Here is a 57671-nt window from a genome sequence, read left to right on the forward strand (position 1 = left end):
TTGCTTTTTCTCATTATTGTGTTAAATCACTCTATATCTTTTACATATCTCCAACAAAAGAATCACGTACTCTTTTCCAAAATGGAAAAGGCTTAAAGCGAGCAAAGCGAACATTTTCATTCGCGACACGACATTGAATGGATTTTACATCTTTATGCAAAAGAGTTAAATGGTCGATCGTTATTTGAAAATCCACATCATTCACTGGCTTCAGCATACATGTGTGATGCTCTGGCAAAATAAGTGGTGATCCTATTGTACGAAAAACTCGATTATTAATCGATGCCATTTCCGCCAGCTGAACGGCACGTAAAGAAGGATGTAATATCGCTCCACCTAATGCTTTGTTATATGCAGTACTTCCAGATGGGGTTGAAATACATAAGCCATCTCCACGAAATGTTTCAAATGCCTGTCCTTTAATTTCAACATCCATCACAAGAGTACCTTCAATACTTTTTACCGTACATTCATTTAGTGCTAAATATCTTGCTTCTCTTCCGCCATCATTATGGCGAATAATCACTTCTAATATTGGGTATTCAACAACTTGATAAGGTGTTTTTGCAATGGCAATAACAAGCTTCTCAATTTCATCAGGAACCCAATCCGCATAAAAACCCAGATGCCCAGTATGAACACCTATAAAAGCAGTTTTATCTAACCTGCTTCTATATCGATGAAAAGCATATAAAAGGGTACCATCACCTCCAACAGAAATGACAATATCTGGACAATCCTCATCATAATCTAGTTGAAAATCCAACAAGTAGGTTTTCATTTTTTGCATTATAGAATTTGAAACTGGATCACCCTTTGATGAAATTGCGAATTTCATACAATATTACCCCTTTATAAAAGATTTCGTTCTTGATTAATATGGATAATTACATTATATACGAAATTAAGGACGATTTTTATCTGTTTTTCTTGAAAAAATCACATGTGCTTCTTGAATCTCACCACGAATTTGAGACATTTCCTCATCCAAAGAATATGCTGCCTCTGCTGCACGTTTCAAACGGACTTTAATATTATCTGGTATTTTTCCGCTATATTTGTAATTTAATGAATGTTCAATAGTTGCCCAGAAATTCATTGATAATGTTCTAATTTGTATCTCCACTAAAAGCTTTTGTTCACCTTTAATTGTTTGAACAGGATATTTTACCACAAGATGATATGACCGATAGCCACTATCTTTTTTGCTTGTGATATAATCACGTTCTTCAATTATTTCTAAGTCATTTCTGCTTCTCAGCATGTCTACAACGACCTTTATATCATCAACAAATTGACACATCATTCTAATTCCAGCAATATCCTGCATTTCTTCATCGATGGAATTCATGTTGATACTTTTTCTTTTAGCTTTATCTAAAATACTTGCTATGGGCTTAACACGACCTGTCACAAACTCAATTGGTGAGTGTGAGTGCTCTAATTCATACTGTGATCGTATTCCTCTTAATTTTACTTTTAATTCCTCTACAGCTTGATTATATGGAGCTAAAAATGATTTCCATTGTTCGCTTTGCATTTACATCCCCCTTAAAAACCGTTAAGTAGGTATATTGACCAAAAAATGGAGGCAGGTAAAAACATTTCGAAAATCTCTTTTGGAAATAAAGGATATCTCTCTGTTTTCAGAAGGCTTGCTTTTATTATAGGTCCAGTTTGAACCATAATTAACTCGCTGCATCCTAGTAAATTCACCTACGATTTACTTATGCTAGAAACTTTCTAAGATCCTCTTCCAGCGGTAAAAGAGTTATTTCCCCGAAAAAATTATGTTAATAGAAATGCCTCAACAACCTTATTTTCCATTTCTTCACCATAGTTTGCATTATCTTTTATATTGCCTAAAAGGTATGTTAACTCATCAGATAATTCAACTAGCTCTAATTCTTGATCACCAATTTTTGCTATAACAGGAAGGTTGTCTTCCTTAGCTGTTCTTAATTCTGACCATATCGAATGTGGTAAGCTTGCATAAACAAATGCATCACTCGAGTCGAGTATATAAATGAATGCTAAATGATCAGAATCAACAAGCATTTGACCTTTAGCTTTTAATTCACCAAATTCACTATGAGTACTTTCAGGTTCTAATACTAATGTTTTGTTGTTAATGTTTGCTTTTGTAAGTTCAATTCTTTTATTCATAGTAATCTCCTTCCATTACAGTCCATGATTATTTTACCATATTAAAAAGTTACTTGATAACATTGCGAGATATTAAAATAAAAGAGATAATAGAAAGAACTATTATACTAACTATGTGAGGTCTTAGCTATGTCACAAGAAATTGAAATAGAGTTTAAAAATTTACTAACTCAAGAAGAATTTATAAAAATAAGAGACTTCTTTAATATAAAAGAACATGAGTTTTTCTTTCAAGAAAATCATTATTTTGATACACCACAATTTTCTTTAAAAGAATTGGGTGCTGCTCTCCGGATAAGAAAAAAGCAAGATAAGTATTGTTTAACATTGAAAGAGCCTGCTGAGATAGGCTTATTAGAAACACATCAATTCATTACAGAAGAAGTTGCTAATGAGATGATTCATTCAGGCCATATAATAGAAGGTCAAATTGCAGAACGATTAAACGGACATAACATTGATTATAAAACAATTACGTATTTCGGGACACTGTCTACTACAAGAGCTGAAAAAGAATATAAAAATGGCCTTATCGTACTAGATCACAGTCAATATTTATCAGTTGAAGATTACGAACTAGAATATGAAGTCCCAGATGAAGACGAAGGAAAAGTATTTTTTACTGATTTATTAGATGAACTGGATATACCCATTCGTCATACTAAAAATAAAATTCGTCGTTTTTATGAGCAAAAATATAAAGAGATGGGGTAATACCTTGGATATAAAAATGAAATACTATAAAACATTGATGGAACTCCAAGCATTACAGAATTTTAACAACACCTCGAACAGCATGACCAATCCTGAGTTTGACACAAACTTTCAGGAATTACTAAAGTCATTCATTGGTCAATCTGGTGTTACATCTGTTCCTGAAAAAACGCCGGTTTCTTTAGCATCTTTACCAAGCATGATGCTAAAAACTTCGTCTCAACTACCTATAAATATTAGTCATACATCACCAATTAGTTCAGGATCAGGTACAATCGATGATATCATTACGAAAGCATCAGCTAAATATGGAGTAGATGAAAAATTAATCCGAGCTGTTATCCAACAAGAATCAGGTTTCAAGACAAATGCAAAAAGCCACGCTGGTGCAATGGGCCTTATGCAATTAATGCCTGCTACAGCCCGTTCTCTTGGTGTAGATAACCCATTTGATGCATCTCAAAACGTAGAAGGCGGAACAAAATATTTAAAGCAAATGCTTTCTAAATACAATGGAGATGTATCATTAGCTCTAGCTGCTTATAATGCAGGACCAGGAAACGTAGACAAATACGGTGGCATTCCCCCATTTAAAGAAACGCAAAACTATGTTCGCAAAATCACGTCTACCTATCAAGTATAATATGTTTAGTCACACACCTACTATTTTAGTAGGTGTTCTATTTTTATCATTGATTTTAATTAAAAATGGCAACATGCTAGAAATAAAAAGACCTTTTACAATCATCTTCGAGCGATTTGTTTGAGATATATAAACTCACTTGATAAAATATAAATACGTCATAAAGACGTTGAATTATTTTATTAATAAAAAAACGTATTTTTTTAATATGTAAAAGCTTACTTTGTTAAAGCTCAAGTTGAGTTTTAACACATTGTTGATTAAATTTTCCCATAATATCTGATCCTAAAAAATATGGAAATCGACAACCAAAATAGGCAGAGTCCAAAGTTAAATAAATAGCAAACGTTAAAGGAGCTATCAACATGACAGATCAACAATTAACACCATATGAGGCGATTGGAGAGCAAACACTTTCGCAGCTTGTTGATTCCTTTTATGGAAATGTCCAAAATCACCCACTGCTAGCACCAATTTTCCCAGATGATTTAACTGAAACAGCTCGGAAACAAAAACAATTCCTTACACAATATTTAGGTGGTCCACAAATTTATACAGAAGAACATGGTCACCCTATGCTAAGAGCTAGACATCTTCCTTTTGAAATCACTCCATCTCGTGCAAATGCATGGATCTCATGTATGGAAAAGGCAATGAATGAGATTGAATTAGAAGAAAATGTGAAGGAATTTTTATTGCATCGTCTCACCCTTACTGCACATCATATGGTAAATAGTGCAGATAATGAAGATGACAATGTTCAGAAAGAGGTTAATAAAAATGAAGGACAATCATGAGAAAAAAGATGTCTCCCTCTTTTTCTCTCAGTGTAGTGGGCATCCTGATAAACCTTTAGAAATTTATATGTTTGTTGATCCTCTATGTCCAGAATGCTGGGCTCTAGAACCAATTATAAAAAAGCTACAGATTGAGTACGGACGTCTGTTCACTTTAAAATATATAATAAGTGGACGACTGGCTACTATGAATGTTTCAAAGAGAATGAGACCTGAAAAATTAGCTGAAGCATGGGAGAAAACTGCAAGTCGAACCGGTATGTCATGCGACGGAAATGTATGGCTTGATAACCCACTTTCAAGTCCGTATATTGCATCACTGGCAATTAAATCTGCCGAGCTTCAAGGGAAAAAAGCTGGACTTCGTTTTTTACGAAAGTTACGAGAACAATTATTCATTCAAAGTAAAAATGTTTCTGATGAGAGCCTTTTAGTCGAAATTGCTGATTATGTTGGTTTAGATGTTGATGAATTTCAAAAAGATTTACATTCTCAAAGCACCGCAAAAGCTTTACAATGTGATTTGAAAATCACATCAGAAATGGATGTCCAAGAAATACCTACACTTGCTTTTTTCAGTGAAGATGTTGATGAAGAAGGATTAAAAATAACAGGCATTTATTCATACGATATGTATGTGCAAGTTCTTAAAGAAATGATAGGTGATGTAATCAAACCTTCACATACACCACCATTAGAAGTTTTTTTACAGTACTATCAATTTGTGGCATCAGCAGAAATTGCTACCGTATACGATATGACATTAGCAGAAGTAGAAAAGGAATTAAAAAAACTTGTACTTTCTCAAAAAGTTGAAAAAGTTCAAGCTAAATACGGAACATTTTGGAAATACAATGATATTAATTAAAAATAATAATTGAGATGACTCCAATAAATCAGCACTCTCTTCTTTCTAGCGAGATCTGATCCAATGGGGTCATTTTTTTATGCCTTATCTAATAAAAGCTTTTTGTTCTGAAGACAGCGCATCCTCCAGCCACATTGGATGCATTGTTATAAGGCCTTTGGGTAATTTAGTAACTGGAAAGAATTCTACATCCAGTGATTCCACAGGATCTACACTAAGATGACCACCAGTGATCTTAGCAAGAAAATAAGTTGTAATAAAATGAACAACTTTTCCATTTGGATAATGAAATATCTGTGAAGTAGGATCAGAATAAACTCCAATTAATCTTTCAATGCTAATATCATAGCCTGTTTCTTCAAACACTTCTCGTTTGGCCGCCTGTTCAACTGTCTCCCCTGGCTCAACATGTCCTGAAGGAATTCCCCATAACCCAACATCAGTTCTTTTTTGCAATAAAACTCTTCCATGTTCATCAAATATAATAACAGCTACACCTGGGTGTATTATTTTACATTCCACTGCACTTCCCCACCTTTTTCTTGAACAAAATGACGTGAACTAGTGATCTATTATTTATAGCATAGCAAATAAGGGATAATATATGGGAGTTTTCATTCTCTGATTGAGGTTTTAGGATAATGAATGACTTTTCATTCTCTTATTCTAGGTAAAAAGAGGATAAATAAAAAACCCTATACAAGTATAGGGTCTTTTTTTATGTCTTAACGACAACAAAGGGGATGGGAGAAATTTTCACGGTCAAACAAAGGGGTAAATGTTTGTTTGTGATTAATTTCACATCTATAATATATCAAAAATTGTCGACAAATGACAAGTGTCGAGTTATCATTTCACAAAAATGTCACATAACAGTAAAAAGTTGAAGTAATTGATTTACTTTAAAACGAGTTGTTGAAGGGATTTTCTTTTGATCACTTAGTCTTGTTTTCCCCTGGCTAGAGGGTCTTTATGACCTTTTGCTTCTGCTATTGAAGGACCTCATCCACCTTATGACGACCTTTTGCTTCCTCTTTTTTCCTGCTAATGTCCGTCATCCACTCTATGACGACCTTTTGCTTCCTCTTTTTTCCTGATAATGTCTTTCATCCACTCTAGACGACCTTTAGCTGTGTGTCTTTCCAAGGCTAGAGGAGATCTTATCCACTACATGAACAACCTTTAACTTTTTCTTTTCCACACTAAACACATAAAAGTCCTTGCTTGTCTAAAAAATTACCTCAAACAAGGATAATGATATCACTTGCTTCATATAAAATATAAATAAGCACTGTTATAAGGAGGACTATTATGAAGGTGATCGGAATAATTTTAGGGGCAATTATATTTTTTGGATTGTTATTTTTAAACGTATTAGGTCTTATGAATCTTGTGCCTATGTATATTACGTCGCCTTTATTGTTTATTGCGATATTCATTATCCTTTATATAGTAAACCATCGAAAAACATTTAAAGGCTTTTAGCACACATCACATCTAGAAGATACATAAAAGGGAATGCGATGGTAACTCCGCATTCCCTTTTACATTATGCATTTATTTTAGATAGTAATTGTTCCATTTCATTTAACTTTTCTTCAAATACTTTACAAGCTTCTTCGATTGGTGTTGAAGATGTCATATCAACTCCAGCCTTTTTTAACACTTCAATTGGGTAGTCAGAGCTACCTGCTTTTAAGAATTCAAGATAACGATCAACAGCCGGTTGACCTTCTTCTAATATCTGATTACTTAGTGCTGTTGCTGCACTATAGCCTGTTGCATATTGATATACATAATAGTTGTAATAGAAATGAGGTATTCTTGCCCATTCTAGACCGATTTCTTCGTCTACAACAATATCTTCACCAAAATACTTCTTGTTTAAGTCATAATAAGTTTTCGTTAATAATTCAGGTGTCAGAGGTTCACCGTCTTGTGCTTTTTGATGAATAATGTGCTCAAATTCAGCAAACATTGTTTGACGGAAAACTGTTCCTCTGAAGCCTTCAAGGAAATGATTTAGAAGATATAAACGTTTTTTCTCATCTTCTATTGTGTTCAATAAATAATGGTTCAATAGAGCTTCATTACATGTTGAAGCTACTTCAGCCACAAATATTGAATAATTGCCATAAGGATATGGTTGTTCTTTACGCGTATAGTAGCTATGAACGGAATGACCGAATTCATGTGCTAATGTAAATAAGTTATTCACATTATCCTGCCAGTTCATAAGGATATATGGATTTGTACCATAAGTTCCTGATGAGTATGCTCCGCTTCTTTTTCCTTTATTCTCATGAACATCTACCCAACGGTTTTCAAAGCCTTCTTTTAAAATAGAAATATAGTCATCACCTAAAGGTTCGAGACCTTTTAAGATATAGTCTTTAGCTTCATCATAAGATACTTCCATTTTCACATCTTTAATTAGTGGAGTGTACAGATCATACATATGAACGTCATCAAGCTTTAAAACTTCTTTACGCAGCTTTACATAACGTTGTAATAAATCAAGATTATCATGAACTGTGCTGATTAGATTATCATAAACAGCTTCAGGGATATTATCACTACTTAGTGCTGCCTGTCTTGCAGAGTCATAATTACGTACCTTTGCACTGAAATTGTCTTTTTTTACTGTTCCACTTAACGTGCTTGCAAATGTGTTTTTAAAGCTACCATATTTGTCGTATACAGCTTTAAATGCTTCTTCACGTACTCTGCGGTCTTCACTTTCTAAAAAGCGAACATAACGGCCATGTGTGATTTCTACTTCTTCCCCATTTTCGTCTTTTATCGTCGGGAATGTTAAGTCTGCATTATTTAACATACCAAATGTATTACTAGATGAACCTAGTACTTCTGAAGCTTCAGCTAAAAGCTCTTCTTTTTCAGCAGATAATACATGTGGTCTTTGACGGTTGATTTCATCAATTGCATGTTCATAGAGCTTTAATCCCTTGTTTTCTTCTACGAAATTTTTAATCTTTGTTTCATCAATCGCTAAGATTTCTGGAACAATATATGAACTTAAGCTCGCAGCTTGTGTATATAAGTTTCTTGCACGATCATTTAATGCCTGATATGTAGAGTTTGTTGTGTCTTGATCATATCTCATATGTGCGTAAGTATATAATTTGCCTAAACGCTCCATCACTTCATCCTGATAAGTAAGCGCGTCTAACAATGTGTTCGCACTTTCATCAAGCTTTCCTTTGTATTCAGCTAATTTAGGTAAAGAAGCTTTCACTTCTTCATATTCTTTCTCCCATGCTTCATCAGATGAAAAAATATCTTCTAATCTCCAAGTATCCTCGGTTTTAATTTCATTTCTAGAAGGTAATTTTTTCACAGCAGTTTGTTCTGACATTTCTCTTCCCCCTTTTGAAATATTTGCAAATGCGGAGCTCGAATTCATTGAATGAATAATGGTAAATACTGTGATGAGTAATAAAATTTTATTGTGCTTCATATCCTTCCTCCTTGATTTCTTTCTCCGCATGAATTTTAAAAATCTTGCTCGGTAAAATCAAATGGATTGATTGAAGGATATGAACTTTCATCACTACCTCTATCTTCACCCTGCACAGCTTCTTTTGTCAAATAGTAAGCCGTAGCACCTACTCCTAACATGGATGCAGTCAAAAGAAGAGTATTACGTTTACGTTTCTTATTAAACATATGATCACCTCTTGTTGTTAATATCTCCCTATTAATTTGTTCAAAAAAATATTTGTTATTCATTTGTCTATAACAACTTGAATTTAGACAATAATTCCTGATCACTTTTTAAAAGATCTTCGGTTTTACTTTTCCACACCATGTGTTTTTCCTTAATAAATGTATTTGTATCGCTTCTTTTGATGATAGACATTTGACATAGCTTCAGTAAATAGCTTTTGATCACATAGGAGTAATGAAGATTTTTATGCAGCAAACGTCTAATCGTTATTAGCCCCGCTTGTATTTTAGTATCGATAAAAAAATACACATCACGAAAGCTAAAATGAGCTCCTAACCTAAGTTGATCAATAAAAATCAATATCCAGCTCTGCCAGATAAAAACGGGTGACTCTATCAAGTAGTTTGTAGCTAGTGGAAGAAATGCCAGCGTTGGTAAAGAGGAAAGCGGCAGCTGCTTTGTTTTATACAAAAAGATATTTAATGCATGTGTTTGCTTTGTTTTAAGTTGTGAGGAGTGAAGACGGAAGCTCTTTATTTTATTAACCCATGCTTGGATAAGCTGTTCAGTAGGATACATGTCACGAAATAGCTGGGGTAAAGAAACTCTATGCAGTGGAGTGTGTGTTGCTTGTGCAATGATTGATCTTTGGGAGAAAGGCATAATATTATGTAGCATAATAAGCATTTTCTGTTCAGAACAATATGCAATAATAGTAGGCGGTTTGTTTTGCTTATGAATATGTACAAATAGCCATTGAAAGCCTGTTAATTGAAATGAGAGAGAGCCTGTTCTTTTAATAGAATTGGCTCCTAGTATCCATAAATCATCAATCCCTGCTTTTTGAAATTCTCTTGATCTTTTCGTAATCAGCTGATGATCTATTTTGGCGCATTGAAATTCTATAGCTATTTGCTTTTGTTGATGTATGATCAAAAGATCTGGTCTTTGTTTTATGCTCTCTAAAAAGTATTCAAGCTTAACTGAAGAAATAGAGTCTTGTTTATCTAACCAATGAAACAAATCATACTTACCTTTACGGTGGTACTCACTTTCAGCACTACTTTCTAATAATGAACAACCAGTTAATTTCTTATGAGCAAAATGTGATGTGATCACCGTACCAATTTTCAAATCTAATTCACTAGAACATACAGGGCAAATAAACCGAGATCTTCCCCTCAGTTGTTTTAATTTAGCGTGTGACCATTTTTTCTCAGCAAGATTCACTTTGTTACCATCTTGATCGAGTGCAATAAACACTTAATCTCCTCCCTTCATTTCTTTTATTATCTTGATTTCTTTCAATTAATCAAAACATTAAAAATGAAAGTTGAGGTGACTAAATTAAATTTTGGTAAAAAAAGCGTTTCCTTTTTGAAAATCAATAAAGGCAAATGAGGCTGGGATATAAGTATTTAAGTTAATGAAAAACATGAATTATTAGGTGATATATCAATTAATCATTCGCCTAATAGTCCGGGTTTTTATTTGCTGTCATCAATAGATTTTTTGTTTTTGCATACTAATTCTAAGAACTAGTGGAATGGAGCGGAAGACACTCGGGCACCTACTTAGAATTGAGGAAAGGCTGAGACCCCGCAGGCATGCCGAGGAGGCTCAGCTTCCTCCCCGGCGAATGGAGTGTCTGCAGCGCAATGGAACGAACTTGTTTCTTTCAGCTTAATGAATTTAGATTTATTCGTCTTTCTGTATAAGTTCTTCACTGATGTCCTAACCTCTACCACTCTCTTCTAAAGCATTGGTGACATTAACCGGGCAGTTGATTCAAATAGCTTCTTCATGATTGACCTTTTGGAAAACTCATCCATAATAATTTCCCTAGATTCATCAATGTCCTTTATATACTCATTAACCAATGTTTGTGTACTTCCTGTTCGATACAGAAAAGCATTCACCTCGAAATTCAAATGAAAGCTTCTCATATCCATATTAGCGGTACCGATTGAAGCCAGCTCATAATCCACAATCACAATTTTACTATGCATAAATCCTTTTTCGTATTCATAAACCTTTGCACCAGCATCAAGGAGCTCTGGAAAATATGACCTTGAAGCATAGTATACAATCTTCTTATCAGGTCTTTTGGGCACCATTAATCGAACATCAATTCCACTAAGTGCCGCAACCTTTAGTGCACTTAAGATATCTTCATCAGGAACAAAATAGGGAGATGCAATCCAGACTGATTCTTTAGCGGAAACAATCATTGAGAAGAATAAATTCTTAATCACATCCCACTTATTATCTGGACCTCCAGCTATTAGCTGAACACCTCCAGTTTCCTCTATTTCTGCAGCTGGTGAAGATAAATATGTATCAGATAAAAGCTTCTTATCTGTCATATAGTACCAATCTTGTAAAAAAATCATTTGAAGAGTTCTTACAGCCTCACCTTTAACTAGTAAGTGGGTATCACGCCAATAACCAAAATAACTGTCTTTACCAAGATACTCATCACCAACATTTAAGCCACCTACAAAACCAACTGACCCATCAATAACAATGATCTTCCGATGATTACGAAAGTTAATTTTGTTATTTAAAAACGGAATTTTCACAGGTAAAAAAGATACTGTTTCAATTCCAGCCTTTTTCATATCTTTTATAAAATCTTTAGAAAGCTTCCAACATCCAACAGCATCATATAAAAATCTAACCTCAACACCAGCTTTTGCTTTTTCAATTAAAAGATTTTTCAGCTGTTGTCCAACTTCATCATTTCTAACAATATAATATTCAAGATGAATATGATGCTTCGCTCTCTTTAACTCCTGAAAAATATGTTCAAAAGTCTCATTTCCATCAGTGAGTGCTTTTGTTTTTGTAGCAAATGATATTGGACTATGCCCTAACCGATGTGCTAGCTTAAATAATAATTGCTGGTGATTGCCCATATGATTTATTTTATCTTGATATGAGCTTTGATTACCTTCAATTTCTAAAAAAGCCTTTTCATCCGTTAATGCTTTCTTTTCAAATAATCTTCTCTTCTTAATGTTTCTCCCAAAAAATAAATAAAAGAAAAAACCTACCAGTGGAAATCCACCAAGTACAACCAACCATGTGATTGTATGTGAGGGATGACGATTTTCAAGAAAGATAACAATACAGATAAAGATAATAGACAGCGTAAAAAGTACACTGAATGTACCAACAATCCAATCTCCCCATAGGTTTTTTGTTATTAAAATAATGGAAGCAATTACTGTAATAAATAATAGTAAACGGAATGTATACCTCATACTTTTTCACCTTACTTTATTTTTAGTCTTACTTCCCTTTTTATCTCTTGCTTAAACTTTGCTGCATTTAACACATCAAAGTAGACAGCACAGTATAAAGCATGGTGATATTCTTTTTTCACATTCTAGAACCTCTTATCTAAAATTACTATTTCCATCACATTAGGTTTATTAAATAGACCTTATTTATGGAATTTTGTCCTCGGATTGTAAATAACAATAATATTTCCCATGTTCAAAAAAAAATACCGATTCATTTAGAAATCGGCTATAGTATAAAGTATATTTATTTTATTGAAAACTTTTTTTCGTTTTTGATTACTCTGCAAAAGTCTCACAAATATATTACGAAAAATGTTTCTTAATTATAGTTAGTGCATGGTCTTTTGCAATTAAATTACCATACTCCTCAAGACGATGAATCGTTACTCTTGATTCCTGTCCGTATTCAAGGATAATACTTAATGTATTTTCAATTTCCTCATCACTAACTTCATCTTCAAACTCTACATAAACATAGTAGTTTTTATCTAGAGAATATAAATGATTCGTCATACCACCTAACAACGAATATTTAGATAGAGAAATAACATTTTCAAAATCATTAAATTTAATAACAAATTGAAGCTGTTGCTCTAACTCTTCTATTTGTTCATCCTTCGAATCACTGGATTTATTAAAATGGTGATCTAACAAGGATTCAATATTTTCATCAACCGGAAGCTCTTTCAACTTTTCATCTGAAATTGGAAGCTCGAGCTTTTGGCCATCCTTTGAAACCTGTGCCTTTGTTACAATAACCTCAAGACCTTTATCTAGTGCTTGAACTTGAATCCAGAGTGGACCTTCAACCATGAACTCTTCCTCTTCATGTACTTCATCCATCATTTCCCAGAAAAGTTCTTCACTTCGATCTCGATTGTACCAAATTTCCTCACGATCAAATCCACGCTCTTCTATATCCATATACGAAATATAAAACTTTACAGTATTATCGTTAATACGTTCGATTTCCATTTCTCAACCTTCCCTTCTGTATAAGATGTTGAAGGGACAACCCCCTCTAAAAGGTAGTTGTACTTTACTACACTTTACCCAAACATGTAAAGATTTAATCAATGGTAAAGTGAGTTTCAGCATCCCTAAATAGTAGATCATCTGCTGAGCTATTAAAAAACCTTCAAGTATGAAGCAATCTTGTACTCCTATTTTATGATAAAAAGGTCGTAAATGAAATAAAAAAACTCTGAATTTATAAAAACAGTTGTTTTACCTATATGAATTCTCCATCATAATTTATGATTACTCTCATATAATTGTACGAGCAGTGAAAAAGCTGAAAGAGGGTATAACTTTATGGAACAAGATTTCTTACTATCACTATTAGTCATTATAGGAATTGATCTCGTGCTTGGCGCAGATAATGCAGTTGTAATCGCAATGGCATGTCGAAATTTACCTGTTATTCAGCGGAACAAAGCAATTATTTTTGGTACTGTACTCGCAATTATTATAAGAATCCTCATTACTTTAATTGCTGTGTATTTATTAAATGTCCCATTTTTACAGCTAATCGGAGGGATTTTCCTTCTATATATTGCTTTCCATCTCATTGTAGGAAAAGACGATGATTCTAATAAAATAAAAAGTCACTCTTCTTTATGGAAAGCTGTACAAACCATTGTTGTAGCAGATTTATTAATGGGCTTTGATAACGTAGTTGCCGTAGCTGGAGCCGCACAGGGGCACATGTTACTTGTTGCTATAGGTTTATTCATCTCAATTCCAATTATTATTTGGGGAAGTAAATTGATCCTTGTATTATTAACAAAATATCCTATTCTGATATATGTTGGAGGAGGCTTATTATCATTTACTGCAGGGAAGATGATGGTAGGTGAGAATAAACTACAGTCATTATTTATGACACATCAATACTTAGCATATAGTTTACCATTTTTAACAACAGCATTTGTGCTTTTGGCAGGTATTCTATATCACCAACTAATAAATCTACAAACAAATAAATAAACACATAATACTTAATGACTTCAGCCCTTTTCCAAATAAGAAACTATATAAAATATGAAAAAGGCAGACTCTTTTATAAGAATTTGCCTTTTCTACTAGTTAATTCACTAAACGTTGAGCTTCTCTTAATTGATAAGTACGAACACGACGTGGTAGGAAACGACGAATCTCATCTTCATTATATCCTACTTGTAGTCTTTTCTCGTCGATAATAATAGGGCGACGAAGAAGACCAGGATTTTCTTGAATTAAGTTATATAAATCTTGTAAAGGTAATGTTTCTAAGTTTATATTTAACTTTTGGAAAATTTTTGAACGAGTCGAGATAATTTCATCTGTTCCATCTTCAGTCATTCTCAAAATTTCTTTTATTTCTTGAATTGTTAAAGGTTCAGAGAAGATATTTCGCTCAATATATGGAATGTCGTGTTCTTCTAACCAAGCTTTAGCTTTTCTACATGAAGTACAACTTGGTGACGTATATAGTGTAACCATTATCCTTCACTCCTCTAATTATAGAATGAGTTTTCATAAAGAAAAGTATATAAAATTGAAATTACTTTAAATAAGAAATCTCTAAATTGATTATACTATAAAAAAGTAAGTATGCATATAGATTTTATGTTAAAAGTATGACAAATCGATTACATTACTAATTCACTTAAGTAAATCACTATTTGACTATACAGTCATTTTTTTGTCTTTTTAGTCAAAATTAAGGAAAATAGATCAAATTTTGTCTTATCATTGTCAATTACCATCTCATTTTCTCAATTAACTTAAATCTTTAAATAGGTCATTATTATCATTCTTAGAGTCATTATTAATTGTTAATACATCATCAACTGGCTGATACGAATCACCGTAAAGCTCTTTATCCTTAAAGGTATGAATGAGTTTATATGTTTGTTTCATCGCATCATAAACCTGTTCTTCTGATTCATTATTTGGGGCCCAATAAAGAATCTCCATTTTATTTACTTCATTTGTTGCAAGAGATCGACGTTCATAGCCTATAGAAGTAGCATGCTTAAATCCTTCTCTTTGATAAAATTTCAATCGTTTTTCTGAGTCAGTATCTTCGTAATTAACTGGTTCTACTTCTAAAATGATTGGTTTCCTCTTTTTCTTGAGCTTCTCAATTAATTTGTTTCCTAGCCCTTCACCACGTGCGTCTTTTGAGACAAAAATATAATCAATAAACACAAAATCATCAAGTTCTACATACATCATTACATGATGCTTACCTTCATCTTTATGATATATATCTCCTTTTTCCTTAAGTAAAATCTCTAAGTGTTCTTTAGATTTCATTTCTTCTATGGGAAAATACTGATTGAGTTTTTCATACCAATTCATTGATCTACTCCCTTGTTCGAATTTACACTACTAAGTTCTCCCACAATTATGTATACCCTGCTTTTTTTAGTATTAAACTTGGTAAATTTTTTATTTTGGCTTTGTTTTATTCTTTTGTTGATTTTCTTTACTGGTATTTGCATCCTAGGAATAAAATGAATCCCTATTTCCAAAACCAATTTCCCTAAGTACGAGCACCTGTAGGACCCTTTGACACGCTTCTCTAAACAGTTTCTCATGCCTTTATTACTAAAATAAACAAAGTGTTAAGAGCAAGCCAATATTAAGCTTTAACATCATTTAAATGGAGGTCGAACTACATATATGGTTCCCTTCATCATTGGTAAAATTATCTGTTGTTTTTTTAATGTAGATACTAAATGAACACCAAGAAATGAAGATAATAAAAAAACGCTTGGGCTATGACTGACCCAAACGCTTCTATACATATTCTTACTATTACTTTTATTTTTAATTAACGGGTGTGTAATCAACTCCAGTTGAATAGGTATTTCCTGCATTCCATAGTAAAAATTCTTTAATACCATGTTCATTCAAAGCCCTAATTTGATCTTGTACCTCTTCCTTGCCATAAGATTGATAATTACCACTTCCTAAATATGATGCAGTAAAGTCTTGCAACCATGGTCTTGAGGTTGGTTTGTTTGTGAGTTCATTTAGCTTTTGAATTTCTAATTTTGCGTATTCGCTAACAAGTTTATATGGCTCTAGATCAGGTTTTGCAATACCAAAATATGAAGTCCAATGACTTGGATAAATCATTGATGAAATAACATCAACATGCTCTGATATTTTTGAGAAATTTTGTCCAATGCCTGGTGCCTCCTTTAAAGTTGCTGTATATCCAAATATATCTACAGAAACTTCTACTCCGTAAGGCTCTAATTTTTTCTTAGCATATGAAACAAAATCAGTCACAGCAGTTACACGTTTTTGTACATTATCTTGCTTATCATCACCATATTTCCCTTTACTATAAACTAGCTTATCATCACGTCGTTCAAATCCCTCTGGAAACCGTACATAATCAAATTGAATTTCTTCAAATCCAAGCTTGGCTGCCTCTATTGCCATATTGACGTTATACTCCCATACTTCCTCTACAAAAGGGTTAACGAACGATTCTCCCCTACCGTTTTTCCATACCTCTGTACCTTCCTTAAATGACCATTCTGGCTTTTGATTAGCTAATTCAGTATCTTTAAACACAACAATCCTAGCAATCGGATAGATTTGCTCTTTTTCCATTTCCTTTAATAGTTTTTTTGGATCTTTTATGTAGTTTTTTCCAATATTAAAATAAGGTGAAGCTTTATCAGGTATATAAGTAAGATGTCCATGATCATCTTTTACATCAATAACCATTGCATTAAGCTCTGTGCTTTTTATAAGATTTTTAAGTTTTTGAAATTTCTCTCCACCTGCAGAGTGCCCTGTAACATAAATCCCTCTAACAGCATCTGGATAAGTAAATGTATAACCGGAATCATACACAAATCTAGGCATTGACTCAGGAATGCTTTTTATTTGTAGTCCTACTTTATTTTCCACATGATTTTTACTATTAATTTCTTCTTTCGTATTTGCTTCAACATCAGTAGAAATAAATAGTATAGTCGTTAGAAAAATAATGCATAAAACAAAATGTCGACTATGAAACCCCTGCATCTAATCTCCCCCAGTTTAATATTGATATCTTAAGTATAAAGAAAGAACACGTGTTAAAACTACAAATTTCGAGGTTATCCCCTACAGCTAACTATTTTATATAGTATATGCAACATTCCCTTCGGAGATTAGGACAAAACATTATATATATTTGGTATATGGTATAATGCACGAAAAATTGTTAAATTTTAATGAGTTCATAAAAAAAAAATGACCAATTCAAAGTTGATTTGGTCATTTTAAGCAATTAATTAGAGTATTGTTTTTTATATTGTTCAAACTCAGATAATGAGCACATAACAAAATGCCCTGGTTTTACTTCTCTAAAGTCAACATCTTCATTTGGTTGGTAATTATGTTGACTAGGATCATATGTTTTTCTTACACGAGTACGTTCGTAATCAGGATCTGGAAGTGGAATTGCTGATAATAATGACTGAGTATAAGGGTGAATAGGGTTATTATACAGTTCATTAGCATCTGCTAACTCAACTAACCTTCCAAAATACATAACACCAATACGATCACTGATATATTTAACCATCGAAAGGTCATGGGCAATAAATAAATATGTTAACCCTTTTTCCTTTTGAAGTTTTTTCATTAAGTTTACAACTTGTGCTTGAATCGATACGTCAAGTGCTGAAATTGGTTCATCAGCAATGATGAATTCAGGTTCTACCGCAAGTGCTCGTGCAATACCAATACGTTGACGCTGTCCACCACTAAATTCATGTGGATAACGGTTAGCATGCTCACGGTTAAGACCTACTGTTTCTAATAATTCATATACTTTTTCTAAGCGCTCTTTTTTCGTTTTTGCCAATCCATGTATATCAATTCCTTCTGCTATAACATCAGAAATTTTCATACGAGGATTTAAAGAAGCATAAGGATCTTGGAAGATCATTTGCATTTTACGGTTAAATGCTTTTAAATCAGACTTGGATTTTTTTCCATGTACATTGACGCCATCATAAATGACATCACCACCTGTAGCATCATATAACCTAATGATTGTACGTCCAGTTGTCGACTTCCCACAACCTGACTCACCTACAAGTCCAAGTGTTTCACCTTTATAAATGTCAAATGAAATGTTGTCAACAGCCTTCACTTCATTAGGTTTTCCAATATTAAAATGCTGCTTTAAGTTCTTTATTTCTAGTAATTTCTCTTTTGCCATAATTATTTCCCCTCCTTATTTTCAGGGAATTTACGTCTACGACGCTTTACAGCTTCAGGTGGCTCTACCTTTGGCGCATCAGGGTGTAATAACCAAGTAGCAGCATAATGTGTATCAGAAACTTTATACATAGGCGGTTGCTTTTCATGATCTATTTTCATAGCAAATTCATTACGAGCAGCAAATGCATCACCAGCTGGTGGATTCAATAAATCTGGTGGTGTACCTGGTATTGCATATAACTCAATATCATCTGATTCTAAATTAGGCATCGAACTAATTAAACCCCATGTATAAGGATGTTGCGGATTGTAGAATACTTCATCAACAGTTCCGATTTCAACAATTTTACCACCATACATAACCGCAACACGATCAGCTACGTTTGCCACAACTCCAAGGTCATGAGTGATGAAAATAATTGATGTATCGATTTTCTTTTGTAAATCTTTCATTAATTCAAGAATTTGTGCTTGAATCGTAACATCTAATGCCGTTGTTGGTTCATCTGCAATTAAAACCTTTGGATTACATGCAAGTGCAATCGCAATAACAACCCTTTGTCTCATACCACCAGAAAACTGGTGAGGGTACTGATTGAAACGTGCTTCAGGTTGCGGTATACCAACTAAACGTAATAAATCAATAGCACGATCTTTTGCAGCTGATTTACTTAAGTTTTGATGTTTAACAATTGGTTCCATAATTTGCTTACCAATTTTCATCGTTGGGTTTAAAGATGTCATTGGATCCTGAAAGATCATTGAAATATCTTTCCCGCGAATTTTCTGCATAGCCTTATTATTAAGCTGTGCAAGATTTTTATCATCAAATAAGATTTCTCCTGCCTTAATTTCTGAATTAGATTCAGGTAAAAGGCGCATAATTGATTTAGTTGTTACAGATTTACCAGATCCTGACTCACCAACAATAGCAAGTGTTTCTCCTTTGTATAAGTCAAAGTTTACGCCACGGATAGCCTGTACTTCTCCTCCAAAAGTATGAAACGAAATGTGTAAATCCTTCACCTCTAATATTTTTTCCATGATCTATTCACCTACCTTTTTAGTCGCGCATTTTCGGATCTAGTGCATCACGAAGTCCATCAGCTATCATATTAAAACAAATCATAATTGTACTGATTATAATTGCTGGGAAAATCATTTGATAAGGATATAATCTCAATGTTTTAAAACCATCATCAATTAATGTACCTAAAGATGCTAATGGATCTTGTAGACCTAAACCAATAAAGCTTAAAAACGCTTCGAAGAAGATAGCACTAGGTATTGTAAACATTGTATTGATTATGATTACACCTACTAAGTTAGGTAATAAATGTTTTATAATTATTTTTCGATCATTTGCACCAAGTGTTCTTGATGCTAATACGAATTCTTGGTTTTTATATTTAAGAACCTGACCACGCACAACCCTTGCCATACCAACCCATCCGGTAATTGTTAAGGCTATCGTAATGGATATAATACCAGGCTTCAATATGATGATCATTAATATAACAACAACCAAGTTTGGTATACCAACTAATATCTCAATGATACGTTGCATGATTGTATCCACACGACCTCCGTAATAACCGGAAATTGCACCATATGCTACACCGATAATCATATCAATAAAAGCTGCTAGTAGAGCAATATATAATGATACTTGTGTACCTTTCCAAACACGTGTAAAGATATCACGTCCTAAACTATCTGTTCCAAACCAATAGTAAGCATCAGATGCACCTTTTAGTTCATACGCATCATATACTTCTCCATTTTTCTTTGTTAAAGTTCCGTCAAATGGAAGCCATGAAATATTTTCTAGAGCTTCAACCCTTGGTGGAAGATTTGAATGCTTTGCATTTTGCTCTTTATAATCATAATCGTTTAGAAAAGGTCCAGCTATCGCAAGAATTGCTAAAAGAAATAAAACAACAATACTTACAATTGCCGCTTTGTTTTTCTTCACACGCAACCATGCATCTTGCCAGTAATTTAAGCTTGGCTTAGAAATTTTCTCACTTACTGATGAATCTAAATCAGCGGGTTGAAACAAGTCTTTTGAGATTTTCTCATCTTGCTTTGACATTATTTTTTACCTCCCGCTAAACGAATTCTTGGATCTATTATTCCATATAACAAGTCAACAACTAAAACAACAAAGATAAATAATGCTGCAAATAAAATAGTTGTTCCCATAATTACTGGATAATCATTAACATTTATTGACTTTACGAACTGTTCACCAAGTCCAGGGATACCAAAGATTTTTTCAATAACTAGTGAACCAGTCATTAAACTAACTGTTAGAGGTCCTAATACAGTGATAACTGGAATTAATGCATTACGTAGAGCATGTTTAAATGCAACTTCAAATGAGCTAGCACCTTTTGCTCTTGCTAATGTAATGTAATCTGAGCCCAATACTTCAATCATTTCTGTTCTCATAAAACGAGCTGCAATAGAGATTGGGAACATCGCTAGTGCAATAGTAGGCAGGATTGTATACTCTGGTCCTCTCCAGAAGGCAACTGGTAACCAACCTAATTTTACTCCAACATAATATTGAAGAAGTCCAGCAAATACGAAAGAAGGAATTGATTTACCGATAACGGCTATAAAGGTTGTCGAATAATCTACCCATGTATTTTGCCTCAGTGCACCAATTACGCCTAGTATAATTCCAAGAATTGTTCCAAAGAACATTGCTTGGAAGCCAAGTACTGCCGAAGGACCGATACGATCCATAAGGATATCTGTTACACTTGCGTTATTAAACTGAAAGGATACCCCTAAATCTCCTTTAGCTAGGTTAACCATATAAGTTAAATATTGAATCGGAACTGGCTCATCCAATCCATATTTGTCTTTCATAATGGTTACCTGTTCTGGTGACAGCTTACTTATGTTAGTGAAAGGAGTACCAGGGATTAATTTCATGAGGAAAAAAGTAAATGTGGCTATTAATATTAAGGTAAGTAGCATATAAACGATACGTTGTGATATATACTTAACCATATGAAACGCACCTCCTAAAAAACTAAATTTTCTCCATTGTTCGACAATTCTGTTACAAGGGAAAAAGAGAGTATATCTCCTATACTCTCTTCAACCGGTTCAATTATACCGACTTTTGGTCAATCCGTAAACTATAAAGACAATCTATCATCATTGGTAAAAGAAACCAAGATGATAGATAATCTACATAACTAGACAATACAAATTGTCAGGTAATGATGGATTAATTATTTAATTGTAACCCATTTATAGCTGTACTCAGGACCAATGAAGTGATATGTGAATCCTTCTACTTTATCAGCAACCAATACGTTAGATGAACGTTGGTATACTGGTGCTAAAGCAGCATCTTCTTCAAGTAGAATTTTTTCTGCTTGTTGTAATGCTTCAAAACGCTTAGCATTATCATCAGCATAAGTGTACTGAGCATCTTCTAACAATTTGTCATATTGCTCGTTAGAATATGCCATTTTGTTGTTTCCACCATCTGTGATCCAAAGATCAGAGAAAGAGATTGGATCTTGGTAATCAGGACCCCAACCAGCGAATTGTAAATCATAGTCCATTTTAACGTCACGATCTAAACGAACGCTGAATGGTACAGATTGTACATCAATCGTTAATCCTTCAAGATTTGTTTCTAATTGGTTTTTAATGTAAGAATCAGTTTTCTTAGAAGTTTCAGTGTCTCCACCAAGATATACTAATTTAACAGAATCTGTACCTAATTCTTTAAGTCCAGCTTCCCAGAACTTTTTAGCTTCTTCTACGTTATACTCTAACATATCTCCGTTAGCTTCACGGAAATCTTTACCGCTTGGATCAGTTACGAAGTTTTTCGGTACTGAATAGTTAGCAGGAACAGATCCGTTATTTAAGATACTGTCTGTTAAATCTTGTTTATTAAATGCAGTTGCAAGTGCACGACGAATGTTTTCGTTAGCTAATGCTTCATTTTGTTGATTCATTTTAATCCAGAAAATTGTAGGCTCTAACCATTTAATTAAGTTAGGGTCACCTTCATATTGTGGAACGATATCAGATGCAAGTTTACCAGTGATATCAGCTTCACCAGTTTCATATGCATTTGCTGATGCTTGTGGATCTTTAAGTACGTTAAACTGGATGTTTTCTAAAGCTACAGCTTCAGCATCCCAATACTCAGTGTTTTTCTCCATAGTCCATTCAGTTGCAGTGTTGCCATCCCAAGCTGAAAGAACAAATGGTCCGTTAAATACTAAGTTTTCAGCAGATGATGCATATTGATCACCTTTTTCCTCAACAAACTTTTTGTTTTGAGGGTAGAAAGTTCCAAATGCCATTAATGATTCAAAATATGGAATTGGTTTTTCTAATGTAATTTCTAAAGTCTTTTCATCTTTAGCAACAACGCCTAAAGTGTTAAGATCATATTCTTTCTTTTCTGAAGCTAATTTAGTGATTTCTTTTGCTCCTTTGATTTTACCTTCCATCATGTAAGGACCATAAGGAGAAGCAGTTGCTGGGTCAATCGCACGTTGCCATGCAAATACGAAGTCTTCTGCTGTTACAGTGTCTCCGTTAGACCATTTAGCATCTTTCAATTTCACAGTATATACTAAACCATCTTCGCTCACTTCAGGTTCTCCATCAGCCATACCAGGAATTGCTTCTTGGTTTTGGTCTAAACGGTATAAACCTTCCATTACGTTAGCTAATGCTGTAAAACTTGCTGAATCTTGCGCCATAACGCTATCCATAGATGGAATTTCAGATGTTTCTAATACTTTTAATTCTTGTGGTACTGATTCTGCAGCAGTATCGCCACCTTCATCAGTTTTAGATTCATCACCACCGCCATTACATGCTGCTAAGAACATGCTAAGCACTAATGATAAAGCTAAAAGAAGAAATAATTTCGACTTTTTCACAAGTAGACCTCCCTTTTTTTTATATGCTGTTTTTCTTACAAGGATTATTATACAAGTATTCAAACAATTGTGCATTTATTTTTTTAATAAAGTTTACACAAATGCAATAATATTAAAGAAATCCTCACAAAAAATAGTTCTAAAGACCCATATGTTTCGTTTGAATTTTCTTATAATTTTTGCCATTTTTTTAGACATATGCTTTAACGCGTTGACTTGTAAAGGGTTACATAATCTAACAAACTTTTTTTCTCATTAAAGAAATTCCAACTATTTTTTTCAAAAAAAACAACCCATAATATTGTTAAAATAATATTTCCAGAATAACTTTATACCTATTTTTAGCTCCTCCTTTCTTCTGATATAATAAAGTTTATGAACTTTTAGAAAAGAGTGATGAAACTTTTGCGTAATAAAAAGTCGTTTACGTTGTTTATTGTGTCTCTATTTGCTGTAATCTTACTCTCTTTTTTCATTTACCAAAAATTAACTTTGTTATCTTTTATTAATATTTCGTTTTACTTTGGAATCTCCTTATTATTTATTGCCGCTTTTACTATGACGATAAAAGGTGGATTTTTTGACGGAATTACATACGGATTTAGAAGACTGTTTGAATCCAAAGGAAAAGAACTTTCAAAGAAAGAAGTAGATGAAATGATACCTGTTTCAGAATTATTGGATTTCGATCATACTCCATTTTTACTTTCTGGTCTAATGGTGACAGGTGTCATGTTAATAGCACTTTTCATTTACTACCTATAAACAGTTTGCAAATCAACTCCATCTTTTCTATAATAAGAAAAAAATAGTCGGCTATGAAAAAGAGTAGTACATGTTAGTAGCATTTAAAGAGAGCCTGTGTTTGCTGTGAACAGGTAATGTCTAATATGGAATGGACTTTTGAGCTTCTGTGCAGAAACTAGTATGTGCAGACGTGTTCTTGCGTTAAAGAATAAAGTTGATTTCTACTATTAGAAATAAGTAGGGTGGTACCGCGGTCCATCGTCCCTATATTTTGGGGCGAGTGGGCTATTTTTTATGGATTTTTAGATGATATGATCAATTTATACTATTAATGGAGGAATTATGATGAAAACAATTTTTTCAGGCATACAGCCAAGTGGGTCAGTAACGTTAGGAAATTATATAGGAGCGCTAAAACAGTTTGTTGATTTACAGGATGAATACAATTGCTACTTTTGCATTGTAGATCAGCACGCTATAACGGTTTCTCAAGATCGTCTTGCTCTTCGTCAGAATATAAGAAGTCTTGCAGCCATGTATCTAGCAGTTGGAATTGATCCTGAGAAGGTAACACTTTTCATACAATCTGAAGTACCAGCACACGCTCAAGCTGGATGGATGTTACAATGTGTAGCTTATATCGGTGAGCTAGAGAGAATGACACAGTTTAAAGATAAATCACATGGTAAAGAAGCAGTATCAGCTGGGCTACTTACTTACCCTCCTTTAATGGCTGCAGACATTCTTCTTTACAGTACTGATCTTGTTCCTGTTGGTGAAGACCAAAAGCAGCATTTGGAATTAACAAGAGATTTAGCTGAACGTTTTAATAAAAAATACAATGACATCTTTACCATTCCAGAAGTACGAATCCCTAAAGTCGGTGCAAGAATTATGTCGCTTGCAGAGCCTACAAAGAAAATGAGTAAATCTGATGCAAACCAAAAAGCATTTATTACTCTCTTAGATGACCCTAAACAAATCGAGAAAAAAATTAAAAGTGCGGTTACCGACTCAGAAGGTATTGTGAAATACGATAAAGAAAATAAACCTGGTATTTCTAATCTATTATCCATTTATTCAATTCTTACTGGTGAAGCTATTGAGCAAATTGAAGCTAGGTATGAAGGAAAAGGCTATGGTGATTTCAAACAAGATGTCGCCGACGTTTTGATAGAAACCCTTTCACCTATACAAGAAAAATATCATCATCTTATGGCTTCAGATGAATTAGATAAGATTTTAGATCACGGAGCTGAAAAAGCAAATGCTGTAGCCCAAAAAATGCTTAAAAAAATGGAAAATGCGATGGGACTTGGTCGTAAGAGAAAATGATAAGTAAAAAAGTCAGACCCCTCTCAAAATTGAGTGGGGTCTGACCCTTTCCTTTAATTCACTTTTGATTCATGCTCCATATCCCATAGCTTTTCAAAAAAGGGTTGTCCCTTTATAAGTCGTTCACATAATTGAATATGCTTTGGAGACCATCCGTATAAGGTTTCTTCATATAATTGATTCCAAACCTCGTTAAATTCTCTTTGCTGGATATCCTCATATTTCGTTGGATTCCACTCAGTGTACCAATATTTAACTTCGGCTGCATTTTTAGTAGCTTGTAATTGATCAAGAGCCATAAATAATAGCTGTTTTAATTGTCTTTCTTTTCTTGTTAAACCCCTCATATGCTCTGGGGACAAAGACAAGATATGATATTCCTTTGCCGCTGATTCATCTTTCATGATTTCAGTAGAATATTCTTCAGCCTCAATATCCTTTACCATTTCGAACACTAATTGCTCTTGTCTGGGAATAATTCTACTTTTACGTATTGGAATTGTATAGCCAATTGTATCTACGGCAATTATTCCAGTTCCATCAGTCACAACAAAACAATAGTCTAATTGAATTCTTTCATGGTTTTTTCTAATATAAGATTTTTGAAAAATATCCTTCATTAGACCAGGTGGTAACTCAGCTAAGTTATTTTCTATGTAGTCAAAAAGCAATGAATTAACCTTTAATAGTGGAACCTGATCAAGGAGCTCAACGCTGTCATCTTTTCTCCATTCATGGAAATGACATACATTGTACCCATTCTCTTCACCTTCAAACCAATTTACCCAAACATCATGAAGAAATAACATTTTTTTATCCCTCACTTCAGTACCATTTGTCAAACAGTATAGGCAAAAAATAGAAAGTCTATTCGCTTAAAAATATATAATCTAGTATTTTTTTATCATTGAATACTTGTCCATATTTCATTTTATGTGGAATAAGAGAGAAATATTCAATGTATTAGTTGTACTCTGTTTAACATAATTGAATACCCCTGACTCTTTATTCCATAAAAAAGCTATTACAAAAATTCATCAGCATCAATTGCTAGTAGCTGTTTAGTATTCTTGTTTGTATCATCCATGTATTTTTTCACTAAATAATAGCCCACAGAATAACCCAACATAGAAGGATAAAGTCCTGTACCAAACATTAGCTGCGAAAATTTTGGGTTATCTCGAGTGATTTCTTTATTAGGTAGTATAATTCTATCTAAGAACCTTTCGCATTGTTGATCTGTGTATCGTTTTGTCCAAGACGCTAAAGCTTCCTCATCACCAAGTTTCTCTCTTACAGCATTTTCTGCTAACCCCTCCATAATCATCGTATCAATTATTGTAAAGCTATTTTCCTTTTTCGAAACAGCTGCTAAACGACTAACATGATGATACTCATGAATCAGAAGAGATTTTATATGAGTCTTTTTTACGCCCGTTGATAAAAACAGAAATAATTTATTATGAAATGCTAAACCGGTTCTACCATAATATTCGAATTCAATTTTACGATTAGTTTGCTCACAAGGAAAAATAAAAATAGGCACATCAGGCCCTCCCCATTCTTCTTTCAATGTTACTTCCAACTGTTTAACATATCTTAAAATGTGATCCTTCTCAACTCGTTCAATCCATTTATCAATATTGGTGGAATGATTATACATACCGAAAGTTTGTAAGTATTTAGCGATTTCACCATCTGTCATGTTTGTGAAATATCGAGCTAATTTTTTATAAATATCTTGATGAGACGATGCTTTTTTCAACCACTCTACTGTATCAACTACACTCATTATCAGCGCCCCTTCCACAGATATTGTATGAACTGGTTAATGTAGTTGTGTGGCTTAATTTTTATTGTGGAATTGAGATGAGCTTTTTGATGAGTGTTGATTGTTTTCTTTAGCTCTTCATTCACTTGATGAGGGACTTTGGTGATCGAGTTTCGGCTACTAATGGGTTTCACTTGTGTAAATGGCAAGCTAACGATGTACAATTTTGATCGTTTATTAATGTACTAAAATTTATTAACATCTTCTTTTTCTAAGTGATCTGTAATTTTGAAAGAAGGCCCAACAATATTCACGACTGTTGCGTTGTGTAGAACACAATCTAATATTGCATTTCCTAATTTAATTTCCAGGAACATCGTATCTCTTTACTTATGTCCTTCATTAGCTCTATGACGGGCTTCAGTGTTACAGGATCTCCTACTTATGGGCTTCACTACCACAATGACGTGCTTTACTGATCGAGTTTCCGCTGATTATGTGCTTCTTCACTCGCTCAATGACGTCCTTTTGTAATCAACTTACAGCTGCTAAAGGACGTAATTCCTTAAAGTACGTCCTTTAGCACCCACTTTTCATCGGACAAAAAAAAGCATGAATTCACTAATTGAATTCACGCTTTTTTGAAATCTTTAAGCTTTAAACTTTTTAAATATAATCGTAGCGTTATGTCCACCAAATCCTAATGAATTACTTAACGCAGATTTAATTTCCCTTTTCCTAGCTTCATTTGGTACATAATCTAAATCACAATCTGGATCAGGTGTTTCTAAATTAATAGTTGGTGGAATGATTCCTTCTTTTATAGCTAATATGCTTAGAATGGCCTCAACACCACCTGCTGCACCTAATAGATGACCAGTCATCGATTTTGTAGAACTGATCGCAAGGTTTTGTGCATGCTCGCCAAACACTTCTTTTATAGCAAGTGTTTCGAATTTATCATTATAAGGAGTACTTGTTCCATGAGCATTAATATAATCAATGTCAGCCACATTTAGTCCACTGCCATCAATTGCCTGTTTCATGGCTCTTGCTCCACCTTCACCGTTTGGTGCTGGTGCTGTAATGTGGTGGGCGTCACCTGTAGCTCCGTATCCAACAATTTCAGCATAAATTTTCGCACCACGAGCTAATGCATGTTCAAGCTCCTCTAAAACGATAATTCCCGCTCCTTCTCCCATAACAAATCCATCACGATTTTGATCAAATGGGCGGCTAGCTGTTTTCGGATCAGGATTTGTTGATAATGCTTTATTAGCTGAAAACCCAGCAAAAGACATTTCTGTTAAAGGTGCCTCTGCACCACCTGTTACCATCACATCTGCTTCACCGCGTTCAATAACTCGATATGCATCACCAATTGAATTTGTTCCTGTTGCACATGCTGTAACAGTACAAGAGTTAAACCCTTTTGCTCCTAAAGCAATTGATACTTGTCCTGTTGCCATGTCTGGAATTAGCATAGGAACAAAGAATGGACTAACACGTCTTGGACCTTTTTCAAGTAATAATTTATATTGTTGTTCAAAGGTCTCCATTCCACCTATACCTGATCCAATCCATACTCCAACACGTGGAGCGTTTTCTTCTGTAATTTCTAAATTTGCGTCCTTTGCAGCCATTAAAGCAGCTACAACAGCATATTGTGTAAAGCGATCCATTTTTCTCGCATCTTTTTTATCCATGTATTGCTCAATATTAAAATCTTTAAGCTCCGCTGCTACCTTTGCTGGATATTGCTCAGCATCAACTCTAGTTAATGGACCAACACCTGATATACCTTTTATAGCATTTTCCCAAGTAGTTTGTACATCATTACCAATGGGAGTTAATGCACCTAATCCTGTAACGACAACTCGTTTTTTTTCCATGGATGACACCTCACCTTAAAGTTAATTTCTCCTGCTTTTATAGCAACAGGGTTTCTACTCATTAGAATATACATGAAACAATTTTACAAAAACATTTTATATCAGCGTCCCCAGCGTAACGCAATAGCTCCCCAAGTTAAGCCTCCACCAAAACCAACCATTACAATGAGGTCGTCATCTTTAATCTTTCCTGCCTCTACCTCTTCTACTAAAGAAATAGGTATAGATGCGGCAGATGTATTTCCATATTTATGAACTGTTTTAGACATTTTTTCTACCGGTAAATCCAACCGTTCTCTAGAAGCTTCCATAATACGAATATTTGCTTGATGAGGTATTAAAAAGTCAACATCCTCTTTACTTAAGCCCGCTTTTTCAAGAACATTAAGGCTCGATTCTCCCATTTGTCTTACCGCAAACTTAAACACTTCTCGACCATTCATGATAATGTACTCATCTTGATATAGATGTTTCCCACCTGTTCCATCAGCACCTAGCTCAAATGAAAGAATTCCTCTTCCCTCACTAACTGGTCCAATTACAGCTGCGCCAGCTCCATCACCAAATAATACAGCTGTATTACGATCATTCCAATCTGTGACTTTCGACAATTTCTCAACGCCAATAACTAACACATTTTTGTAGGCACCTGTTTCAATGAATTGTTTTGCTGTTACAACTCCATACATAAACCCTGCACACGCTGCACTGATATCCATAGCTGCAGCCTTTGTAGCGCCTAATTTCTCCTGAAGCATACAAGCAATCGATGGAAACGGTTGATCAGGTGTAACAGTTGCAACTAAAATCATATCTAATTCGTCAGCTGAAATCCCTGAATCGATAAGTGCTTTTTCTGCAGCAAAAAATGCCATATCTGAAGTATTGATTGATTCATCTGCAATTCGTCTTTCTTCAATACCTGTTCTTGTTCTAATCCATTCATCTGATGTGTCCATTACTTTTTCTAAATCTGCATTTGTTACAATTTTTTCAGGTGTGTATCGTCCAATACCAATAAATCCCGCATTCATATGTGCAACCCCTTTATTTTAATTCTCTATTTTAAATAAAATATCTATAACTACATATAAGGCTATTTAATATCAATTATTATGACTTGGTACTAATATTATCTTATTCAAATATATTTTTCAATATTAATGTTTTAGTACTATCGACTAGAACTAGTATTTATATAAAACATAAGCTATATCAAAAAGAACTTTAGTAAGGAGGAATTAAAATGGAGCTAGATGAGTTAAATATTAGTTCTAATGAAGAAAATATAGCTGAGGAAGAAGTGGTTGTTGAAAAAGAAACAGATTCTTCGTCAAAGCCTGTTGACCGCTTTTCACAATTAATGTTCGGATCAAGAAGTGTTTCTCAAAATCCCGAGCAAGAGCAAATACAACCTAAACCGAGTGAGAAACAACAAGAAATAAATTACTTTACTTTAATGGAGCAAATTGATGACATTATGTTATCAGTTGAAAACCTTAAACCTATGCTAAAACAATTCGCACCACTATTAGACTATATTAAAAAGAAATGATTTCTCTAATTCCCTTCAAATGCAGCCGAAAAAAAAGCTGCCAATGGCAGCTTTTTGAAACCTTATGCGTCTTTTTTACCTAACTCATATGCTTCACCCATTACCTTAGTGAATAGCTCCATCATAGGCTGTAGCGTTTCCATCGACAATTCAATTCCTGATCCTTCAAGTTTTTCTTTCGCCTCAGGTAAATACTTCATTGCAATTTGCATAAATTCCATTGTTTTTGGATGCTGTTCCATTACAATCACTCCATTTCATAATATATATTGCTTAACTAGTTGATTAGTAAAACAAGCATTTAATTCATAGGATAAATGATGCTTTTGTTGCTTTAACCACCAACATCAAAGTGCTATAAATCAATGTTAAGCATAGTAATAATTAACTATCTTCATCATAAATAATATTTTGTTTATTTACAATTGATTAGGTAGTAAGCCGCTCTCGATATACTCTTCAATATCTTTTTCAATCTTTAGACGAAAATCATCTTCTACTAAAGGGCTAAATTTCCCTAATGAAATAACACCATCTTGAAAGTCATAATATAATTCGCCACTTTCTAGATTTCCTTCATCAAAAGATCTTGCGACAACCTCATATAGTGTATCTATATGCTGAACAGTACTAGTCAAAACAGTACCTTTACCTAAATCTAATTGATCTGATACGAAACCAATTGCATAAAGTCCTTCTTCTTTTAATTTCTCAATTACAGGGATATTATATCCATCACCGGCAACATATACGATATCATTTTCATTATCAATGAGTATATCTAGAAGGGTTAATGCGGTATCGGTGTCATTCCAGTTTTGAACATATTGGATATCTACATGGACATTTTCATTTTGAAAATAAGCTCCTTCAAAAAAGCCATCAACTTCTGGTTGCCATTCAAAAGCAGCAAGAACAGCTACTTTATTTGTTTTAGTCATCTCTCCAGCAACCATCCCACCAAAAAAGCCCATGGCATGTGCTTCAAAGTTTAAGCTAGTAACATTTTCTCCCACTGCTTTTCCATTAAATAAAACAAAGTGAATGTCAGGAAATTCCTTGCTGATATTATTGAAATAATTTGCATACTCACTACCATGTCCAAAAATGAGATTCACTTCATTTTCTTGAAACTCTTCTATTGCGGAACGGATTTTCTGCTCTTCATTCATTCCTTCTTTATAAAAAACATCAACCCCAAATTCTGATTGTATCTTCAACAGACCTTTGTAGCCTTTCGATCCCCATACCTTATCATCAATCGTTTCAGGTACAAGTAATCCCACCTTTTGAAGATTTCCCGATGCTGCAGGTTGTCCACAACCAAAAAGCGCCAAAAGAATTATGAGGACAACACCTAGCTTTATATTCATGGGTAATCATTCCCTTGCGTTTTTATCAATATATCTATATTTTATCTCTACTGTATTTATTTGTACAAGTATTTCCTTCTAATCCTCATTCTTATTTTCCTTCTTTAAATCAGAAATTTGTTTCTGTAACCCTTCTTCTATTGAAATACTTGATTCCACTTCAATCGTACAAAGTCCTTTTATTTTCTTATTCAGATTTTGTTTATCTTCTACAAATCTTATTGGTAGGCTATTTTCAGGATTCAAATCCTTTTTCATGGAAAAAGTATAAAACTTACTTTCAACATTTTCTAACAAATTATAAGTAGCTTCAACTGCATCTTTTATAGGTAAAACGTGATCCTCAATCACAATTTCTTGTTTCTCATTCTTAAGGTATTGAATTAATGCTTTATTTATCTTATTTGATCTTGACAGACTAGCTCCGTATATTGTTGGGAGGATAAGAATTGAATGTTCTTTTAGAATTTCCACAAGTTCTTGATATTCATTATGTACATGGTGAGAGTTAATATAGAGAAAGCGGGAATTAAGGTGATTTGCAGTTTTAATGGAATCTTGAAGTAGTTCAAATTCATCATGGTGATCTTCTTCTCCACAAAATATAATGAAATCCACATCCCTATCTTCTTCTGATTCTCTGTAATAAGAATCATTAATTTCAAGTAATGCATTCCTGCCAATGTACAATAACCGATCTTCAACTAAATCTCTCGTTTCTGATGTTCCCCGATCAAATAAAACTGCCTTAACCTCAATTCCTTCTTCTAGTAAGCGTTCACATAGACTAATTCCAAAATATGTTTGTGCTCCAAAGATAATGACCCGTTGTATCATCTTATACCTCCTAATCCTGACTGTTAGTTATTGTATACTATGCAAACACGATCTAGATTAGTCCATATAAGAATGAATCAAGCTAACAAGCTCAATCAAAATCAGGTTACATTTCTTACCGTTAAACTTACTTTAGAAACAACAATATTAACTCATTAAATGATGTTCTTGAATGAATAAATTTGCGTACATATAACAAGAGGAAATTATAGCAAAGGGACCATCAGATATCCCTTTGCTTATAAAATCCCTGCCTAAATATTTCCGCGCACATCAATAATTTATAAAATTTTTTCAAATTCCCTATAAAACTTAATAACAGATTGATTTATTCTATAAGGATTCTCACCTAAATGGTAAATTAACTGGATTGGATGTTCTGAATGTTTTCTTAGTGCTTCAAATTTTTTCCCATGATCTTCTGGATCATATACGGTGCCATTCATTTTCTGCCAAACCCTAACAGGAAGTTCAGTTGCGTTTTTATGAGTTAAAGTTGGTAAAGCTAACGATAATATTTTTTTAGGTTCAATCAGATAAGCTTCTGAAATTTCTTTTCTAAGTCTTTTATAAAAAAACTTATGCTCTTTTTCCTTTTCTAGATGTGCTTTTAGGTCAAGGCAAGGATTCAGCATTGCAACAGAGCGTATCTTTTCTGGTATATCCTGCATCATTTGTAATGCTGTTAAACCACCCATTCCATCAACTAAAAGGTGAATTCTAGGATTGAGAATTTCCTTCTTCATAGCTAGATGGTACAGCTGTTTAGCCATTGTTACCGCTCTAGGACTTCCCCAGTTGTTTCCATATAAATTCGAATGCATTAAAGTGTAACCGTTATCGATTAGATCCTGCATTAGTTGATACCTTCCATAATGTTGGTGCCAAAAGCTTGAAGAACTATCAACAAAGTCTGATCTGTCGCCAAGTATAAAGACAGCAAAGCCATTGGGTTTTGGCGGTATTTGTATGACATTCCATTCTGTTTCAATCTGAAAAAATCGCTCCATTATTTTCATCACTTGCCCACCACCTTTCTTTACTGAGACATTTCTTCTATATAATGTATGTACGCATATTAAAAAAGAATGGGAGCGTGTCACTATTTCGTTAAATATAGACGTCCTTCATACTTTGTCAGTTTGTATGAAATCCTTTGGTTTTATCATACAATGCAAGCTTAGTGTAGTTTATGAATATTTTTACGACTTCTTTAAATTTGGTTGTTGATATCCGATGTAGTCATTAACTTCTCTTAGAAACATCAAGTCACCTTCAATTAGCAAGGTACTGGAAGTAAATTTCGGACTTTAATTTTTTCATAGCAATAAGTTATAAGTCCGATTTTATAGAATTATCCCATCTGCAACTTTGTTAAGGTGCGAATTACTGCCACATATAAGGTATTTTTTTATGGCGAAAAGATACATCTTTCATTACTGGTTACGTTCGATTTTTTATTCATTTAAGTTTACGAAAACAACCTTTATAAAACAAAAAGTTTGTGATAATATATATAATAAGAACTCGTCTGGATAGAGGTGAATGCATTGCGTTTTTTATGGACATTTTTTTGGGGATTTTTATTAATACATATGGCATCATATGTTGTTAATTCTATGACAGGCGGCCACTATGACTTTATGGTAGCTTCAACAGTTGCTGTCATTGCAATCGTTGTCATTTTCTTAATAGCTGAAGTAATTCCAAATGAGCCTGTGGCAAAACACGACCAACATTAAGCTTGTTATGTAAGGCATAATAAATGATTCGATACAAAAAGAAAAAACCCTACACAAAGTGGGTTTTTTCTTTTTTAATTGTTTAATTAAGGCTTTCTTTTATATGTCCACTGACGATTATGGTTTGCTGTCTCAGGGAAACGATCTCCAGCTTTCAACCGAATTTGAGCAGGGTTTTTCACATTATCCCCAGTTTCACCAATTTCTACATACATGCCATTATTAGGTGCTTTCTGACCAGTTCGAAAACGATGTTGTTGACCCAATGAATTCCCTCCTCTCTACCTTATCTTTATTATCTCCAGACAGGCTTTTTTCATGAGTAACTATAAAGTTCTTTACAGAGTTCCAAACCTGTAGTTAAATGGAAAAGGATTGTAAAATTTTCAAGCGGAGGATACGTATATTGGATATTTTATTAATATTGAAATATTTACTTTTAGGGCTTTTTCAAGGATTTACTGAACCAATTCCTATTTCTTCTAGTGGACATTTAGTTTTTGCACAACATTTTCTTGGACTTAAAATTGAAGGACTTTCCTTTGAATTACTTGTTAATGCTGCTTCATTAATTGCCGTATTAATTATTTATCGGGAAGATTTAATTCGCTTGATTGTTAACGGAATGAAATACATAACTACAAAAGATGAAAGTGCAAAAAGTGATTTTCGCTTTATCGTTTATCTTATTGTTGCTACCATTCCAGCAGGAGTAATTGGTTTATTATTTAATGACGCGATTTCAGAACATTTGAAGTATATTCAAGTAACTGCAATCACCCTTATTATTACCGGAATTGCATTATGGACGATCCGAAATTTACGCGGCCGTAAAAATGATGGAGATTTATCAATGAAAGATGCGATTATCGTTGGTCTTGCACAGGCTGTAGCACTAATTCCTGGAATTAGCCGCTCTGGTGCAACGATTGTTGCTGCTATGGCTCTTGGAATGAAACAAGAAACAGCGTTAAAATTTTCTTTCCTTATGTTTATTCCTGTTAGCTTTGGTGGGATGATTTTAAGTGTAACAGACTTAATCGATGATCCTAATTTAGATACATTTCTTATTCCATATATTGTTGCCTTTATCGCAGCGCTCATTACCTCCTATTTTTCTTTAAAATGGTTTATGAATATTATGGCTAAAGGAAACTTGAAATACTTCTCTTATTATTGCTTTATCGTTGGTATTGCTGTATTGGTATTTGTTTAAGAATGTTAATTTAGAACTAGCCTAGTTTAGATAATCGAGAATCACTGGCTTTTAACAGAGTGATCAAAAAGATATTGTTCGTTAACCACGACTTTAGAATTTTTACAGAGATTTTTCTTAAGGCTGTTTTCGTAAACTTTGTTGCTTTTAATAACCTAAAGGAACCCTACTGTATGCAGTCTAGTGGCATCTTTTCTTCTTTAAATACCTTTTAGCGTTAAACACACAGTTTTAAACAGATTATTAGGGCATATTAGCAACAATCTTTGAGAAAAGAGCCTTTCTTAAAGAGCCTACAACATGTTAACGAAAATAGCCTTAGCATAAAAGAGGCTGGGACATAATTAAAGAAGTCATACAAAAAGACGAATAAATCTAAATTCAGTTAAGCTGAAAGAAACAAGTTCGTTCCATTTCGCTGCAAACACTCGCTTTCCACGGGGAGGAAGCTGAGCCTCCTCGACGCAAGCGCCTGTGGGGTCTCAGCCTTTCCTCAATTCCCGTAGGTGCCCTAGTGTCTTCCGCTACATTCCACTCTAGTTCTTAAAAATAGTATAAAAAATCAAAAAAACTATTGAAGACGGCAAATAAAACCCGAACTATTAGGCGAATGTTTAATTTACATATCACCTAATAATTCGGGTTTATCATTAGCTTAAATACTTATGTCCCAACCTCTTTCTTGGAGCTCTATTCTTAAAATTTTTGTTTTTACATTTTTTACAATGTGTTAAATATAGTGAAATGGAGCGGAAGAAACTTGACTCCTGCGGGTGCAGAGGAAAGGTCAAGACCCCACAGGCAAAGCCGAGGAGGCTTGACTTCCTCCCCGCGGAAAGCAAGTTTCTGGAGCAAAATGGAACGTTTATTGTTGCCCATCAATTTATTTTTTAAAAGTATAAAAGTGTAGACTGACTTTCAAACCAGTATCTACCTTTTTAGAATAGTACTACCTATACTGCAATAAAAAAACGAACAACTATTTATTCATTTAACAACAATCATTGAGATAAGAGCCTATCCTAACAACTTCTTAAGTAACGCCTTCTGAACATGTAAGCGATTCTCGGCTTGCTCGAATACTGCTGAATGCTCTCCATCTATAATCGATGCTGTTACTTCTTCTTCACGATGTGCTGGTAAGCAATGTAGAAAATGATAATCAGCTTTTGCATGACTTACTAATGCATCGTTTACTTGGAAGTCTTTAAAAGCAACCAATCTTTGCTGTTGTTCACTTTCTTGCCCCATGCTTGCCCAAACATCAGTATAAATGATATCGGCGTTATGCACAGCTTCAATAGGATCATTTGTAATAACGATATTCGCTCCTGTTTCTTCAGCAAGTTTTTTTGCTTCTTCTACAATACTTGCATCAGGTTCATAGCCTACTGGACATCCTAGAGAAAAATCCATGCCCACTTTCGCAGCAGCAATCATTAGCGAGTGAGCTACATTATTTCCATCACCTAAGTAAGCTGTTTTCACACCATTGAATTTCTCTTTTAAACGATAAATTGTTTTTAAATCAGCTAATGCTTGGCATGGGTGAAATAAATCTGTTAGACCATTTATAACAGGAATACTCGCGTGTTTTGCTAATTCTTCAATTTTATCATGACCAAACGTACGAATCATGATTGCATCAACATAACCTGACAATACTTTCGCCGTATCTGATACAGGTTCACCTCTGCCTAGTTGAAGATCCTGACTACTTAAAAATAAAGCATGACCTCCAAGATGAAGCATTCCGGTTTCAAAGGATACACGTGTTCTAGTAGAAGATTTCTCAAAGATCATTGCTAATGTTTTACCTTTTAATACAGGCTGAATTGGATTTTCTTCTAAAGCAAAAGCTTCATCGATCAGTTGAATAATTTCCTCTTTGCTATAATCAAGTAGTGTTAGAAAATCTCTCTTTGCTACTGTTGTAGGCTTTTTTTGCTTCACATTAATCATTGCTTGACCACTTCCTTTCCCGTTAACTGCTGTATCGACTCAACTGAATCATCAGTTGCTGTTATTCCATTTAAACATGCATAATACGTATGAAGATTTGTAAATAAAAGCATACCCTTTTCCAGAGCGAGTTGTCTTTGTAGTTTCGCTTCATCACTATCGTTTATTGAGACAAAAATTCCTTTATCTCCTTCAACCCATAACTGAAAATCATCTGCTACAGCCTTAAGACCCGCTTCTTCAGTAGCTTTATTTGCTTCATCGTTTTCACAATCAAAGAAAACACTTGTTACATTTTCAAGATCTTTAGCAAATATTTTGCGGTAAACACTGTGTAAATTTGTTCCTACACACATACCCTCACCTGTTGCTTTCATTTCAGGTCCTAACGTAATATCTACATCATGCAGAGCATGACTTGAGAAAACCGGATATTTAACTGCAACCATCCCATTATCAGGAAACGATTTAATTGTCAGTTCACTTAACGTTTTACCACAAAGTAAATAGGTTGCATGCTTAATGACAGGAATTCCAGTTACTTTACTTATCACTGGTGCTGTTCTACTTGCACGTGGATTAACTTCAACAACAAATATGTTATTAGCGTTAATAAGGAATTGAATATTCATAATGCCACGGTAATTCAATTTCTTCACTAATTTATTTGCATATTCAGCGATTAGTGATTTCTGATTATCTGTTATATTTTGTGACGGTAAAATAGCTAAGCTATCTCCTGAATGAACTCCTGCTGGTTCAACATGTTCAATAAATGTTGGGATAAATGCTTCTTTTCCATCAGATACAAGATCAATTTCACCTTCAAGTCCTTGTACAAACTGGTCAATCAACACAGGATAAATCATATTTGTACTACCTGATAATAATGACGTTAACGTTTCATGATTATGAACAACAACCATCCCTTTTCCACCAATAACATATGATGGTCTTAATAAAACGGGATAGCCAATTTCATTTGCTCCTTTTATTGCTTCACTTGCATTATTAGCAGTTAAACCAACCGCATGTGGAATCGAAAGCTCATCTAACAAGTGATAAAACTTGTCACGATCCTCTAACCAATCTAAAGTTTCTGTGTCTGTACCTAATAAAGATACACCAGCCTTTTCTAATTGCTCAGCAAGGTTAATTGCTGTTTGTCCTCCATATTGAACAATAACAGCATCGATGTTTTCAGATTCAACAACATTTAACACATATTCAAGTGTAATTGGTTCAAAATATAGACGATCTGCTGTTTCAAAATCAGTACTAACTGTTTCAGGATTGTTATTGATCATGATCGCTTCATAGCCTAATTCTTTTAATGCTTTAATTCCATGAACTGCACTATAATCAAATTCAATTCCTTGGCCAATTCGTATCGGTCCAGAACCGATAATAAGAATTTTTTTCTTATCATTTAATGGAGGTTGTTCATTTTCACCAAAATATGTTGAGTAAAAATAATTAGTACGAGCTTCAAATTCTGCTGCACAAGTATCAACATATTTATATGACGGTTTAACCCCAGCTGCAAGTCGAGCTTTTCTAACATTTCCTTCTTCTGTTTGTAGTAAGAAAGCAATAGTTCGATCTGAAAAACCTTTTTCCTTAACCGTTGTAACTAATTCTTCATCTAATGAAGCAACGGATTGTTTCTTTAACTGATTCTCGAGATCGATAATATGTTTAAAACAAGATAAGAAGTAATAATCCATTTCAGTTATTTCATGAATTTCTTCAATTCCCATGCCTCTTCTAATAAGCTCCATCACAGCAAAAAAGCGGCGGTCATCAGTTATCTTCATTAAATCTATAAGCTCTGCAGAAGTAGATTTTTCTAGTTCTGGTAAGTACGTTCCTATGTTATCTAACTCTAACGATTCACAAGCTTTTTGCAGAGCTGCCTCTAAATTTCGCTCGATTGCCATAACCTCACCAGTAGCCTTCATTTTTGTACCTAGTTTACGATCTGCTTTATTAAACTTATCAAATGGCCATCTTGGAAACTTTACAACAACATAATCAAGAGCTGGCTCAAAGCTTGCATATGTGCTCATTGTTAAGGGGTTTTTCAACTCTTCTAATGTATAACCAACAGATAATTTTGCAGCAATTTTGGCAATTGGATAGCCAGTTGCTTTTGATGCTAATGCAGATGATCTACTGACCCGTGGATTTACTTCAATAATATAATATTGTTTGCTTTTTGGATCTAAAGCTAATTGAATGTTACATCCACCGACCACCCCAAGTGCAGATACAATTTTAATAGCTGCTGTTCTGAGCATATGATACTCTTGATCAGAAAGCGTTTGTGAAGGGGCAACAACAATTGAATCACCTGTATGCACTCCAACTGGATCAATGTTTTCCATATTACACACTGAAATACAGGTACCTTTATGATCACGAATCATTTCATATTCAATTTCCTTAAAACCTGCAATACTTTTTTCAATTAAACATTGAGTGATAGGACTTGCTTGTAAACCACTTTTTACAAACTTCTTAAACTCTTCTTCATTAGTAGCAATTCCTCCACCTTTACCACCAAGTGTGTAAGCTGGACGAATAATAATCGGAAAACCAATCTTATTCGAAAATTCGATTGCTTCCTCTAATGTTGTTACAATTGAGCTTTCTGGAATAGGCTCATTTAGATCATACATCAATTGACGAAATTCATTCCGATCTTCACCCTTACGAATCGAATCGATTGATGTTCCTAATATTTGCACACCATACTTTTCTAACACTCCAGCTTCATGAAGCTCCATCGCCAGGTTTAGTCCTGTTTGACCTCCTAATGATGCGAGCAGACCATCAGGCTTTTCCTTTTCGATGATTTTAGCTAAGCTTTCAACTGTTAATGGTTCAAAATACAAAACATCTGAATATTCTTCATCAGTCATAATTGTTGCCGGATTATTGTTTACAAGAACAACTGTATAGCCTTCTTCCTTTAATGCTAAACATCCTTGTGTACCAGCATAATCGAACTCTGCCGCTTGACCTATAACAATAGGACCAGATCCAATCACAACAATTTTTTTTATAGATTCGTTTTTAGACATAAAGCATATCTCCTTTTGCAGCCTTGACTAATTCTAAAAATTCATCAAACATCCATTCACTATCTGATGGTCCTGGATGTGCTTCTGGATGAAATTGCGCTGTTAATAGTGGTAATGTTGCATGCGATAATCCCTCGATCGATCCATCATTGATATGATAAAAGCGAACACTTAAGTCTGTATTCTTAAGACTATCTCCAATTACAACATAGCTATGGTTTTGAGACGTCATAAAAACCTTCTTCGTTTTGTTATCAAAAACAGGCTGATTCGCCCCTCTATGTCCGAATAATAGCTTTTTCGTTTTTGCACCAAATGCTAAAGAAATTAATTGGTGACCTAAGCAAATTCCAAATGTCGGATATTTCACAACTAATTGTTTAATTTGTGAGAAATAAGCTGATAATTGTTCAGGATCTCCTGGACCATTTGATAATAATATTCCATCTGGATTCAGTTCATTTACCTGGTCCATCATTTTAAAAGGAACAGTTGTTACTTTACAGCCTAATTTTAATAATGCAGTTAAAATGGATTTCTTAAATCCAAAGTCTATTAATGCAATATGTTTATCTCCGTCACCATATGTTTCTATTGATGATGAAGCAACTTCAAATACACCATTTTCAAATATTTCACAAGGCTGTTCTTCTTTATGTTCAAAAGGAGAAATCGTTGCAGCCATTGATCCATGATTACGGATTTTTTTCACAACAGCACGTGTATCAATATGATGAATAATAGGAATATTCCACTTCTCTAAATATTCCTTCATGCTGTACTTTGCTTCAAAATGAGAATAATTCGATGTACATTCATATAAAACGACAGCCTTGACCTGTGGCTTTTTGCTTTCATCATCATTTATGTTAATGCCATAGTTTCCAATTAAAGGATACGTAAATACAACAATTTGATTTTTATATGAAGGATCTGTTAACACCTCTTGATATCCTGTCATTCCTGTAAAAAACACAACTTCTCCGTTAACATCCTCAGTTGTTCCATTTTCAAGCTTTCCTTTAAATACCGAACCATCTTCTAAATGGAGAAATCCTTTCATCTGTTTACACCTCGTTTGTAATCATTCTTATATAATTTGAGTCTATGACTCTACAGTAAGATCAATAATGAATATTTATTATAAATATAGTATTTTTATTCATATAATAGTAAAAAAAATTCACTCTAAAGGGTATTCACTGACTGCTTTAGCTGTGCAAAGGATTGATCTATTTTTTCGATCGCTAAGTCTAGTTCATCGTATGAAACTGTTAGCGGTGGAATGATTCGTATAACATTGGGACCAGCTCCGATAACTAATAAGTTATTTTCACGTAGCTCAGTAATAATCGTTCCTGCATGTTCGCCGCAATCAATTCCAATTAATAAACCTTTCCCACGAATTTCTTTGACAATAGGATGATGTCCAACTGTTTCTTGCAATTTAGTTAACAGATATTTACTTTTGTTATCTACTTCTTTTAAAAAGTCATCTGTTAATATTTTTGTAAGTGTTGCCTTAGCTGCAGCCATTGCAACCGGGTTTCCACCAAAAGTTGATCCATGACTTCCAGCTTGAAAGGATCCTATTAAAGATTCTTTACCAATCATTGCTCCAACAGGAATGCCATTTCCTAACCCTTTAGCAGATGTAACAATATCTGGTGACAAACCAAAATGCTGATAAGCAAACGGTTTTCCTGTACGGCCAATTCCAGTTTGTACTTCATCTATAATTAGTAAAGCACCAATTCGTTGGCAAGTTTCATTTACTTTATTTAAGAATTCTTGGCTTGCTGGAACAACTCCACCCTCACCTTGAATAACTTCTAACATAATTGCGCCAACATCATTTCCTAATTTTTCTAATGCTTCTAAGTCATTGTATGGAAGGTATTCAAATGTCTCAAGAAGAGGACCAAATCCTTGTTGAATTTTCTCCTGACCAGTTGCTGACATTGTTGCAAACGTTCTGCCATGAAATGATTGAAGAAAAGTGACAATCTTTGTTTTTCCTGTATATTTACGTGCTAGTTTAATAGCAGCTTCATTTGCCTCTGCTCCACTATTACAGAAAAATACCGCATCTCCATCACTAGACTCAACAAGTAGCTTTGCAACATCCTCTTGTATTGGTTGATGAAACAGGTTACACATATGCCAATATTCTTTAAGCTGTTCTTGAATCGAAGCTAGCACATCTTCATCTGCGTGTCCTAAGTTACATACAGCAATTCCAGATACAAAATCTAAATATTTTTTTCCATTTATATCTGTAATCCATGAACCCTTTGCTTCTTTCACAGTGATATCCCATTTTGCGTATGTTGGAAATTGATAGCTCATGTCGACAATACCTTCCTTTCTTTCACGATTTTAGTGCCTTTAAATTCATTATCTTCTAGAAAAGCTTCCTGACCACTTACAATAATTACTTCCTTACAAACATCTGAAAGTGTAGCAACAGCAGATTGAACCTTTGGAATCATTCCACCTGTTATTACTTCACTATTAATTAGCGACCTAATTTCAAATGGTGTAATTTCATTAATCAATTGTTTATCTTGATCTAAGATACCCGGAACATCCGTAACAAATAAGAACTTGGTAGCTCCTACAGCATTTGCAATAGCCGCAGCTGCTAAATCCGCATTCACATTTAATGTATCATGAGATATTGTTCTAGCTAATGGTGCTACAACAGGTATATAGCCATTTTCCATTAATAATCCAACTGCCTCAGTATCAACAGCATTTACTTTTCCTACTAATCCAAGATGTTCTTTATCAAGATAATCTGCTCTTAATAAGCCTGCATCACTGCCTGATACACCTATTGATTTTAACCCTTTTTGCTGTAACAAATTAGAAAGCTGTTTATTAATTTTTCCAGCTAAAACCATTTCAGCAACCTCTAAAACAGCTTCTGTTGTTTTTCTTTGACCATTAAAGAATTCTGTTTCTATGTTTAATGCTTGTAGCATTTTCGTAATATCCGGTCCGCCACCATGTACAATCAGTACCTGCCAATTTTGTTCAATCAAAGCTTTTAAACTATGAAAAAATGACTCTGACAACTGATGAACTGTGCTTCCACCACATTTTAATACAACTGTTTTTGTCATACCAATCTCCTTATGTTCTATAGCTTGCATTGATTTTCACATAATCGTAAGTTAAATCACAACCCCATGCTTTACCTGTTTCTTCACCAACACCAAGATTCACCTTAATTTTTACTGAATCTTGTTTTAAGTATTCTGTAGCAATTTCCTCTGAAAAAGCTTGAGGGCTATTTGCTGTAAATAAGCATATATCTTCTAAATAAATATCTATTTTCTCAGGCTGCACAGAAGCTTCACTATAACCAACTGCACAAATAATTCTTCCCCAGTTAGCATCTGCCCCATATACAGCAGTTTTCACTAAGCTTGATCCTACAATTTTCTTAGCAACAACATTTGCTTCTTGTTTCGTTTTAGCACCTGTAACTTCTACTTCAATAAGCTTTGTTGCACCTTCACCGTCTTTTGCAATTTGCTTTGCAAGCTCTTCACTTACTTCTTTAAATGCTGCCTTGAAATCATTCCACTGTGGGTGAGTTTCATTAAGCTGCTCATTACCTGCTTGGCCGTTTGCCATCACAAGTACCATATCATTTGTTGAAGTATCTCCATCAACTGTAATTTGATTGTATGTTTTATCTGTTACTTCACTTAATAATGATTGAAGTGATGCTGAATCTATATTAGCGTCAGTTGTCACAAATGATAGCATTGTAGCCATATTTGGATGAATCATACCTGATCCTTTAGCTGCTCCACCAATCACTACTTTTTTTCCGTCAATTTCCACTTCATAACATGATGTTTTCATAACTAGATCTGTTGTTAAAATCGCATTTTGAAAAGCATTAGCTGAGTCACTTGTTGCTTTTGGTTGTAGCTGTTCAATTCCCGTACGAATTTTATCCATTTTTAAAAATTCACCAATTACCCCTGTTGATGCAACAGCTACATAATGTGGTTGAATTTCAAATAAACTTGCACATCTTTCACGCATCTCATAAGCATCTTTAACTCCTTGCTCACCAGTACATGCATTAGCATTCGCACTATTAACAATAATTGCTTGTAAAAGGCCTTCTTTTCCGATACTTTCTTGAGTCACTTTTAAAGGTGCTGCTTGAAAATGACTTTGAGTATAGACAGCTGCACAATTAGCAGGCACTTCACTAAATATTACACCTAAATCATTTTTGTTATATCTAAGACCTGCGTGAACACCATCAGCAGAAAATCCTTTTGGTGTAACGATGGATCCATCATTAATTTTTGTAATAGCAGATGTTTCTTTTGTTTCTAACACTGCATTTCCCTCCCTAGTTGTCATTTGAATGGCTCCTATTAATGACTATCATCACGCTTTAAATACATATAAGATACCATTCTTTTGATGGCCGTTTCGAAAACAGCTCTATGGATAAATAGGGGCAAAGTACAATCCGGTTGTTTCTTCAAAGCCGTTCATAATATTGAAGTTTTGTACCGCTTGACCTGCTGCACCTTTCATTAAGTTATCAATAACTGCAACGATTGTTATTCTTCCTGTTCGCTCATCAACCTTTAATCCTATGTCACAAAAGTTTGATCCATACACTTCTCTAGTTGAGGGAAACTCATTATCTTTACGAATTCGCACAAACGGTGAATTCGAATAAAATTCATTATATAAATCTAGTAATTTTTCAGTTGTTGTGGTTTCTGTTAAACTTACATAAATCGTTGCCATAATACCTCTTGTCATTGGCATTAAGTGTGTATTGAACGAAATAAATGAAATTGAATCATTTAAATTATGTAGCGCTTGTTCAATCTCAGGTATGTGTTGATGTTCATGAACTTTATAGATTTTTACATTTTCATTTACCTCAGAATAATGTGTTCCTGGAGATGCATTTCGCCCAGCACCTGATACACCTGTTTTAGCATCAACGATAATTGATTTCTCATCTATTAGTTTCTGTTTAACAACTGGTGCTAAACCTAATATTGTTGCTGTTGGAAAGCATCCTGGATTTGCAAGCAATTGAGCATTTGCAATGTCTACTTTATTCAACTCAGAAAGTCCATATACTGCACCTTCAAGAATTTCTTCTTCAACACATTCACGTTTATACCATTGCTCATAAACACTTTTTTGTTTTAATCTAAGGTCCCCAGATAGATCAATGATTTTCACATCTGAGTTTATAAATTGTGGTGATAATTTGCTTGATACACCTGGTGGAGTAGCAAGAAATAAAACATCCACATTTTTTTTCATTTCTTCAACATCTATATTTTTCAATCTATGATCGCTTAAGTTATTTAAATGTGGAAAAGATTGTGTATAAGGTACATCCATTTCTGAAGATGAATAAAGTATACATTCGTCGACATGTGGATGATTGGATAATATCCGATACAATTCGACTCCGCCATAACCAGTTGCCCCAACAATTCCGACTTTCACCAAATCACCTTCTCCTTAACAAGTTCATTTTCTGAATTTATTCCTCAATTATAAATATGTATAAAAATAAAATCAAGTGTATAAATAATATTTTTTACTAATTTTTCTGATAAAATTATTCTTATTTAATACTATGATTATCTTTAAAGGTGAGAAATCACATTTATAGATATACATAAAGCTGTATATTAAAGAAGCCCCTCCTGCAATTGATCAGATCTCTTCACTATAATTCAGAGTACCATCATTAATCCAATCAACTTAGAATTTTCACAAAGGCTCTTTTCTGAAAGATTGTTGCTAAACGACCTCATTATCTATTAGAAACACTTTTTTTTCTCATAAATATAAGGTTTCTAGAAGAAAAGAAAAACAAAAAAGTTTACGAAAATAGCCTTAACAAAAAACCTCCATTGAAATAGAGCTTTGTCTCCCTAAAAAGACAAAGCTCTTTTATTCTACTACCTTCAATAATAAGGGTATGGATAAGCTGGGTAGTAAGGATACGGATATGGAGGTCTTGGAGTTAATAATGCTCCAGCTGCTAATCCTGTTAAAAACGGGAATCCAAATCCAAATCCACCTAAACCAAAGCCTGGGCGACCAAATCCTACACCTGGAAAAAAACCTAAACCTGAGCCAAATCCACCTAAACCGAAACCTGGACGACCAAATCTTGGGCGACCAAAACCAAAGCCTGGGCGAAAAATTCTTTCATCTGATGGGTAGACGTTATAAATATTATCATTATAGTAATGATTCATTCTCGAATACACTCCTTAGTTTTTATTCAATATCATCCTATTCACTAGTCATATGTCTATAAACTTGTACCTAATAAATGTGTATTCGCCTATAAAATGAAATGAAACGAAAGAAAAAAACAATAAAAAACTGAAGAGCCACAATCGGGTCTTCAGTATCTAGTATTGAAATAAATTAGACTTCTTTTTTATTTAGGAATAGATCGATGAAAAATAGCTCTCTATTGTCAAAAAACGACATATTAGGGAGCTATTTATTATACTATTTTTAATCTATTAGCTAGCCTTTAGAAACATTGTTATACAAATGAAAATAACTATACAATTTAGAACGAAACTACTTACTATTCGATTGGTCTCTTAAATATATGTTGTTTAGTATATTCATCAGTAATTATCATTAGCTAACCTACTAGATCCTATACTAATTTTGTTTATATCATTGAACCCCTAAAGCAATTTTAGCAATTCGTGACATTCTGTCTTTTGTCCATGGTGGACTCCAAACAATATTCACCTCAGTGCTTTTAACCTCTGGAATGTCATAAAGTGCTTCTTTCACTTTTTCAACTATAGTTCCTGCAAGTGGACAGCCCATTGAAGTTAATGTCATTGTTACCTCTGTTTGACCGTTTTCGTCCATATCTACGTCATATACAAGACCTAAATTAACAATATCCACCCCTAGTTCTGGGTCTTCTACTGTTTCTAAGGCACCGTAAATGTTTTCTTTTAGTAATTCATCCATATTTAAAACTCCTTTCACACTTTTTATTGAATGGTAGCACTCATTCTAATCTCGTTCATAGTAATTCCCAACAAGTATAGTAAAGAGAACGAAGATGAAAAGAATTTTGCTTACTTACAAGGGTTTCTTCAATTATAAATATTTCTCAAACCAATCGACTAATGCTAGCACACCTTCACGAGATACCTTATGATCTGCTAATGGATCGGCGATAAATTTAAGCTTATTCGGTTCTTGCTCATACATAGGGACAATTTCTTTATAAAATTGATACGTAGGAGCAAATGGCACAACATCATCTCGTTCACCATGCCAGAATAACAATGGTCGATTATTTAGTTTCTCCCTTTGTAAGCTTAAATCATATTTTTCTAAAAATAAAATTTGCTTCTCTATTTCTTCATTAGAAAGAGGAATCTCCATACCATTTTGACGCAATGAATAAAGTTGTCCTTTTAATAAGGTTGTATAGCAAGGGCTCCCCATCAAGCTCACCGCTGCTTTAATCCATTCATATTTTGTTAGTGCTCCTAAAGTTGTGATTCCACCCATTGATGTACCAGCTACACCAATTCTATTTGAATCAATTAGTTCCTGCTCTTCAAAGTACTCTTTTAACGTTTTCAATTCTTCTATTTCATTTACAACAATTTTCCAGAAATGCATACTTAATTCTGTAGAATCGAATTGTTTACTTCTCTCACCATGAAATAGTGCTTCAGGTAAAATGACCCGAATTCCTTTTTCTGCCAGGTAATAAGCATAATGCAAATTATTTTCCTTGGCACTTGTAAATCCATGGATAAACATAACCAATGGAGTTTTATTATTTTTATCAGTTTGGTTTACAATATGTAGTAGTGGAATGTTTGCTACATTCATTTTTTCAACAATTACCAAAAATAACGCGCCTCCCTAACTATTCTTCCTCAAATTAATTGTAACATGTAGACATAAAACTTGGAAAAAAGATACACTTAATATGAGTCAAGTATATTTGTGGGGAATGTTAATATGTTATTTAAGATTTACCAGAATTGCACTGTGAGTTAAAAATTAATGTTGATAAAAGGAGATATTATGGAGAAAAAACCTTTCTTAATTGCTCTAGATCTAGATGGTACTCTTTTAAAAGATGATAAAACAATTTCCACATACTCAAAAGAGATTATAAAAAAAGCAAAGGATGATGGCCATATTGTCTGTATAGCAACAGGCCGACCATTTCGTTCAAGCTCTATCTATTATGAAGAATTACAGCTAACTACACCCATTGTTAATTTTAATGGAGCTTATATCCATCATCCACAAAATGATCAATGGGGTACATACCATACAACGTTAGATGTAAATGTTGTTAAACAGATCGTTGAAGTTGCTGAAAAACATGATATACATAATATGCTAGCTGAAATTATTGATGATGTTTATTTTCATTATCATGATGAGAAGCTTCTTGATGTGTTCGGTATGGGAAATCCAGAAATAACAATTGGAGATTTAAGAAGTAATTTAGGTAATGATGTAACAAGTGTTCTTATTCATGCTCCTGAAGACAATGTAGAAAAGATAAGAAGTTACCTATCAGATGTCCATGCAGAGGTTATTGATCATAGAAGATGGGCTGCTCCATGGCATGTCATAGAAATAATTAAAGCCGGAACGAATAAAGCACTTGGACTCCAAAAAATTTCTTCTTATTATAATATACCTTCTGAACGAATTATTGCTTTTGGTGATGAAGATAACGATTTAGAAATGCTTGAATATGCGGGGCATTGGTGTTGCGATGGACAATGCAATAGATAAAGTTAAAGCAGTTGCAAATAAAGAAACACGCTCAAATGAAGAGGATGGAATTGCTCACTATCTAAAGGATGTTTTAGGACTTTAAATTTTTCAAATTCTAGAGAAAACCTTATATATTACCATTTATATAATCCCTTTGTTCGCACACAATATTAGTGACGTTATTTAGCGTCACAATTTCAAAGGGGGGCTTTTTCAATGGGTAAACGTAACAAATCTAAACGTTTTGTTCAGCAAGGCAAAGATACAGTTGCTAAGCACGATGAGAGGTTCCCTTACCATTCAACATTATCTCAAGTAGAAGAAGCGAACAAAAACGAAGACACCTCACGTGGAGGGATATAAGTGACAAACCCATTATTTCAACAAGCTCGTGAAGCTGTAGCATATGCTAATTCAATTGCAAATGGAATTGAACAAGGTGATCAACAGGAAGCAGTGATGAAAGCAAAAAACGCTTTATCTTCTGCTTATGCCAATTGCACTGATGCTGAAAGAGCACAGTTAAGTGAATTTCAACAAACTCTTCAGTCAATATAAAGAATAGAGTATGGGACATAAGTATTTAAGCTAAGGAAATCCCGAATTATTAGGTGATATGTCAATTAAACATTCGCCTAATAGTTCGGGATTTTTATTTGCAGTCTTCAATGTTTTTTTGATTTTGCATACTATTTAAGAACTAGTGGAATGGAGCGGAAGACATTTGACTCCTGCGGGTGCAGAGGAAAGGCTAAGACCCCACAGGCGCGCAGCTTACGAGGAGGCTTAACTTCCTCCCCGGCGAATCTTATGTCTGCAGCGCAATGGAACAAACTTGTTTCTTTCAACCTGAATTTAGGTTTATTCGTCTTTTTAAATTATTTCTTTAATTATGTCCCAGCCGCATTTTTAATAATTCGTACACAGTTAGTGGAATGGAGCGAAAAGCAACTGTCTAGATAAAAAGTGATGTAATTTAATCCTTTCTAAAAAAGCCGTATATTCCTGTTGTTTGAACAACATTTGTAAATGCATTAGGATCTACTTCTTTTATTACCTTTTCCAAATCATATAATTCGTATCTTGTAATGACGATGATCATCATATCCTTAGGTTCATTAGTGAAGCCCCCTTTTGCAGGAATAGTGGTAATTCCTCTTACTAGTTTGGAATGGATCGCTTTTTTTAAATCATCAGCTTTTTTAGTAATGACCATAGCTGTAAGTTTTTCATGTCTTGTATGAATTGCATCAATTACTCTTGTTGATACATATAAAGTGACCAGTGTATAAAGTGCTTTTTCCCAGCCATATAGTAAACCTGCAGTTAAGATTATAATTGAATTGAGCATAAAGAAATAAGTTCCAACAGGTCTATCTTTCATTCGAGATAAAATCATCGCAATGATATCAAGCCCTCCTGTTGAAGCACCATATTTTAATGTCATACCAACACCGATCGCCACAATAACTCCACCGAATACCGCATTTAATAAGATATCCTCTGAAAGAGAGTGTAGTGGAATAATACCTAAGAAAAAGGTTGTTGCTGCTACACTTAGAAAGCTATAAAGTGTAAATGATTTCCCTACTTTTTTCCAACCTAATATAGTAACCGGAATATTTAGTAATAACAATAAAATACCTGTGGAAACATAAAAAGGAGTGTATTCTTCAATGACACTAGAAAGAAGCTGGGAAACACCCGTAAACCCACTTGCATACACACTTGCAGGAATTAAAAATAAGTTTAATGAAATTGCATTAAGTAAAGCACCAATTATCACAACGATTGTCTTTTTTATCTCGGAACTTATACTCAACATAAAACCTCCCCTGTGTTATTTTATTATCGTATACTTGGTTTTCCCCTTTTATTAAGAAATGAATACAAAGATTGTAATTTAATTGAAGGATGGTAAACTTAAAGTATTAATATATCCATACATAACAAAAATGAGGTGTTTCAATGAATGTTCACATTTTAGCCGATAGTGCATGTGATTTACCTATAGAATATTTTGAAGATCACTCTATCTCCTTTCTACCTCTAAGTGTTGATTTAGATGGTAATCAACTAACAGATCAGCAAGAGGCAAGTCCTAAGAAAATATATGATGCAATGCGAAACGGTGCTATTGTTAAAACGTCACAAGTTTCACCTTTGTTATTTAAAGAAGTCTTTACTGAATTAGCTAAAAAAGGTACACCTAGTATATATGTTGCTTTCTCATCTGAACTTTCAGGAACATATCAAACCGCAATGATGATTCGGAATGAAGTTTTAGAAGAATTTCCTAACTTTGAATTGGCCATTATTGACTCAAAATGTGCTTCACTAGGATATGGTCTAGCCGTAATGTATGCAGTTGGTCTTGCAGAAGATAATCAATCTTTTACGCAGATTGAAGAAGCTGTAAAAATTTACTGTCCAAAAATCGAACACATTTTCACTGTAGATAATCTTGAATATTTAGCCCGTGGCGGCAGAATTAGCAAAGCTTCTGCATTTGTTGGTGGCTTGCTAAATATCAAACCTTTATTACATGTTGAAGAAGGTAAGTTAATACCGCTAGAAAAAATTAGAGGACGTAAAAAAGTTCTAAAACGAATTATTGAGGTCATGAAAGAACGTGGTGTTAATTTACAAAATCAAACAATTGCTATAAGTCATGGTGACGATATAGATGTGGCAAATGAGATGAAATCATTAATCCAAGAGGAGTTTTCTCCAAAAGAGGTTTATGTTAACTTTGTTGGAGCAGTTATTGGTGCACATTCTGGTCCTGGTACGTTAGCGATTTTCTTTTTAAATGATGAAATCTAGTTGCCTTTAGTCATACATATTCAGCTCTGGAAGTGGGAATGATAAGCTTATACTTCTTTGAAAGGAGCTTCTTCATGCCACATACTAGTGATAATGATAAAAAAGCTAAAGATAATAATGCGAAACGTCATGAGAAAAACATGATGCGTGAAAAAAATCGTGAGCGTGGCGAGCGCCAATATTCTAAAAAAACTGATCATCTTTAATAAGATCGTTTGATTATATTTGTATGAGAATGCCTATAATGGAAATCATCAAAAAAGACGTTCAAACTTAATTTGAACGTCTTTTTCTTATTATCTTACTTTAATTTGAATGCTCCAACTGTTGAATTTAAATCATCTGTTAATTCTCGTAATGTAACTACCTTGCCAACAATTTTCTCAAAGGCAATTAATTGTTCAGATGTTGATGCTGAGATTTCTTCATTTCCTGCAGCTGATTCTTCAACAACTGCACTAATACTTTCAATTGTATTTAGTACTTGTTCACCAAACACCTTTGAATTTTGAGTACCTTCTAATAAAGATGTTAGGCGCTCTTTCATTTCCTCAACTTTTGTTTCAATATCTCCAAATGCATTTGTTGTTTGATCCATTGACAATTGTTGCTCTTGTGCAATTAGAACACCCTTTTGAACTGAATCTGAAATTCCTGAAATTCCTTCTTTTATTTTAGAAACCATCTCAAAGATATGTTTAGTAGATTGTGTTGCTTCCTCAGCAAGCTTTCTTACTTCATCCGCAACAACAGCAAAGCCTTTACCAGCTTCACCTGCACGAGCAGCCTCAATTGCTGCATTAAGAGCTAATAAATTTGTTTGATCTGCAATACCTGAAACGGCTTGAGCCATATTTTCAATTTCCGATGCATAATTAGCAAACGTTTTTGTTGCATGATCTATTGTGTGACTTGTTTTTTGGTTTTCTACAATTAAATCGCGCTGTGTTTTAATTGCTTCTTGACCAGAGTGAATGGCTGAAACGGCTTCAATCGCAAACGATACTGATTCCTTTGAGCTTGAAACATTTTGTTTCGTTTCGATTTCCATTTTTTCTATTAAGGTAACAGCATCTTGTAAGTCGTTTGAAATAGTTTGTGACCCGATCGCCATCTCGTTTGTTGAAACGGCAACTTGATTTGTGATATCAGTAAGTCCCTTATTCTCTGTTTCAAGTTCTTTAGCAAAACCTTCAACATCTTTACTCACTGTATCAATTGAAAATATCAATTTCTTAAGTTGATCCACCATACTAGTAAATGATTTATTTAATGCACCAAGCTCATCTTTTCCTTTATAGTTAATATCTTCGATCAGTAGATTACCTGAAGCAATTTGTTTTGCATTGAGTGATAATTTCTTTAAAGGACGTGTAATTGAGTTCGTCATTCTGATTGCGAAAAACATCGATAGGACAACTAAAAGAATACTTCCAATAATCGCTGAAACGATAATAAATGAAATTTTCTTTTCTAAATTATTCTGTAAGATCGTATAGTTTTCATTAGCATATTCATTTAATAAATGAACATCATTCATAATACCTGATAAACGAATAGATTGGCGTTTAGCTTCAGCATTATTCTTACTATCTAAAGCAGTTGTTGCCTCACCTTTCCACTGTTCGTACTTTTCAACAGCACTTTTTAAAGCTCCTGAGCTATTTTCATCAGAAATACTTTTGTTTAAAGAACTGTATAATTCTTCAGTTTCCTTTATACTTGCTAGTACTTCCGCCTTTTGAGCATCAGTTGGCGTCACAGAGAAATTATTTAATCCTTGTTTTGTACTTGTTAACTCTCCTTGAAGCTGCTTAATATTAAGTAAGCTTCCTACTTGATCCTGGCTTGAGGACTGTATAGATAGCATATTATAAATAATAAATGCGATCATTAGGATCGCTAATGATAATACACTTATTGAGTTTATTAGTAGTTTATTTTTGATTGTCATGATGTCCTCCTAGCTTCCGTTTGATAGCTTCTCTTTCCAATCTTCAATTTGCTTTCTCTCTTCATTTGTAAAATTATTTACTCTAAGAGGTGCTAGACCAATTCCATCTTCCGCTATTCCAAGCTCAACATGACCAGTTTGTACATTACCATCATCTGTAAGCTGCTTAGCCATTTGATACATTGCTACATCAACATTTTTTAACATTGATGTTATAACAGCTTTCTCTGCATAAAAGTATTGATCACTATCTACACCAATCGCAAACACTTTCTTTGCTTGAGCTTCCTTTAACATACCTACACCTGTAAAACCTGCTGCTGCATATAATACATCAACACCATTATCAATCATTTCACGTGTAAGACTAGCCCCAAGTTGATCATTACCAAAATCACCTGCATATTTCACATCAACAGTGATAGTAGGGTTAATAGATTTTGCACCTTCTACAAATCCTTGCTCAAATTTATTAATTAGTGGAACATCATCTCCACCTATAAAGCCTAATTTATTCGTTTTTGTTGTGAGAGCTGCAGTAACGCCTGCTAAAAAGCTTCCTTGATCTTCCTTGAAGGTAATAGATGTTACATTTTCAAGATCTGAAACTGCATCTATTAATATAAAACGTTGTTCTGGAAACTTTTTTGCTACTTTTTCAAGATCTTCCTGAACCATGAATCCCAAGCCAACGACAACATCATGATTATCATTAACTAGTTCTGTCAGTCCTTTTTCATATGTCTCTGATTCCTTTAGCTCTCGATAATCAAAAATTATTCCTAATTCATCTCTTGCTCTTTCAAGTCCTGCAAATGCTGAATCACTAAAAGATTGATCTCCTAGACCAACATCAGATAGCATGATCCCTATTTTCACTTTATTATCTACCAAATTAGTTGTTTCTTGCTGAGAACACCCAGAAAGTATAATCATGATCGTTATTAGCAACGCTGTTACATTCTTGGTAATAGTCATTTCTGTACCTCTCTTTTATTATCTTTTTTTAACACCTTACTTTTATCGACAAATTACTGCATATTTTTATGTTTTTAGACATTTTTCTTTCGTTTTCTAACTATTGTATGCTTTAATCCATAAGAAAAGGCTTTCACTACTCATCAGTAGTGAAAGCCTCTAAAATTCAGCTTATTTTTTTAATTCTTTAAAGTAAGTCCAACCTTCTTCTTGGTAAACTCGATCATTTTTCATTAAATGTCCCATCGCTCGTTTAAATGCTGCTTTACTCAGATTAAAACGTTCCTTAATATCATCAGGATCACTTTTATCTGTAAAAGGCATTGCACCTCCACGTTCTTGCATATATGCGTAAATTCTTTCTGCATCTCCACTTAATGCCTCATGCTTTCTAGGAAGTAAAGAAACGTTAATTGTTCCATCTTCTTTCACATCGATGACACGTCCTGTCACAGTTTCACCTAGACGCGGCTCTACTTGTCTTTGTGAAGAATGAATAAAACCTTTATATCCTTCTTCGGTTATGATAAATGAACCAGCTATTATCATTCGATACACTGTTCCTGTTATTTCTTTATTAAATATAGATCTATCAGCATCTTTAAATAAAGGCTCAACTATTTCCTCTGTTGCTAATCGAACAAAGAACTTACCATTATGCGAAACCTTTAAGGTGCAATATAGCTTGTCTCCCACATTTGGCCATACTTCTCTTAAAAATGGAAGGTGATCTTCAGTTACTAATGCATCTTTGCTTAAACCTATGTAAACAAATGCCCCCATATCATCGACTACGTCAACAACATCCACCCAACCATAAGTACCTTCAGTTATAATCGGTTTTTTCATAGTAGCATATAATCGATCCTGAGAATCTACACCAAAGAAGACCTCAATTTCTTCTCCTACTTCAATTTCTTCTGTTACTTCATTATTATGCAACAGTACACGATCACTTCCGTCTGTTAAAAAATAGCCAAAATCCACTTTCTCGTCTACTGTTAATGTTTCAAATGTACCTGGTATCATTCTTGTTTCATATCCTTTCGTATTTGAACTATCAACTATACATTTAAGGTTGTTTTTTAATAGAAGTTACTCCTTATTTTATACTAGTGGCAGTAATACAATCCCTACCACATTTGGTTTATTTATCAAGGCTGTTTTCGTAAACTTTGTTGTTTTTAGAATCATGTTGGAAACAACTCTGTATAAAATCTAGTGGCATCTTTTCTTTACAAATTGCACCTTTTATGTGATAACACACTGGTTACAACAGATAATGACGTCTATTAACAACATTCCTTCAGAAAAGAGCCTTTATCAAAGAAAAGAAGTAAAGATTCTTATCTAATAGAAAAGGGATCTTCGCTTCAAAATAACTTTAAATTTCGTAATAGTTGTGATGCTTGTTTTATTTTACTATAATCAACCTATATTATATACGTTATGGAGGATTATTATGGCTAAAGATAATTCATTTGACATTGTTTCAAAAATTGAGTTCCCTGAGGTAACAAATGCAATTAGTATCGCAATGAAAGAAATAGCTACTCGTTATGACTTTAAAGGTAGCAAAAGTACCATTTCATTAGAAAAAGAAGAATTGGTTTTAGTTTCTGATGATGAATATAAGCTTGAACAACTTAAGGATGTATTAATCTCAAAGCTAATTAAACGAGATGTTCCGATCAAAAATATTTCATATAAGAAATTAGAAAATGCATCTGGTGGTACTGTTCGCCAAAAGGCAGAATTAGTTTCAGGAATTGATAAAGACAATGCAAAAAAAATCAACAGCATCATTAAGGACAAAGGTCTGAAAGTTAAAACACAAATTCAAGACGATCAAATTCGTGTAACTGGTAAAAACAGAGATGACCTACAATCCGTTATATCAGCAATCAGAGAAGCAGACCTACCAATTGATGTTCAGTTTATTAATTACCGCTAATAATTAGTAAAGGCTCTTTTCTTGAAAAATTGTTGTTAATTGCCCTGATTTTGCAGTTGAACCATTGTTTTTATTGCATAAAAAAGTTCTAATCTGTGAAGAAAAGATGCCACCATGCTTGATGCAGTGTTGTTTACTTGAAATTGCAAAAGCAACAACGTTTACGAAAACAGCCTTAGTAAAAAATGAATATTTCGGGGTCAGACCCCCTATCAAGGTCTGCCCCTTTCCACTAGTCTCCTCAATAAAAAACTACATATATCTTATAAATTATCATTTT

General features: G+C 33.9%; 56 protein-coding genes, 1 pseudogene and 1 other annotated feature. Of the genes and pseudogenes, 17 read left to right on the plus strand and 40 right to left on the minus strand.

Annotated features, from left to right (window positions below):
* Positions 1–40 precede the first annotated feature (40 nt).
* From FS935_RS12590 to FS935_RS12600, 3 genes are all read right to left on the minus strand, one after another.
* Complete coding sequence (locus FS935_RS12590; protein WP_146948940.1) at positions 41–838, minus strand: NAD kinase; 798 nt, start codon at positions 836–838, stop codon at positions 41–43.
* Between the two features lie 66 nt (positions 839–904).
* Positions 905–1540: a GTP diphosphokinase gene (yjbM, locus tag FS935_RS12595; RefSeq protein WP_146948941.1), complete on the minus strand. Its 636-nt coding sequence runs from the start codon at positions 1538–1540 to the stop codon at positions 905–907.
* 248 nt (positions 1541–1788) lie between these two features.
* Positions 1789–2166 (minus strand): UPF0738 family protein, encoded by a 378-nt coding sequence (locus FS935_RS12600; protein WP_146948942.1) that lies wholly within the window; start codon positions 2164–2166, stop codon positions 1789–1791.
* A 129-nt stretch (positions 2167–2295) separates the two neighbouring features.
* Here FS935_RS12600 and FS935_RS12605 point away from each other — a divergent pair, with 129 nt between their 5' ends.
* The 4 genes from FS935_RS12605 (at position 2296) to FS935_RS12620 (ending at position 5188) form a co-directional block, all read left to right on the plus strand.
* Positions 2296–2880 carry a CYTH domain-containing protein gene (locus tag FS935_RS12605; RefSeq protein WP_146948943.1) on the plus strand — a complete coding sequence of 195 codons (585 nt, stop codon included), beginning with the start codon at positions 2296–2298 and terminating at the stop codon, positions 2878–2880.
* Positions 2852–3523: a lytic transglycosylase domain-containing protein gene (locus FS935_RS12610; protein WP_439116646.1), complete on the plus strand. Its 672-nt coding sequence runs from the start codon at positions 2852–2854 to the stop codon at positions 3521–3523. Before FS935_RS12605 ends, FS935_RS12610 begins: the two co-directional genes overlap by 29 nt.
* Positions 3524–3888: 365 nt before the next feature.
* Positions 3889–4320 carry a globin domain-containing protein gene (locus tag FS935_RS12615; RefSeq protein ID WP_146948944.1) on the plus strand — a complete coding sequence of 144 codons (432 nt, stop codon included), beginning with the start codon at positions 3889–3891 and terminating at the stop codon, positions 4318–4320.
* A complete protein-coding gene (locus tag FS935_RS12620; RefSeq protein ID WP_146948945.1) occupies positions 4304–5188 on the plus strand; it encodes a ClpXP adapter SpxH family protein in 885 nt (294 codons plus the stop codon). The genes FS935_RS12615 and FS935_RS12620 overlap by 17 nt, the downstream gene beginning before the upstream one ends.
* An 84-nt stretch (positions 5189–5272) precedes the next feature.
* Here FS935_RS12620 and FS935_RS12625 read toward each other — a convergent pair whose 3' ends face one another.
* The gene (locus tag FS935_RS12625; protein ID WP_146948946.1) at positions 5273–5710 is read right to left on the minus strand and encodes an NUDIX hydrolase; all 438 of its coding nucleotides are present in this window, start codon (positions 5708–5710) and stop codon (positions 5273–5275) included.
* 789 nt (positions 5711–6499) lie between these two features.
* Between FS935_RS12625 and FS935_RS23655 the strand changes: the two genes are divergently transcribed.
* Positions 6500–6673 carry a hypothetical protein gene (locus tag FS935_RS23655; protein WP_168714481.1) on the plus strand — a complete coding sequence of 58 codons (174 nt, stop codon included), beginning with the start codon at positions 6500–6502 and terminating at the stop codon, positions 6671–6673.
* Positions 6674–6737: 64 nt separating this feature from the next.
* Here the strand turns inward: FS935_RS23655 and pepF are convergent, their stop codons facing one another.
* From pepF to mecA, 5 genes are all read right to left on the minus strand, one after another.
* Positions 6738–8564 carry an oligoendopeptidase F gene (gene pepF / locus FS935_RS12630; RefSeq protein WP_146949027.1) on the minus strand — a complete coding sequence of 609 codons (1827 nt, stop codon included), beginning with the start codon at positions 8562–8564 and terminating at the stop codon, positions 6738–6740.
* A gap of 137 nt (positions 8565–8701) precedes the next feature.
* A complete protein-coding gene (locus FS935_RS12635) occupies positions 8702–8938 on the minus strand; it encodes a hypothetical protein (protein ID WP_146948947.1) in 237 nt (78 codons plus the stop codon).
* 4 nt (positions 8939–8942) lie between these two features.
* Positions 8943–10139 carry a competence protein CoiA gene (locus FS935_RS12640; RefSeq protein WP_146948948.1) on the minus strand — a complete coding sequence of 399 codons (1197 nt, stop codon included), beginning with the start codon at positions 10137–10139 and terminating at the stop codon, positions 8943–8945.
* A gap of 491 nt (positions 10140–10630) precedes the next feature.
* Complete coding sequence (gene cls, locus FS935_RS12645; protein ID WP_146948949.1) at positions 10631–12142, minus strand: cardiolipin synthase; 1512 nt, start codon at positions 12140–12142, stop codon at positions 10631–10633.
* Positions 12143–12487: 345 nt separating this feature from the next.
* Positions 12488–13159, minus strand: a complete 672-nt coding sequence (gene mecA / locus FS935_RS12650; protein ID WP_146948950.1) for an adaptor protein MecA — start codon at positions 13157–13159, stop codon at positions 12488–12490.
* A gap of 339 nt (positions 13160–13498) precedes the next feature.
* Between mecA and FS935_RS12655 the strand changes: the two genes are divergently transcribed.
* On the plus strand, positions 13499–14173 hold the full coding sequence (locus FS935_RS12655; protein WP_146948951.1) for a TerC family protein: 675 nt from the start codon (positions 13499–13501) through the stop codon (positions 14171–14173).
* Positions 14174–14272: 99 nt separating this feature from the next.
* Here FS935_RS12655 and spxA read toward each other — a convergent pair whose 3' ends face one another.
* The 8 genes from spxA to FS935_RS12695 all read right to left on the minus strand — a co-directional run bounded on the left by spxA (position 14273) and on the right by FS935_RS12695 (position 23343).
* Entirely contained in the window at positions 14273–14668 is a 396-nt protein-coding gene (spxA, locus tag FS935_RS12660; protein ID WP_146948952.1) for a transcriptional regulator SpxA, read from the minus strand.
* A gap of 279 nt (positions 14669–14947) precedes the next feature.
* Positions 14948–15532 carry a GNAT family N-acetyltransferase gene (locus tag FS935_RS12665; RefSeq protein ID WP_146948953.1) on the minus strand — a complete coding sequence of 195 codons (585 nt, stop codon included), beginning with the start codon at positions 15530–15532 and terminating at the stop codon, positions 14948–14950.
* Between the two features lie 471 nt (positions 15533–16003).
* Entirely contained in the window at positions 16004–17221 is a 1218-nt protein-coding gene (locus tag FS935_RS12670) for a putative glycoside hydrolase (protein WP_146948954.1), read from the minus strand.
* Between the two features lie 247 nt (positions 17222–17468).
* Positions 17469–18407 carry an ABC transporter ATP-binding protein gene (locus FS935_RS12675; protein WP_146948955.1) on the minus strand — a complete coding sequence of 313 codons (939 nt, stop codon included), beginning with the start codon at positions 18405–18407 and terminating at the stop codon, positions 17469–17471.
* 2 nt (positions 18408–18409) lie between these two features.
* On the minus strand, positions 18410–19453 hold the full coding sequence (locus FS935_RS12680) for an ABC transporter ATP-binding protein (protein WP_146948956.1): 1044 nt from the start codon (positions 19451–19453) through the stop codon (positions 18410–18412).
* A 19-nt stretch (positions 19454–19472) separates the two neighbouring features.
* Positions 19473–20504: an oligopeptide ABC transporter permease gene (gene opp3C, locus FS935_RS12685; RefSeq protein WP_146948957.1), complete on the minus strand. Its 1032-nt coding sequence runs from the start codon at positions 20502–20504 to the stop codon at positions 19473–19475.
* On the minus strand, positions 20504–21433 hold the full coding sequence (gene opp3b, locus FS935_RS12690; RefSeq protein ID WP_146948958.1) for an oligopeptide ABC transporter permease: 930 nt from the start codon (positions 21431–21433) through the stop codon (positions 20504–20506). The genes opp3C and opp3b overlap by 1 nt, the downstream gene beginning before the upstream one ends.
* 227 nt (positions 21434–21660) lie before the next feature.
* On the minus strand, positions 21661–23343 hold the full coding sequence (locus tag FS935_RS12695; RefSeq protein ID WP_146948959.1) for a peptide ABC transporter substrate-binding protein: 1683 nt from the start codon (positions 23341–23343) through the stop codon (positions 21661–21663).
* Positions 23344–23748: 405 nt separating this feature from the next.
* Here FS935_RS12695 and FS935_RS12700 point away from each other — a divergent pair, with 405 nt between their 5' ends.
* A complete protein-coding gene (locus FS935_RS12700) occupies positions 23749–24108 on the plus strand; it encodes a DUF3899 domain-containing protein (protein WP_158638605.1) in 360 nt (119 codons plus the stop codon).
* A gap of 44 nt (positions 24109–24152) precedes the next feature.
* Positions 24153–24359 (plus strand) — a binding site (T-box leader).
* 76 nt (positions 24360–24435) lie between these two features.
* A complete protein-coding gene (gene trpS, locus FS935_RS12705; protein ID WP_146948961.1) occupies positions 24436–25425 on the plus strand; it encodes a tryptophan--tRNA ligase in 990 nt (329 codons plus the stop codon).
* A 53-nt stretch (positions 25426–25478) separates the two neighbouring features.
* Here trpS and FS935_RS12710 read toward each other — a convergent pair whose 3' ends face one another.
* From FS935_RS12710 to FS935_RS12725, 4 genes are all read right to left on the minus strand, one after another.
* A complete protein-coding gene (locus tag FS935_RS12710) occupies positions 25479–26234 on the minus strand; it encodes a YjbA family protein (RefSeq protein WP_146948962.1) in 756 nt (251 codons plus the stop codon).
* A gap of 215 nt (positions 26235–26449) precedes the next feature.
* Positions 26450–27217, minus strand: a complete 768-nt coding sequence (locus FS935_RS12715) for a DUF2268 domain-containing putative Zn-dependent protease (protein WP_146948963.1) — start codon at positions 27215–27217, stop codon at positions 26450–26452.
* Positions 27218–27846: 629 nt separating this feature from the next.
* The gene (fabF, locus tag FS935_RS12720; RefSeq protein ID WP_146948964.1) at positions 27847–29088 is read right to left on the minus strand and encodes a beta-ketoacyl-ACP synthase II; all 1242 of its coding nucleotides are present in this window, start codon (positions 29086–29088) and stop codon (positions 27847–27849) included.
* Between the two features lie 101 nt (positions 29089–29189).
* Positions 29190–30122: a beta-ketoacyl-ACP synthase III gene (locus FS935_RS12725; protein ID WP_146948965.1), complete on the minus strand. Its 933-nt coding sequence runs from the start codon at positions 30120–30122 to the stop codon at positions 29190–29192.
* A 212-nt stretch (positions 30123–30334) separates the two neighbouring features.
* Between FS935_RS12725 and FS935_RS12730 the strand changes: the two genes are divergently transcribed.
* Positions 30335–30643 (plus strand): hypothetical protein, encoded by a 309-nt coding sequence (locus FS935_RS12730; protein WP_146948966.1) that lies wholly within the window; start codon positions 30335–30337, stop codon positions 30641–30643.
* A gap of 62 nt (positions 30644–30705) precedes the next feature.
* Here FS935_RS12730 and FS935_RS12735 read toward each other — a convergent pair whose 3' ends face one another.
* The 4 genes from FS935_RS12735 to FS935_RS12750 all read right to left on the minus strand — a co-directional run bounded on the left by FS935_RS12735 (position 30706) and on the right by FS935_RS12750 (position 33872).
* Positions 30706–30885 (minus strand): ComZ family protein, encoded by a 180-nt coding sequence (locus FS935_RS12735; RefSeq protein WP_146948967.1) that lies wholly within the window; start codon positions 30883–30885, stop codon positions 30706–30708.
* 177 nt (positions 30886–31062) lie between these two features.
* Positions 31063–32016 carry a BMP family ABC transporter substrate-binding protein gene (locus FS935_RS12740; protein WP_146948968.1) on the minus strand — a complete coding sequence of 318 codons (954 nt, stop codon included), beginning with the start codon at positions 32014–32016 and terminating at the stop codon, positions 31063–31065.
* A 78-nt stretch (positions 32017–32094) separates the two neighbouring features.
* Complete coding sequence (locus FS935_RS12745; RefSeq protein ID WP_146948969.1) at positions 32095–32853, minus strand: Rossmann-fold NAD(P)-binding domain-containing protein; 759 nt, start codon at positions 32851–32853, stop codon at positions 32095–32097.
* A 281-nt stretch (positions 32854–33134) separates the two neighbouring features.
* Positions 33135–33872: a hypothetical protein gene (locus tag FS935_RS12750; protein WP_146948970.1), complete on the minus strand. Its 738-nt coding sequence runs from the start codon at positions 33870–33872 to the stop codon at positions 33135–33137.
* 531 nt (positions 33873–34403) lie between these two features.
* Between FS935_RS12750 and FS935_RS12755 the strand changes: the two genes are divergently transcribed.
* Positions 34404–34595: a YjzD family protein gene (locus FS935_RS12755; protein ID WP_146948971.1), complete on the plus strand. Its 192-nt coding sequence runs from the start codon at positions 34404–34406 to the stop codon at positions 34593–34595.
* A gap of 86 nt (positions 34596–34681) precedes the next feature.
* On the opposite strand, the gene FS935_RS12760 is transcribed toward FS935_RS12755, so the two are convergent.
* Entirely contained in the window at positions 34682–34861 is a 180-nt protein-coding gene (locus tag FS935_RS12760) for a YjzC family protein (protein ID WP_146948972.1), read from the minus strand.
* Positions 34862–35001: 140 nt separating this feature from the next.
* Here FS935_RS12760 and FS935_RS12765 point away from each other — a divergent pair, with 140 nt between their 5' ends.
* Positions 35002–35811, plus strand: coding sequence for an undecaprenyl-diphosphate phosphatase (locus FS935_RS12765; RefSeq protein ID WP_439116647.1), 810 nt, complete (start codon positions 35002–35004; stop codon positions 35809–35811).
* A 1017-nt stretch (positions 35812–36828) separates the two neighbouring features.
* Here FS935_RS12765 and argF read toward each other — a convergent pair.
* The 10 genes from argF to yjfP form a co-directional block, all read right to left on the minus strand.
* Positions 36829–37773 (minus strand): ornithine carbamoyltransferase, encoded by a 945-nt coding sequence (argF, locus tag FS935_RS12770; protein ID WP_146948974.1) that lies wholly within the window; start codon positions 37771–37773, stop codon positions 36829–36831.
* On the minus strand, positions 37770–40859 hold the full coding sequence (carB, locus tag FS935_RS12775) for a carbamoyl-phosphate synthase (glutamine-hydrolyzing) large subunit (RefSeq protein WP_146948975.1): 3090 nt from the start codon (positions 40857–40859) through the stop codon (positions 37770–37772). The genes argF and carB overlap by 4 nt, the downstream gene beginning before the upstream one ends.
* A complete protein-coding gene (locus FS935_RS12780; protein WP_146948976.1) occupies positions 40852–41922 on the minus strand; it encodes a carbamoyl phosphate synthase small subunit in 1071 nt (356 codons plus the stop codon). The genes carB and FS935_RS12780 overlap by 8 nt, the downstream gene beginning before the upstream one ends.
* A gap of 125 nt (positions 41923–42047) precedes the next feature.
* Entirely contained in the window at positions 42048–43208 is a 1161-nt protein-coding gene (gene argD / locus FS935_RS12785; protein ID WP_146948977.1) for an acetylornithine transaminase, read from the minus strand.
* Positions 43205–43987 (minus strand): acetylglutamate kinase, encoded by a 783-nt coding sequence (gene argB / locus FS935_RS12790; protein WP_146948978.1) that lies wholly within the window; start codon positions 43985–43987, stop codon positions 43205–43207. Before argB ends, argD begins: the two co-directional genes overlap by 4 nt.
* A 10-nt stretch (positions 43988–43997) precedes the next feature.
* Positions 43998–45230, minus strand: coding sequence for a bifunctional ornithine acetyltransferase/N-acetylglutamate synthase (gene argJ / locus FS935_RS12795; RefSeq protein ID WP_146948979.1), 1233 nt, complete (start codon positions 45228–45230; stop codon positions 43998–44000).
* A gap of 108 nt (positions 45231–45338) precedes the next feature.
* Positions 45339–46376: an N-acetyl-gamma-glutamyl-phosphate reductase gene (gene argC, locus FS935_RS12800; protein WP_146949028.1), complete on the minus strand. Its 1038-nt coding sequence runs from the start codon at positions 46374–46376 to the stop codon at positions 45339–45341.
* A 467-nt stretch (positions 46377–46843) separates the two neighbouring features.
* The gene (locus tag FS935_RS12805; protein WP_146948980.1) at positions 46844–47140 is read right to left on the minus strand and encodes a hypothetical protein; all 297 of its coding nucleotides are present in this window, start codon (positions 47138–47140) and stop codon (positions 46844–46846) included.
* Positions 47141–47579: 439 nt separating this feature from the next.
* Complete coding sequence (locus tag FS935_RS12810; protein ID WP_146948981.1) at positions 47580–47888, minus strand: metal-sulfur cluster assembly factor; 309 nt, start codon at positions 47886–47888, stop codon at positions 47580–47582.
* A 132-nt stretch (positions 47889–48020) separates the two neighbouring features.
* Positions 48021–48788: an esterase gene (gene yjfP / locus FS935_RS12815; RefSeq protein WP_146948982.1), complete on the minus strand. Its 768-nt coding sequence runs from the start codon at positions 48786–48788 to the stop codon at positions 48021–48023.
* 180 nt (positions 48789–48968) lie between these two features.
* Here yjfP and FS935_RS12820 point away from each other — a divergent pair.
* The 3 genes and pseudogenes from FS935_RS12820 (at position 48969) to FS935_RS12825 (ending at position 50237) form a co-directional block, all read left to right on the plus strand.
* A pseudogene (locus FS935_RS12820) lies at positions 48969–49782 on the plus strand (Cof-type HAD-IIB family hydrolase).
* Positions 49783–49895: 113 nt separating this feature from the next.
* Positions 49896–50042: a hypothetical protein gene (locus FS935_RS23660; RefSeq protein ID WP_168714484.1), complete on the plus strand. Its 147-nt coding sequence runs from the start codon at positions 49896–49898 to the stop codon at positions 50040–50042.
* Positions 50043–50237: a DUF3813 domain-containing protein gene (locus FS935_RS12825; protein WP_146948983.1), complete on the plus strand. Its 195-nt coding sequence runs from the start codon at positions 50043–50045 to the stop codon at positions 50235–50237.
* 418 nt (positions 50238–50655) lie between these two features.
* Here the strand turns inward: FS935_RS12825 and FS935_RS12830 are convergent, their stop codons facing one another.
* A complete protein-coding gene (locus tag FS935_RS12830) occupies positions 50656–51495 on the minus strand; it encodes a YitT family protein (protein ID WP_439116650.1) in 840 nt (279 codons plus the stop codon).
* Between the two features lie 152 nt (positions 51496–51647).
* Between FS935_RS12830 and FS935_RS12835 the strand changes: the two genes are divergently transcribed.
* Positions 51648–52505 (plus strand): DegV family protein, encoded by an 858-nt coding sequence (locus tag FS935_RS12835; protein ID WP_146948985.1) that lies wholly within the window; start codon positions 51648–51650, stop codon positions 52503–52505.
* A 74-nt stretch (positions 52506–52579) separates the two neighbouring features.
* Positions 52580–52711, plus strand: coding sequence for a DUF3941 domain-containing protein (locus FS935_RS12840; RefSeq protein ID WP_146948986.1), 132 nt, complete (start codon positions 52580–52582; stop codon positions 52709–52711).
* 95 nt (positions 52712–52806) lie between these two features.
* Here FS935_RS12840 and FS935_RS12845 read toward each other — a convergent pair whose 3' ends face one another.
* The 3 genes from FS935_RS12845 to FS935_RS12855 all read right to left on the minus strand — a co-directional run bounded on the left by FS935_RS12845 (position 52807) and on the right by FS935_RS12855 (position 56466).
* Positions 52807–54459, minus strand: a complete 1653-nt coding sequence (locus FS935_RS12845) for a methyl-accepting chemotaxis protein (RefSeq protein WP_146948987.1) — start codon at positions 54457–54459, stop codon at positions 52807–52809.
* A gap of 9 nt (positions 54460–54468) precedes the next feature.
* Positions 54469–55437, minus strand: a complete 969-nt coding sequence (locus FS935_RS12850) for a BMP family lipoprotein (RefSeq protein WP_146948988.1) — start codon at positions 55435–55437, stop codon at positions 54469–54471.
* 171 nt (positions 55438–55608) lie between these two features.
* Positions 55609–56466 (minus strand): CvfB family protein, encoded by an 858-nt coding sequence (locus FS935_RS12855; protein WP_146948989.1) that lies wholly within the window; start codon positions 56464–56466, stop codon positions 55609–55611.
* Positions 56467–56899: 433 nt separating this feature from the next.
* Here FS935_RS12855 and FS935_RS12860 point away from each other — a divergent pair, with 433 nt between their 5' ends.
* Entirely contained in the window at positions 56900–57391 is a 492-nt protein-coding gene (locus tag FS935_RS12860; protein WP_146948990.1) for a YajQ family cyclic di-GMP-binding protein, read from the plus strand.
* Positions 57392–57671 lie beyond the last annotated feature (280 nt).

It is taken from the genome of Metabacillus litoralis (assembly GCF_007994985.1).
Classification (GTDB): Bacteria; Bacillota; Bacilli; order Bacillales; family Bacillaceae; genus Metabacillus; species Metabacillus litoralis.

What these genes read in the sequence shown, in the direction of transcription:
- FS935_RS12845 (WP_146948987.1), bottom strand. Translation starts at nt 54,459, where the DNA reads ATGACAATCAAAAATAAACTACTAATAAACTCAATAAGTGTATTATCA.
- argD (WP_146948977.1), bottom strand. Translation starts at nt 43,208, where the DNA reads ATGAGCTATCAATTTCCAACATACGCAAAATGGGATATCACTGTGAAA.
- FS935_RS12665 (WP_146948953.1), bottom strand. Translation starts at nt 15,532, where the DNA reads ATGAATTGGTATGAAAAACTCAATCAGTATTTTCCCATAGAAGAAATG.
- trpS (WP_146948961.1), top strand. Translation starts at nt 24,436, where the DNA reads ATGAAAACAATTTTTTCAGGCATACAGCCAAGTGGGTCAGTAACGTTA.
- argB (WP_146948978.1), bottom strand. Translation starts at nt 43,987, where the DNA reads ATGACAAAAACAGTTGTATTAAAATGTGGTGGAAGCACAGTTCATCAG.
- FS935_RS12840 (WP_146948986.1), top strand. Translation starts at nt 52,580, where the DNA reads ATGCCACATACTAGTGATAATGATAAAAAAGCTAAAGATAATAATGCG.
- opp3C (WP_146948957.1), bottom strand. Translation starts at nt 20,504, where the DNA reads ATGTCAAAGCAAGATGAGAAAATCTCAAAAGACTTGTTTCAACCCGCT.
- FS935_RS12680 (WP_146948956.1), bottom strand. Translation starts at nt 19,453, where the DNA reads ATGGAAAAAATATTAGAGGTGAAGGATTTACACATTTCGTTTCATACT.
- carB (WP_146948975.1), bottom strand. Translation starts at nt 40,859, where the DNA reads ATGTCTAAAAACGAATCTATAAAAAAAATTGTTGTGATTGGATCTGGT.
- FS935_RS23660 (WP_168714484.1), top strand. Translation starts at nt 49,896, where the DNA reads ATGGGTAAACGTAACAAATCTAAACGTTTTGTTCAGCAAGGCAAAGAT.
- FS935_RS12735 (WP_146948967.1), bottom strand. Translation starts at nt 30,885, where the DNA reads ATGGAACAGCATCCAAAAACAATGGAATTTATGCAAATTGCAATGAAG.
- FS935_RS12715 (WP_146948963.1), bottom strand. Translation starts at nt 27,217, where the DNA reads ATGAGTGTAGTTGATACAGTAGAGTGGTTGAAAAAAGCATCGTCTCAT.
- FS935_RS12860 (WP_146948990.1), top strand. Translation starts at nt 56,900, where the DNA reads ATGGCTAAAGATAATTCATTTGACATTGTTTCAAAAATTGAGTTCCCT.
- FS935_RS12655 (WP_146948951.1), top strand. Translation starts at nt 13,499, where the DNA reads ATGGAACAAGATTTCTTACTATCACTATTAGTCATTATAGGAATTGAT.
- mecA (WP_146948950.1), bottom strand. Translation starts at nt 13,159, where the DNA reads ATGGAAATCGAACGTATTAACGATAATACTGTAAAGTTTTATATTTCG.
- FS935_RS12605 (WP_146948943.1), top strand. Translation starts at nt 2,296, where the DNA reads ATGTCACAAGAAATTGAAATAGAGTTTAAAAATTTACTAACTCAAGAA.
- FS935_RS12615 (WP_146948944.1), top strand. Translation starts at nt 3,889, where the DNA reads ATGACAGATCAACAATTAACACCATATGAGGCGATTGGAGAGCAAACA.
- FS935_RS12750 (WP_146948970.1), bottom strand. Translation starts at nt 33,872, where the DNA reads ATGAAAATAATGGAGCGATTTTTTCAGATTGAAACAGAATGGAATGTC.
- FS935_RS12850 (WP_146948988.1), bottom strand. Translation starts at nt 55,437, where the DNA reads ATGACTATTACCAAGAATGTAACAGCGTTGCTAATAACGATCATGATT.
- cls (WP_146948949.1), bottom strand. Translation starts at nt 12,142, where the DNA reads ATGAGGTATACATTCCGTTTACTATTATTTATTACAGTAATTGCTTCC.
- FS935_RS12590 (WP_146948940.1), bottom strand. Translation starts at nt 838, where the DNA reads ATGAAATTCGCAATTTCATCAAAGGGTGATCCAGTTTCAAATTCTATA.
- FS935_RS12835 (WP_146948985.1), top strand. Translation starts at nt 51,648, where the DNA reads ATGAATGTTCACATTTTAGCCGATAGTGCATGTGATTTACCTATAGAA.
- opp3b (WP_146948958.1), bottom strand. Translation starts at nt 21,433, where the DNA reads ATGGTTAAGTATATATCACAACGTATCGTTTATATGCTACTTACCTTA.
- FS935_RS12635 (WP_146948947.1), bottom strand. Translation starts at nt 8,938, where the DNA reads ATGAATAACAAATATTTTTTTGAACAAATTAATAGGGAGATATTAACA.
- FS935_RS23655 (WP_168714481.1), top strand. Translation starts at nt 6,500, where the DNA reads ATGAAGGTGATCGGAATAATTTTAGGGGCAATTATATTTTTTGGATTG.
- FS935_RS12620 (WP_146948945.1), top strand. Translation starts at nt 4,304, where the DNA reads ATGAAGGACAATCATGAGAAAAAAGATGTCTCCCTCTTTTTCTCTCAG.
- FS935_RS12855 (WP_146948989.1), bottom strand. Translation starts at nt 56,466, where the DNA reads ATGATACCAGGTACATTTGAAACATTAACAGTAGACGAGAAAGTGGAT.
- FS935_RS12710 (WP_146948962.1), bottom strand. Translation starts at nt 26,234, where the DNA reads ATGTTATTTCTTCATGATGTTTGGGTAAATTGGTTTGAAGGTGAAGAG.
- FS935_RS12670 (WP_146948954.1), bottom strand. Translation starts at nt 17,221, where the DNA reads ATGCAGGGGTTTCATAGTCGACATTTTGTTTTATGCATTATTTTTCTA.
- FS935_RS12780 (WP_146948976.1), bottom strand. Translation starts at nt 41,922, where the DNA reads ATGAAAGGATTTCTCCATTTAGAAGATGGTTCGGTATTTAAAGGAAAG.
- FS935_RS12740 (WP_146948968.1), bottom strand. Translation starts at nt 32,016, where the DNA reads ATGAATATAAAGCTAGGTGTTGTCCTCATAATTCTTTTGGCGCTTTTT.
- FS935_RS12675 (WP_146948955.1), bottom strand. Translation starts at nt 18,407, where the DNA reads ATGGCAAAAGAGAAATTACTAGAAATAAAGAACTTAAAGCAGCATTTT.
- pepF (WP_146949027.1), bottom strand. Translation starts at nt 8,564, where the DNA reads ATGTCAGAACAAACTGCTGTGAAAAAATTACCTTCTAGAAATGAAATT.
- FS935_RS12730 (WP_146948966.1), top strand. Translation starts at nt 30,335, where the DNA reads ATGGAGCTAGATGAGTTAAATATTAGTTCTAATGAAGAAAATATAGCT.
- yjbM (WP_146948941.1), bottom strand. Translation starts at nt 1,540, where the DNA reads ATGCAAAGCGAACAATGGAAATCATTTTTAGCTCCATATAATCAAGCT.
- spxA (WP_146948952.1), bottom strand. Translation starts at nt 14,668, where the DNA reads ATGGTTACACTATATACGTCACCAAGTTGTACTTCATGTAGAAAAGCT.
- argF (WP_146948974.1), bottom strand. Translation starts at nt 37,773, where the DNA reads ATGATTAATGTGAAGCAAAAAAAGCCTACAACAGTAGCAAAGAGAGAT.
- FS935_RS12805 (WP_146948980.1), bottom strand. Translation starts at nt 47,140, where the DNA reads ATGAATCATTACTATAATGATAATATTTATAACGTCTACCCATCAGAT.
- FS935_RS12745 (WP_146948969.1), bottom strand. Translation starts at nt 32,853, where the DNA reads ATGATACAACGGGTCATTATCTTTGGAGCACAAACATATTTTGGAATT.
- FS935_RS12600 (WP_146948942.1), bottom strand. Translation starts at nt 2,166, where the DNA reads ATGAATAAAAGAATTGAACTTACAAAAGCAAACATTAACAACAAAACA.
- FS935_RS12725 (WP_146948965.1), bottom strand. Translation starts at nt 30,122, where the DNA reads ATGAATGCGGGATTTATTGGTATTGGACGATACACACCTGAAAAAATT.
- FS935_RS12810 (WP_146948981.1), bottom strand. Translation starts at nt 47,888, where the DNA reads ATGGATGAATTACTAAAAGAAAACATTTACGGTGCCTTAGAAACAGTA.
- FS935_RS12610 (WP_439116646.1), top strand. Translation starts at nt 2,852, where the DNA reads ATGAGCAAAAATATAAAGAGATGGGGTAATACCTTGGATATAAAAATG.
- fabF (WP_146948964.1), bottom strand. Translation starts at nt 29,088, where the DNA reads ATGGAAAAAAAACGAGTTGTCGTTACAGGATTAGGTGCATTAACTCCC.